Source organism: Agrobacterium sp. 22094, assembly GCF_052046015.1.
In the GTDB taxonomy this organism is placed as follows: domain Bacteria; phylum Pseudomonadota; class Alphaproteobacteria; order Rhizobiales; family Rhizobiaceae; genus Agrobacterium; species Agrobacterium cavarae.
Window position 1 is genome coordinate 1530855 of sequence record NZ_JBQEPX010000001.1, and the last position, 55680, is coordinate 1586534.

56 protein-coding genes, 1 tRNA gene and 1 pseudogene (2 of these 58 running past the window's edge) are annotated in these 55680 nt (G+C 56.8%); 27 read left to right on the plus strand and 31 right to left on the minus strand.

All coding sequences use genetic code 11. The annotated features are described in order from the left end of the window. The 3 genes in view from ACTJK5_RS07385 to ACTJK5_RS07395 are tightly spaced (at most 57 nt apart) and all read left to right on the plus strand, a layout consistent with a single transcriptional unit that may run on beyond the window. A protein-coding gene (locus ACTJK5_RS07385) for a DUF2339 domain-containing protein (protein ID WP_440612089.1) crosses the window boundary here: on the plus strand, positions 1-446 show its 3' end. Its footprint begins 2350 nt before the window's first position; 446 of the gene's 2796 nt are visible here — the last part of the coding sequence; the start codon falls outside the window, past its left edge; its stop codon occupies positions 444-446. Positions 447-503: 57 nt separating this feature from the next. Beyond that, positions 504-1145, plus strand: a complete 642-nt coding sequence (locus ACTJK5_RS07390) for an HD domain-containing protein (protein ID WP_440612090.1) — start codon at positions 504-506, stop codon at positions 1143-1145. A 10-nt stretch (positions 1146-1155) separates the two neighbouring features. Continuing rightward, complete coding sequence (locus tag ACTJK5_RS07395; RefSeq protein WP_440612091.1) at positions 1156-2001, plus strand: MOSC domain-containing protein; 846 nt, start codon at positions 1156-1158, stop codon at positions 1999-2001. On the opposite strand, the gene ACTJK5_RS07400 is transcribed toward ACTJK5_RS07395, so the two are convergent. Beyond that, positions 1998-2732, minus strand: a complete 735-nt coding sequence (locus tag ACTJK5_RS07400) for a class I SAM-dependent methyltransferase (protein ID WP_440612092.1) — start codon at positions 2730-2732, stop codon at positions 1998-2000. The two genes, ACTJK5_RS07395 and ACTJK5_RS07400, sit on opposite strands and share 4 nt — an antisense overlap. Positions 2733-2863: 131 nt before the next feature. Here ACTJK5_RS07400 and ACTJK5_RS07405 point away from each other — a divergent pair, with 131 nt between their 5' ends. Then, positions 2864-4096, plus strand: a complete 1233-nt coding sequence (locus ACTJK5_RS07405) for an MFS transporter (protein WP_440612093.1) — start codon at positions 2864-2866, stop codon at positions 4094-4096. Between the two features lie 19 nt (positions 4097-4115). Here ACTJK5_RS07405 and recO read toward each other — a convergent pair whose 3' ends face one another. The 8 genes from recO to ACTJK5_RS07445 form a co-directional block, all read right to left on the minus strand. After that, complete coding sequence (gene recO / locus ACTJK5_RS07410; protein WP_113262224.1) at positions 4116-4895, minus strand: DNA repair protein RecO; 780 nt, start codon at positions 4893-4895, stop codon at positions 4116-4118. Positions 4896-5193: 298 nt separating this feature from the next. Then, entirely contained in the window at positions 5194-5547 is a 354-nt protein-coding gene (locus ACTJK5_RS07415; protein ID WP_062426149.1) for a response regulator, read from the minus strand. Between the two features lie 319 nt (positions 5548-5866). Continuing rightward, the gene (locus ACTJK5_RS07420; protein ID WP_112518934.1) at positions 5867-6619 is read right to left on the minus strand and encodes a Crp/Fnr family transcriptional regulator; all 753 of its coding nucleotides are present in this window, start codon (positions 6617-6619) and stop codon (positions 5867-5869) included. 209 nt (positions 6620-6828) lie between these two features. Continuing rightward, positions 6829-7788, minus strand: coding sequence for a GTPase Era (era, locus tag ACTJK5_RS07425; RefSeq protein ID WP_440612094.1), 960 nt, complete (start codon positions 7786-7788; stop codon positions 6829-6831). Between the two features lie 10 nt (positions 7789-7798). After that, on the minus strand, positions 7799-8518 hold the full coding sequence (rnc, locus tag ACTJK5_RS07430) for a ribonuclease III (protein WP_062425670.1): 720 nt from the start codon (positions 8516-8518) through the stop codon (positions 7799-7801). Further along, positions 8515-9261 (minus strand): signal peptidase I, encoded by a 747-nt coding sequence (gene lepB, locus ACTJK5_RS07435; protein WP_062425671.1) that lies wholly within the window; start codon positions 9259-9261, stop codon positions 8515-8517. Before lepB ends, rnc begins: the two co-directional genes overlap by 4 nt. A 138-nt stretch (positions 9262-9399) precedes the next feature. Beyond that, positions 9400-9804 (minus strand): holo-ACP synthase, encoded by a 405-nt coding sequence (acpS, locus tag ACTJK5_RS07440; RefSeq protein ID WP_062438015.1) that lies wholly within the window; start codon positions 9802-9804, stop codon positions 9400-9402. Continuing rightward, positions 9801-10379 carry a DUF2062 domain-containing protein gene (locus ACTJK5_RS07445; protein WP_440612095.1) on the minus strand — a complete coding sequence of 193 codons (579 nt, stop codon included), beginning with the start codon at positions 10377-10379 and terminating at the stop codon, positions 9801-9803. Before ACTJK5_RS07445 ends, acpS begins: the two co-directional genes overlap by 4 nt. Between ACTJK5_RS07445 and ACTJK5_RS07450 the strand changes: the two genes are divergently transcribed. Further along, positions 10378-10515: a hypothetical protein gene (locus ACTJK5_RS07450; protein ID WP_440612096.1), complete on the plus strand. Its 138-nt coding sequence runs from the start codon at positions 10378-10380 to the stop codon at positions 10513-10515. The genes ACTJK5_RS07445 and ACTJK5_RS07450 overlap by 2 nt on opposite strands. An 80-nt stretch (positions 10516-10595) precedes the next feature. Here the strand turns inward: ACTJK5_RS07450 and ACTJK5_RS07455 are convergent, their stop codons facing one another. The 3 genes from ACTJK5_RS07455 to rpoZ form a co-directional block, all read right to left on the minus strand. Then, entirely contained in the window at positions 10596-10742 is a 147-nt protein-coding gene (locus tag ACTJK5_RS07455) for a DUF3563 domain-containing protein (protein ID WP_082447229.1), read from the minus strand. Positions 10743-10933: 191 nt separating this feature from the next. Then, positions 10934-13168, minus strand: a complete 2235-nt coding sequence (locus ACTJK5_RS07460; protein WP_062426150.1) for a RelA/SpoT family protein — start codon at positions 13166-13168, stop codon at positions 10934-10936. A 146-nt stretch (positions 13169-13314) separates the two neighbouring features. Further along, the gene (gene rpoZ, locus ACTJK5_RS07465; RefSeq protein ID WP_062425674.1) at positions 13315-13707 is read right to left on the minus strand and encodes a DNA-directed RNA polymerase subunit omega; all 393 of its coding nucleotides are present in this window, start codon (positions 13705-13707) and stop codon (positions 13315-13317) included. 280 nt (positions 13708-13987) lie between these two features. Between rpoZ and ACTJK5_RS07470 the strand changes: the two genes are divergently transcribed. Together ACTJK5_RS07470 and ACTJK5_RS07475 are read left to right on the plus strand one after the other, a co-directional pair. Further along, positions 13988-14563 carry a LabA-like NYN domain-containing protein gene (locus ACTJK5_RS07470; RefSeq protein ID WP_144620989.1) on the plus strand — a complete coding sequence of 192 codons (576 nt, stop codon included), beginning with the start codon at positions 13988-13990 and terminating at the stop codon, positions 14561-14563. A gap of 183 nt (positions 14564-14746) precedes the next feature. Then, positions 14747-16237 carry a methyl-accepting chemotaxis protein gene (locus ACTJK5_RS07475; RefSeq protein ID WP_440612097.1) on the plus strand — a complete coding sequence of 497 codons (1491 nt, stop codon included), beginning with the start codon at positions 14747-14749 and terminating at the stop codon, positions 16235-16237. A gap of 80 nt (positions 16238-16317) precedes the next feature. Here ACTJK5_RS07475 and ACTJK5_RS07480 read toward each other — a convergent pair whose 3' ends face one another. From ACTJK5_RS07480 to dapA, 5 genes are all read right to left on the minus strand, one after another. Continuing rightward, positions 16318-17013 (minus strand): FkbM family methyltransferase, encoded by a 696-nt coding sequence (locus ACTJK5_RS07480; protein ID WP_440612098.1) that lies wholly within the window; start codon positions 17011-17013, stop codon positions 16318-16320. 72 nt (positions 17014-17085) lie between these two features. After that, positions 17086-19020: a putative bifunctional diguanylate cyclase/phosphodiesterase gene (locus ACTJK5_RS07485; RefSeq protein WP_440612099.1), complete on the minus strand. Its 1935-nt coding sequence runs from the start codon at positions 19018-19020 to the stop codon at positions 17086-17088. 9 nt (positions 19021-19029) lie between these two features. Next, entirely contained in the window at positions 19030-19536 is a 507-nt protein-coding gene (locus ACTJK5_RS07490) for an oxidoreductase (protein ID WP_440612100.1), read from the minus strand. Positions 19537-19903: 367 nt separating this feature from the next. After that, positions 19904-20383 (minus strand): SsrA-binding protein SmpB, encoded by a 480-nt coding sequence (gene smpB / locus ACTJK5_RS07495; protein WP_440612101.1) that lies wholly within the window; start codon positions 20381-20383, stop codon positions 19904-19906. A gap of 137 nt (positions 20384-20520) precedes the next feature. Then, positions 20521-21405, minus strand: a complete 885-nt coding sequence (gene dapA / locus ACTJK5_RS07500) for a 4-hydroxy-tetrahydrodipicolinate synthase (protein WP_062438982.1) — start codon at positions 21403-21405, stop codon at positions 20521-20523. A gap of 505 nt (positions 21406-21910) precedes the next feature. Between dapA and ACTJK5_RS07505 the strand changes: the two genes are divergently transcribed. After that, entirely contained in the window at positions 21911-23986 is a 2076-nt protein-coding gene (locus ACTJK5_RS07505; protein ID WP_162741958.1) for a lytic transglycosylase domain-containing protein, read from the plus strand. A gap of 295 nt (positions 23987-24281) precedes the next feature. Here ACTJK5_RS07505 and ACTJK5_RS07510 read toward each other — a convergent pair whose 3' ends face one another. From ACTJK5_RS07510 to ACTJK5_RS07520, 3 genes are all read right to left on the minus strand, one after another. Continuing rightward, the gene (locus ACTJK5_RS07510) at positions 24282-25343 is read right to left on the minus strand and encodes a porin (protein ID WP_113262243.1); all 1062 of its coding nucleotides are present in this window, start codon (positions 25341-25343) and stop codon (positions 24282-24284) included. A gap of 274 nt (positions 25344-25617) precedes the next feature. Then, complete coding sequence (locus ACTJK5_RS07515; RefSeq protein ID WP_113262220.1) at positions 25618-26712, minus strand: porin; 1095 nt, start codon at positions 26710-26712, stop codon at positions 25618-25620. A gap of 644 nt (positions 26713-27356) precedes the next feature. Next, entirely contained in the window at positions 27357-28484 is a 1128-nt protein-coding gene (locus tag ACTJK5_RS07520) for a porin (RefSeq protein WP_112952313.1), read from the minus strand. A 601-nt stretch (positions 28485-29085) separates the two neighbouring features. Here ACTJK5_RS07520 and ACTJK5_RS07525 point away from each other — a divergent pair. After that, positions 29086-29176, plus strand: a tRNA-Ser gene (locus ACTJK5_RS07525). A gap of 45 nt (positions 29177-29221) precedes the next feature. Here the strand turns inward: ACTJK5_RS07525 and ACTJK5_RS07530 are convergent. Beyond that, positions 29222-30235 (minus strand): annotated as a pseudogene (locus tag ACTJK5_RS07530) (integrase core domain-containing protein); the annotation flags it as partial. A gap of 1172 nt (positions 30236-31407) precedes the next feature. Here ACTJK5_RS07530 and ACTJK5_RS07535 point away from each other — a divergent pair. Further along, positions 31408-31758, plus strand: a complete 351-nt coding sequence (locus ACTJK5_RS07535; RefSeq protein ID WP_062425683.1) for a hypothetical protein — start codon at positions 31408-31410, stop codon at positions 31756-31758. A 69-nt stretch (positions 31759-31827) separates the two neighbouring features. Then, on the plus strand, positions 31828-32004 hold the full coding sequence (locus ACTJK5_RS07540; RefSeq protein ID WP_165457047.1) for a hypothetical protein: 177 nt from the start codon (positions 31828-31830) through the stop codon (positions 32002-32004). A gap of 3 nt (positions 32005-32007) precedes the next feature. Here ACTJK5_RS07540 and ACTJK5_RS07545 read toward each other — a convergent pair whose 3' ends face one another. Both ACTJK5_RS07545 and ACTJK5_RS07550 read right to left on the minus strand, forming a co-directional pair. Then, positions 32008-32805, minus strand: coding sequence for an aldolase/citrate lyase family protein (locus ACTJK5_RS07545; protein ID WP_440612102.1), 798 nt, complete (start codon positions 32803-32805; stop codon positions 32008-32010). Between the two features lie 8 nt (positions 32806-32813). Beyond that, positions 32814-34031, minus strand: coding sequence for an NAD(P)/FAD-dependent oxidoreductase (locus ACTJK5_RS07550; RefSeq protein ID WP_440612103.1), 1218 nt, complete (start codon positions 34029-34031; stop codon positions 32814-32816). A 283-nt stretch (positions 34032-34314) separates the two neighbouring features. On the opposite strand from ACTJK5_RS07550, the gene ACTJK5_RS07555 reads away from it, so the two are divergent. After that, positions 34315-34668, plus strand: coding sequence for a hypothetical protein (locus ACTJK5_RS07555; RefSeq protein ID WP_440612104.1), 354 nt, complete (start codon positions 34315-34317; stop codon positions 34666-34668). A gap of 129 nt (positions 34669-34797) precedes the next feature. Further along, positions 34798-35910, plus strand: coding sequence for a pyridoxal phosphate-dependent aminotransferase (locus ACTJK5_RS07560; protein ID WP_440612105.1), 1113 nt, complete (start codon positions 34798-34800; stop codon positions 35908-35910). Positions 35911-36095: 185 nt separating this feature from the next. Here the strand turns inward: ACTJK5_RS07560 and ACTJK5_RS07565 are convergent, their stop codons facing one another. Further along, positions 36096-36362 (minus strand): sel1 repeat family protein, encoded by a 267-nt coding sequence (locus tag ACTJK5_RS07565; RefSeq protein WP_062425688.1) that lies wholly within the window; start codon positions 36360-36362, stop codon positions 36096-36098. Positions 36363-36865: 503 nt separating this feature from the next. Here ACTJK5_RS07565 and ACTJK5_RS07570 point away from each other — a divergent pair. Further along, positions 36866-37204: a DUF2147 domain-containing protein gene (locus ACTJK5_RS07570; RefSeq protein WP_062425689.1), complete on the plus strand. Its 339-nt coding sequence runs from the start codon at positions 36866-36868 to the stop codon at positions 37202-37204. A 74-nt stretch (positions 37205-37278) separates the two neighbouring features. Here ACTJK5_RS07570 and ACTJK5_RS07575 read toward each other — a convergent pair whose 3' ends face one another. After that, the gene (locus ACTJK5_RS07575) at positions 37279-37911 is read right to left on the minus strand and encodes a LysE family translocator (RefSeq protein WP_440612106.1); all 633 of its coding nucleotides are present in this window, start codon (positions 37909-37911) and stop codon (positions 37279-37281) included. Positions 37912-38040: 129 nt separating this feature from the next. Here ACTJK5_RS07575 and ACTJK5_RS07580 point away from each other — a divergent pair, with 129 nt between their 5' ends. From ACTJK5_RS07580 to ACTJK5_RS07610, 7 genes are all read left to right on the plus strand, one after another. Then, positions 38041-38532 (plus strand): Lrp/AsnC family transcriptional regulator, encoded by a 492-nt coding sequence (locus ACTJK5_RS07580; protein ID WP_440612107.1) that lies wholly within the window; start codon positions 38041-38043, stop codon positions 38530-38532. A 120-nt stretch (positions 38533-38652) separates the two neighbouring features. Continuing rightward, positions 38653-40563, plus strand: a complete 1911-nt coding sequence (locus ACTJK5_RS07585) for a PhoX family protein (protein ID WP_113227005.1) — start codon at positions 38653-38655, stop codon at positions 40561-40563. Between the two features lie 261 nt (positions 40564-40824). Continuing rightward, positions 40825-41982: an esterase gene (locus ACTJK5_RS07590; RefSeq protein WP_440612108.1), complete on the plus strand. Its 1158-nt coding sequence runs from the start codon at positions 40825-40827 to the stop codon at positions 41980-41982. Positions 41983-42369: 387 nt separating this feature from the next. Further along, on the plus strand, positions 42370-42579 hold the full coding sequence (locus tag ACTJK5_RS07595; RefSeq protein WP_062425694.1) for a cold-shock protein: 210 nt from the start codon (positions 42370-42372) through the stop codon (positions 42577-42579). A 112-nt stretch (positions 42580-42691) separates the two neighbouring features. Then, positions 42692-42976: a hypothetical protein gene (locus tag ACTJK5_RS07600; RefSeq protein ID WP_062425695.1), complete on the plus strand. Its 285-nt coding sequence runs from the start codon at positions 42692-42694 to the stop codon at positions 42974-42976. Between the two features lie 28 nt (positions 42977-43004). Continuing rightward, positions 43005-43241: a 30S ribosomal protein S21 gene (gene rpsU / locus ACTJK5_RS07605; RefSeq protein WP_062425696.1), complete on the plus strand. Its 237-nt coding sequence runs from the start codon at positions 43005-43007 to the stop codon at positions 43239-43241. Positions 43242-43368: 127 nt separating this feature from the next. Beyond that, the gene (locus ACTJK5_RS07610; RefSeq protein ID WP_062425697.1) at positions 43369-43590 is read left to right on the plus strand and encodes a hypothetical protein; all 222 of its coding nucleotides are present in this window, start codon (positions 43369-43371) and stop codon (positions 43588-43590) included. 266 nt (positions 43591-43856) lie between these two features. Here the strand turns inward: ACTJK5_RS07610 and ACTJK5_RS07615 are convergent, their stop codons facing one another. Continuing rightward, positions 43857-44351 carry a GNAT family N-acetyltransferase gene (locus ACTJK5_RS07615; RefSeq protein WP_440612109.1) on the minus strand — a complete coding sequence of 165 codons (495 nt, stop codon included), beginning with the start codon at positions 44349-44351 and terminating at the stop codon, positions 43857-43859. 145 nt (positions 44352-44496) lie between these two features. Here ACTJK5_RS07615 and ACTJK5_RS07620 point away from each other — a divergent pair, with 145 nt between their 5' ends. From ACTJK5_RS07620 to amn, 3 genes are all read left to right on the plus strand, one after another. Beyond that, a complete protein-coding gene (locus ACTJK5_RS07620) occupies positions 44497-44667 on the plus strand; it encodes a hypothetical protein (protein WP_162741941.1) in 171 nt (56 codons plus the stop codon). 8 nt (positions 44668-44675) lie between these two features. After that, the gene (locus ACTJK5_RS07625; RefSeq protein ID WP_165457048.1) at positions 44676-44849 is read left to right on the plus strand and encodes a hypothetical protein; all 174 of its coding nucleotides are present in this window, start codon (positions 44676-44678) and stop codon (positions 44847-44849) included. A 77-nt stretch (positions 44850-44926) separates the two neighbouring features. Further along, complete coding sequence (gene amn, locus ACTJK5_RS07630; RefSeq protein ID WP_062425698.1) at positions 44927-46432, plus strand: AMP nucleosidase; 1506 nt, start codon at positions 44927-44929, stop codon at positions 46430-46432. A gap of 15 nt (positions 46433-46447) precedes the next feature. Here amn and ACTJK5_RS07635 read toward each other — a convergent pair whose 3' ends face one another. After that, on the minus strand, positions 46448-47350 hold the full coding sequence (locus ACTJK5_RS07635) for a lysylphosphatidylglycerol synthase domain-containing protein (RefSeq protein ID WP_440612575.1): 903 nt from the start codon (positions 47348-47350) through the stop codon (positions 46448-46450). 136 nt (positions 47351-47486) lie between these two features. Here ACTJK5_RS07635 and ACTJK5_RS07640 point away from each other — a divergent pair, with 136 nt between their 5' ends. Continuing rightward, complete coding sequence (locus tag ACTJK5_RS07640; RefSeq protein ID WP_111847760.1) at positions 47487-48497, plus strand: glycosyltransferase family 2 protein; 1011 nt, start codon at positions 47487-47489, stop codon at positions 48495-48497. A gap of 4 nt (positions 48498-48501) precedes the next feature. Further along, the gene (locus tag ACTJK5_RS07645) at positions 48502-49995 is read left to right on the plus strand and encodes a glycosyltransferase family 39 protein (RefSeq protein WP_153311191.1); all 1494 of its coding nucleotides are present in this window, start codon (positions 48502-48504) and stop codon (positions 49993-49995) included. On the opposite strand, the gene ACTJK5_RS07650 is transcribed toward ACTJK5_RS07645, so the two are convergent. The 3 genes from ACTJK5_RS07650 to ACTJK5_RS07660 all read right to left on the minus strand — a co-directional run bounded on the left by ACTJK5_RS07650 (position 49992) and on the right by ACTJK5_RS07660 (position 52922). Continuing rightward, positions 49992-50462: an OsmC family protein gene (locus tag ACTJK5_RS07650; RefSeq protein WP_440612110.1), complete on the minus strand. Its 471-nt coding sequence runs from the start codon at positions 50460-50462 to the stop codon at positions 49992-49994. The genes ACTJK5_RS07645 and ACTJK5_RS07650 overlap by 4 nt on opposite strands. Before the next feature lie 2 nt (positions 50463-50464). Further along, a complete protein-coding gene (locus tag ACTJK5_RS07655) occupies positions 50465-51835 on the minus strand; it encodes an aspartate aminotransferase family protein (RefSeq protein ID WP_440612111.1) in 1371 nt (456 codons plus the stop codon). 175 nt (positions 51836-52010) lie between these two features. Next, complete coding sequence (locus ACTJK5_RS07660; protein WP_144621006.1) at positions 52011-52922, minus strand: diacylglycerol/lipid kinase family protein; 912 nt, start codon at positions 52920-52922, stop codon at positions 52011-52013. Positions 52923-53176: 254 nt separating this feature from the next. Here ACTJK5_RS07660 and ACTJK5_RS07665 point away from each other — a divergent pair, with 254 nt between their 5' ends. Further along, complete coding sequence (locus ACTJK5_RS07665; protein WP_062598289.1) at positions 53177-54424, plus strand: MFS transporter; 1248 nt, start codon at positions 53177-53179, stop codon at positions 54422-54424. A gap of 116 nt (positions 54425-54540) precedes the next feature. Here ACTJK5_RS07665 and ACTJK5_RS07670 read toward each other — a convergent pair whose 3' ends face one another. Next, on the minus strand, positions 54541-55680 hold the end of the coding sequence (locus ACTJK5_RS07670; protein WP_440612112.1) for an autotransporter outer membrane beta-barrel domain-containing protein. It continues 1863 nt past the right edge of the window; 1140 of the gene's 3003 nt are visible here — the last part of the coding sequence; its start codon lies off the right edge, out of view — the gene reads right to left on this strand; the stop codon is at positions 54541-54543.

Genomic DNA, 55680 nt, shown 5'->3' on the forward strand with positions numbered 1-55680 from the left:
TGCCGGGCGCGGCCTATGCGGGGCTTGCTTTTTATGCCCGAGGCAAACGCCCTCAGCCTTATGTTGCCCTCCTCGCGCTTGCAGGCGCAGTCCTTGGCTTTGCCTGGGCAACGCTATCGGTCCGCCGCTTCTGGCAGGGAGAAAACATTGCGGACTGGAAAGGCTTCCTGCAGGGTGAGACCTACAGCTATTCCGTCGTCTGGCTCGCCATTGGCGTGCTGCTCCTGGCGCTCGGCTCGCGCTTCAATGCCAAGAGCCTGCGGCTTGCATCCGCCGCGCTTGTTCTGCTTGCCGTAGCCAAGGCGTTCCTCATCGACATGAGCAATCTGGAAGGCGTGTTGCGCGCCCTCTCCTTCATCGGACTTGGCGTCGTGCTGATCGGCATCGGCCTCTTCTACCAGAAGATCCTGACGGCCAAGCCGAAGGATGCCGCGGCGCAGCAGTGATTGCGCCGCTGCCTCACCCGCTCTAAAACGCGATCTCACGAAAGTGGGGAATCGCGAATGCATGCTGGGTCTTTTGCGCCATATGAAGCGCTTGCCGAAACGCTGATCCCGCATGCGGCGGAAGGCGATGATGGGTCGCATGATCTCGCGCATATTCACCGCGTCTTCCGCAACGCCATGCGTATTCATGCCCAAGAAGGCGGGAATGGGACGGTGCTGGCCGCAAGCGTTCTGCTGCATGATTGCGTGGCGGTGGAGAAGAATTCGCCACTGCGTTCACAGGCCTCGCGTCTGGCTGCCGAGAAGGCGATTGTCGTTCTTGACGGTCTCGGCTGGAGAGACCCAGATATCGAAGCGGTGGCCCACGCCATTCTGACGCACAGTTTTTCCGCCAATCTGACGCCCGAATCGCTTGAGGCGAAAATCCTGCAGGATGCGGACAGGCTGGATGCCATTGGCATGGTGGGTGCGGCCCGCTGCTTCTACATTGCCGGGCGCCTGGGCTCCGCCCTATATGATCCAGCCGATCCACTGGCGAAAGACCGCCCGCTCGATGATCGCCGCTTTGCCATCGACCATTTTGAAAACAAGCTTTTCAAGTTGGCCAACGGCTTTCAAACCGAAACCGGGCGACAGCTTGCAAAAGAACGACATGAGCGTCTTCAACGGGTGCTCGATATGTTTCTCGACGAAATCTGAGGAAACGGCGATGCAGATCACCCAATTGAATATCTACCCTGTGAAGAGTGCCAGAGGCATTGCACTTTCGCAGAGCGCCATTTCCGCTGAAGGCCTGCCAGGCGACCGCCGCGCCATGCTGGTTGACCCCTCCGGTCATTTCATCACCCAACGCGAACTTCCCGCAATCGCCAGCTTGAATGTGGTGCATGAAGCCGGCGGCTATCGCCTGTCCATCGATGGCAAGGGCGAAGTCCTCGCCGTACCGTCGGCTGCGCGGCTCGAAGTTACCGTCTGGAAATCAAACGTCGATGCCGCTCTGGCGACGGATGACGTCAACGGCGCGCTGTCGCAGTGGCTTGGGAAAGAGATGAAGCTCGCCTTCTTCGATGACCAGTCAACGCGCCTTGCCAATGTGGAGTGGACCGGCAATAAGACACCCGTTACCTTTGCAGATGGCTACCAGATTCTCGTTGCGACCACTGCCTCGCTTGAAGCTCTCAACGCGGACATGATGGCCAATGGCGAAGACAGCATCGGCATGGAGCGTTTCCGCCCCAACATCGTGCTTGAGACGGATGAAGCATGGGCGGAAGATCGCTGGGCGGCGATCGATATCAATGGTATTCGCTTCGATCTCGTCAAACCATGCACCCGCTGCATCATGACCACGCAGGACCAGAAAACGGGCTCACGTGATGTTCCTTCTCCGATGAAGGCCATGGGCCGTATCCGCATGTCCGCAGATCGTCGCGTTCCCGGCGTGCTCTTTGGCTGGAACCTGACCCCTCGCGGTGCAGGGACGATCAGCCTCGGCGATGTCGCCACGGTCGTGGAGTGGCGCGACGAGGCTTGGCCGATTAAGCGACGCGGCTAGATCTTACGCGCAGCCACGATGAGGAAGATCGGGCGGCGGTTCTCATGCACGAGTTCCGGGCGCTCGGTGAGAAGAGCAGGATCCGGCTTCGGTTCCGATAGCTGCTCTATGGCAAAGCCCGCATCGATGAGCGAATTGATGATGCTCGACAAGGTGCGGTGATACTTGATGACGTCATCCGCCATCCAGTTCGAATGGCGCTCGCCCTCCTGTTGATAATTGTCGAGCGGCCAATGAAGAATGTCGCCAGCTTCTCCGTAAAACCAGTCCTGCTGCTCAAGTGCCGTAAACACGGGATGTTCGATCGAGAAGACGAAAGCACCGTCCTTCTTCAACAGCTTAAAAACGCGCGCAAAGACCGGCTCGAGCGACGCGACATAATGGAGAGCCAGCGAACTCAACACGACATCGAAGCTATCCGCCTCGAAGGCCGCATCTTCGATCGCCTCACGCCGGTAGCTGATCCTGGGATGCGCATTGATCCGTTTCGCCCTCTCCAGCATCTTCTCTGACAGATCGAGGCCGACGACGTTTGCCGCGCCTTGCTCAACCGCGTAGCGGCAATGCCAGCCAAAGCCGCAGCCGAGATCCAGGACCGATTTCCCCTCCAGCGGCGGCAAGAGCGCACGGAACTCGTGCCATTCGCCTGCTTGTGCCAATCCGCCTTCCGAACGGGGCATGGCGCTGTAGCGTTCGAAGAAACCCTCATCGTCATAAATGTTTTGTTTCATCGCAGGCTCCAGTTTATCGATGATCGCTCGTCGCAATGGTCCATCAACCTCGCTGATGCACCTGTCAAGAAAAGTCGCTGGTGTCATCGCGTGCGGATGAATACTGTTCTTCTCCTATCCGGAGGAACATCATGGCCACATTATCCAGCGCGTCTACCAGCCGGCCCATGCCGTGGCTGATCATTCTGGCTGGATCGCTGATCGCCGTGATGACCTTTGGGCCGCGCTCGGCCATGGGTTTCTTCCAGCTGCCGATGCTGGCAGATACGGGCTGGGATCGCTCGACATTCGGGCTCGCCATGGCGCTGCAGAACCTCTTCTGGGGTCTGGGACAACCTTTCTTCGGCGCACTGGCTGACAAGTACGGCACCGGACGGGTGCTGGTTCTGTCTGGATTCCTCTATGCGCTGGGGCTCCTGTGCATGTCCTTCGGCACCTCGCCCTTCTGGCTGCATTTCGGCGGTGGCGTTCTCGTCGGGCTTGGCATTGCAGCAGGCTCCTTCAGCGTTATCCTGTCGGCCTTTGCCCGGCATGTGACGCCTGAGCAGCGCTCCATGGCCTTCGGGATCGGCACGGCTGCAGGATCGGCGGGAATGTTCATCTTCGCGCCCATCAGCCAGGGATTGATTTCCAATTATGGCTGGTCGGACAGTCTCGTCTTTCTCAGCGTCATGATGCTTTTGGTGCCGCTTCTGGCATGGCCGCTGCGCGGTGACTCGTCGTCGGGCTCGCAGTCGCAGGCCCAATTTCAGCAGACCGTCGGTGCCGCTTTGAAAGAGGCGCTTGGTCACAAGAGCTACCTGTTGCTGACAACAGGCTTTTTCGTTTGCGGCTTTCAAGTGGCTTTCATCACCGCGCATTTTCCCGCCTATCTCGGCGATATCGGTATCGAACCGCGCTATGCGGTGATCGCCATGGCGCTGATCGGTTTCTTCAATATCGGCGGATCGCTTGCGGCCGGCTTCATCGGGCAGCGCTACTCGAAGCCGCATTTTCTGGCCTATATCTATATCGGCCGTTCGATTGCGGTGACCGCCTTTCTTCTTCTGCCGCAGACGCCCGTCTCCGTCGTCATCTTTGCTGCAGTAATGGGGGTCTTATGGCTCTCCACGGTGCCACCGACAAATGGCCTAGTCGCGATCATGTTCGGCACCCGCCACCTCGGCATGCTGGGTGGCGTGGTGTTTCTGTCGCACCAAGTCGGTTCGTTCCTTGGCGTATGGCTCGGCGGCTTCCTCTACGACAAGCTTGGCTCTTACGATCTCGTCTGGTGGCTGGGTGTTGCGATGGGCATTTTTGCCGCCATCGTGCATTGGCCGATTGAAGAACGACCCGTCATGCGGCCTGCGGCTGCGGCGGCTTAAAGCTAAGAGACGAGTTGATTCAACCGGGTTGACCGACTGGTCCTGCACCGCCTGCCGTCTCATTCAACTTCCGCTCCAAGGCCTTTAGAGCCGCCTGGACGAAACCGTCGCGCGCGGCATTTTCTTGAATCCCTCTCGGCTCATAGACGTGTCTGTTAAGAAAATGATTCGTTAGCCGAAAGGCCGCAGACAGGCTTTGGCAATCCGCTGACGGTGCATGTGCCTCACCAAGAAAGGGAGGCAGCGCCAGCATCCGCTGCGCATAAGGCGCGCCGGCGGCACGAGAGACAGCTCTGCCTGTCTTTGGAGAAACATAGACAAGGTCGCTGCGAATTCCGGTCGCTGCACACTCGGTGAGATCGAGACCGAAGCCGAGATCGTTCAGCACGGCCAGTTCGAAGCGCACGAACAACTCGCCCGCATCAGCCGGGTCGGAGAGATTGTCGAGAATGATATCGAGCGCGCGATAGAGATGCGGGTGCGGATCGCGCTCCGGCAAGAGCCGCAGCAACGCCCCCATGGCCTGTACTCCATACACGGCTGTCGCCGTTTCCATCAGTTGCGCGGCGCGCAATTGAAGCGGCTCGATCCGGTATTCACCCAAGTGATCATCCAGGCGGGCGCGCCAGGTGACATCGACGCGATTGCCGGCCTGTAGGACGGGCTGCATGGATCTGGACCGGCCACCCCGTACCATTCCGAGATGGCGCCCACGGGCGCTCGTCATCACCTCGGCAATGACGCTCGTCTCGCCATGGCGCTTGACGCCAAGAATAATTGCCTCGTCCTGCCACTGCATGAAGATATCGCCCAGAGCTCAAACGCCACGACAGATAATCGTCGCATGACTAAAGCGTGTCGCGATCTTTCAGATTCGCTCCTTACGCTTTACAGCATCGGCCCGAAAATCGGAATCGATTTTCGGACAGCACGATGCGTAGATCAAAGAAGATCGAGCGTCATTTGGGCGTTCAACGGACGCACTGCGCTCTAGGTCTTTGTTTTATCGCATGTCGTTATCGCAAAACCGATGCACACTTTTGCTTCGACCATGCATCAAAGCACCATAGTCTGCGCAAGTGGTTCAGGTCCAATGTTTACGCCATCAGGCGTGCGACGAATGACTTGAGTTCAGGCTCGGCGAAAGGCTTGTCGAGAAGCGGCGTATCGACGAAATCCTCGGGGAACCCGCTGGTATCCCCATATCCACTGACAAAACCGAACGGAATGGCGTGATCTTTCAATCGTCTCGCCAATTCATAGCTCATCCCATCCGAGAGATTCACATCCAACAGGACGCAGTCCGGACGCGCACGCTCCAGCGCTTCCTGGGCTTGGGCAAGAGTGGTCACGATGTCGACAGTTTCGACCCCCATAGACTGGAGGCAGGCTTCGGCGTCCATCGCAACCAGATACTCGTCCTCGATGATGAGAACCCGTTGAGGCACCATGTTTATTATATTCTCCGGGCCGGGCCTCAAATCGAAGGCCGATTTCATTAAATTAGCTTTACGTGTTCCTGACATCGCAGATCAGCTTCGCTGCGTCATTTAAAAAAGACATATCAGGATACCGGGTGAAGCCCCAGAAATCATGATTCAAAACTCGGTGAGAGCACGCTCGTAGCGTCGTGCACACCCTTGTGTGATGTGTGTCACTTCACCCAAAAGCGCGTCGCGATCTTTCAGATTCGCTCCCCACGCTTTGAGTCTTTGTTTGATCGCATGTTGCTATCGCAGAACCGCGGCACAGTTTTGCTCGGACCATGCTTTAGATGAAGGGGCGCTTGCTGCGCGAATCGAGATCCCATCTCGCAAGGTTCGCAAGTCCCTCCTGATCCAGCACGAGACAGCCCTTGTCGATCCAGCGGATGAAGTTTCGTTCCGCAAGTTTCTTCAGCGTCTTGTTCGTGTGCACGATGGAAAGTCCGAGCGTATCTGCCACATGTTGTTGTGTGACGGGAATGGGCACGCCCTTTTGCAGCAGTCCGACGCGGGTTGCCCTTTGATGCAGGAATGCCAGAAGATAGGCCGCGCGTTCGATGGCCGTTCGCCGGCCGACACTCAAAAGATGACTATCGAGCATGCGCTCTTCGCTTGCAGCGATCCAGGTGAGGTCGAAGGCAAGCGAGGGGTGATCGGTGAAGAGGCTGTGGAGCCGCCCCCGCTCGAAGACGCAAAGCGTTACAGGCGACAGGGCCTCGACTGAGTGCTGCATCTCTCCCATCACAGTGCCCTGCAGACCGACGAGGTCTCCCGGCATCAGATAGTTCAAGATTTGCCGCCGCCCGTCCTCCATTGTCTTGTAGCGAAAGCCCCAGCCTTCCAACACCGTGAAGAGATGGGCGCTGTGCGACCCCTCCATCAGGATCAGTGCGCCGCTTTCGACGCTCAGTTCACCCGTCTTGAAGTGCGAAACGAAATCAAGCTCCGGCGGAGTGAAATCACGGAAATGCGGCATGTCGCGAAGCGGGCACTCTTCACATGGCGTAGTGGAAACGCCGCTCGGCTTTTTTGGAGACATGACAATCCGTTAGAGGCAAGAAATGGGGTCGAGGTATCAGACGTATCAGTCCTATCACAAGACCTCTTTCCGCATTCTTGCGACCAGTCTCATAAAGGCATGACACGATGGTGAGCATTTGCGACTTGATCCATCGCCTGCCCACCTTACTGCTTGTTTTTATGCATGTCTCATTCGCGAAGCGGTTATCCGCTTCGCTTTCGTTACGCTCAATTGCGCGGAAATTCCAAGCCCATCTCGCGGAAGCGCTCCGGATCGTCGCCCCAGTTCTCTCTTACCTTGACGAAGAGGAAAAGGTGAACCGGCTGTTCGAGAATTTCCGAAAGCTCCTTGCGCGATGCGGATGAGATGGCCTTGATCGCCTCCCCTCCCTTGCCAAGCGCAATCTTCTTCTGGCTGTCGCGCTCGACATAGATGACCTGCTCGATACGCACAGAGCCATCCTTGCGCTCTTCCCATTTTTCCGTCTCCACATGGGAGGCGTAGGGCAGTTCCTGGTGCAGACGCAGGAAGAGCTTTTCACGCGTGATTTCCGCCGCGAGCTGGCGCATCGGCAGATCGGAAATCTGATCTTCGGGGTAGTACCATGGGCCCTGCGGCAGTTCGCTCGACAGATAGTTCATCAGGTCATCGCAGCCGGAGCCGTTGGTAGCGGAAATCATGAAGGTGCGATCGAAGGCAACGATGTCGTTTGCTGCAGCTGCAAGCTTCAGCAGGTCTTCGCGCTTCACCTGGTCGATCTTGTTGAGGCACAGGATCTTCTTCTGACGAACATCCTTCAGGCCTTGCAGAATGGTTTCTGCGTCACCCTTTAGACCGCGCTCGCTATCGATCAGCAGCAAAATGATGTCTGCGTCCTTGGCGCCACCCCAGGCAGAGGTGACCATAGCGCGGTCCAGCCTGCGGCGTGGCTTGAAGATGCCTGGCGTATCCATGAAGACGATCTGGGCATTGTCATGAATGGCGATCCCACGCATCACCGCACGCGTCGTCTGCACCTTGTGGCTGACGATCGAGACCTTGGCGCCCACCAGCCGGTTGACCAGCGTCGACTTACCCGCATTGGTCGGCCCGATCAGCGCAACGAAACCCGAGCGCGTCGGGGCAACTGCCTTGGCATCATCATCATTGCCCTCACCGGGCACTGCGGCGAAATCATTCTCAGTCATGGGTGTCCAATCAGTTTGCGGCAGATGGTTTCTGCCAGACGCCTTCGCGTTCCAATAGTTTTGTCGCGGCGACCTGTTCTGCCGCACGTTTAGAGCGATCGACGCCTGTTTCCGGCGCAACGCCTGGAATTTCCACCGTCACTGTAAAGCGCGGATCGTGATCCGGTCCGGAGCGATCGTCAACCCGGTAGTTGGGGGTCGCAGCGAACTTCGCGTGCGCCCATTCCTGCAATTCGGTCTTTGCATCGCGACGACCGGCATCCGCACCGTTGGCGCGGCCTTGCCAGTACTTCAGAATGAAGCTGCGCGCAGCCTCCAAGCCGCCATCCAGATAGATGGTGGCGATCAGACTTTCCACCACATCGGCACGCACGTTCAGCATGGCCTTGCCCGTCAACTTCTTGACGTCGGAGCCCGTGCGGATGAACAGGTGCAGCCCCATTTCATCGGCAATTGCCGCACAGGAATCGGCGCTGACAAGCTGGTTCAAGCGAACGGAAAGCTCGCCTTCCGTCGCGTTGCGGAAGGTGGAGAACAGCAACTCAGCGACACAGAGCCCGAGAACCCGGTCGCCCAGAAACTCCAGACGCTCATAGTTACCGGCTTTTGCGGAGCGGGCACTTGCATGTGTCAAGGCCCGGTCAAGCCGGGCCTTTTCCTTGAATTCATATCCGATCAACGCTTCCAGACGGGCGATCTCGTCCGTCTGGAGCGGCTTGGCCTTACTCATTTAACAACCTTGAAGATGCGATCCCAGCGCATATTTGCGGGCCATTCCCAGATATGGCTGAACGGCGTGTCGTTGCCGAGCGAGAAGAAGATGAGGCTGGCACGACCGATGAGGTTTTCAGCGGGCACGTAACCGACGTCGAAACGGCTGTCGAGCGAGTTGTCACGGTTATCGCCCATCATGAAGTAGTGACCTTCAGGGACAATGAACTCGCGGGTATTATCGCCACGGCTATCTGGCGACTGATCAAGCGTGTCATAGCTGACGCCATCGGGGAGTGTTTCGCGGAAGACCGGCACGTCGGTGCCCGGATCAGCGCGGTAATCGGAGGTGAAGAAGCCGTCCGGCTCCTTCGGAACGGGATTGCCATTGATGTAGAGCACGCCGTTCGTCACCTGAATGCGGTCACCTGGCAGACCAACGAGCCGCTTGATATAATCCACTTCCGGGTTCGGCGGCAGGCGGAAGACCACCACGTCGCCGCGCTTCGGCTGGCTGAACTCCAGAATACGACCGGAAAACAGGTCGGGCGAGAAAGGCAGCGAGTATTTGGAATAGCCATAGGAGAACTTGTTGACGAACAAATAGTCCCCGACCAAGAGCGTCGGCATCATTGAGCCAGACGGAATGGTGAAAGGCTGAAACAACACGGTGCGAATAACCATCGCCAGCAGAAGAGCCTGAACGATGACCTTGACGTTTTCCCAGAGGGCGTTCTGCTTCTTTTCTGCTTTTTCGGACACTTAGAGACCTGTCTGCTCGTTCTTCGTCGTTGTCATAAAACCGCTCAACGGTCTTCTGAGATGCTTTAGTGCCTTTCAGGACCAAAGGGAAGCTTTTCTATCGACATGCGTACCGGTCAGCCCGTTGCTGCTCTGACGTCATCTGGAAAGGGGAAGCGCCTCGATAATGACGAAGGCCTGCGCATAGGGAAAGTCATCGGTAATCGTCAGGTGGATCACCGCCTCATGCCCTGCCGGCAACATGGACTGGAGCCGCTCACCTGCGCCGTTGGTCAGACGCATCGTCGGCTTGCCACTTGGCAGGTTGATGACGCCCATGTCCTTCCAGAACACGCCCTGTGCCAAACCGGTTCCCAGAGCCTTTGAGCAGGCTTCCTTGGCGGCGAACCGCTTGGCATAGGACGCGGCGCGGTTCTTGCGCCGGTCGGATTTTTCTCGCTCGATATCGGTGAAACAGCGGTGGGTGAATCTGTCGCCAAAGCGTTCGATGGAGGCCTCCACCCTGCGGATATCGATGAGATCGCTGCCGAGCCCGATAATCATTCAACCACGTCCATGATGGCGTTACGGTTTGCGGCACGCGCGGCAATCTTTTGATGCTTGCGCTGACGAAAACCACTGATGACTGCATAGACCACAGCGTAGGTAACGACGGCGGAAATAGCAGCGGGAATCAGCGAACCGATCGTCATCGGCTCCAAAACCGGCCTCCACAGTTGCAGGAAGTTCATATGCGCGAATATTTCCACGAAATCCACGCGCGCCGCCACCTCGCCGCGATTGCGGCCAAGAATGAAATGACCGAGCTCCCAGGTGGACGCCCATATCAACGGAAATGTCAGTGGGTTCGCGAATGTCGTTCCGAGTGCCGCAGCAACGAGATTTGCACGCAGAACAAAACCGATCATCATGGCAATCAGAATATGGATACCGAGAAAGGGTGTCCAGGCAACAGCCACGCCTGTCGCCGCCCCCGCAGCCACCGCATAGGGCGACGCCGAAAGGCGGACCAGCTTCAACTTCATATAGCGGAGAGAACGGCGCAGCCCCATACGCGGCCAAAGCGCAGCGAGGAGTCTTTCAGAGAGTTTTGCAGGACGGCGGCGGCGAAATGGCATGTGCGGACTTTATGTCATCGCCTGCATTCCGCCAAGTGGCGAAAAAGGCGCCGTACCGGAAGCGCATCACGATCCGTGGACCCGTTTCCTGCGCTTCGACTATCAATCTCTCGCACGCCTTATCCAGAAACTTTGAACGATGTCCCGCGGCGTGCGTAACGGAGCCCCATTTGGCTCCGCATGAGCATGGCGGCATGGCCGCCATGCATTTTCGTCTTATCTACGGAACATGCCGCGATCGACTTCACGCTGGCGCAGTTCGAGATCCACAGTGGAGACCGAGCCGCTGAGGTAATCGAATTCGCGTTCCTGAACCGACTTGCCACGAACAGCGCGGGCGATCTTACGAAGCGGTGCAAACATTTGCATTTCCTTTCCAGACTTGAGGCTTTGTCTTCAACGACAGGATTGTCGGAGGAAACCTCTGTTGCTCTTTATTTCTGGAGTGAAGATAGCTGCATGGCCGCGCAATGACTACGGATAAGACAAGGCCGCTGCCATGCATTGAGTGCATAGCAACGGCCTCAGAGGCATTTATTTAAGCAATCGATGCATCAATCGAAGGCACGTTTCACCGTTGAAACGCAGTCTAGGTCCTTTAACTGAGACAGAAGCTGGTTCAGCTGGCGCAGATCCCAGACTTCCACGTCGAGCGACAGTTCGGAAAAGTCCGTGCCGATCCGCACCATGTTGAGTGCCCGTATGTTCACATCCAGCGTCGCGATGGATTGAGCCACGGAGGCCAGCGTGCCCGGCTCATTCAGCGCGTTGATCAACAGCCTCGCCATGAAGCGGGACTTGTTCGCCTCATCGAGATCCCAGCGCACATCGATCCAGCGTTCCGGCTCATCGTCAAACCGTTGAAGCGCAGGAGACTGGATCGGATAGATGGTAATCCCCTTACCCTTTTCCATGATGCCGACAATCCGGTCACCCGGCACTGCCCCCGTTGCGCCGAAATGGACTTCGACATTATCGGACAGACCGCGGATCGGCATCGGATCAGGGCCATCCAGCACTTCGGTGGCGCCATCATCTTCGAGTGCTGAGCGTGATTTTCCGGGGATCTTGAAGATCATGCCCGAGGCGCTGCGCATATTGAACCAGCCATCGTCGCCTGTCATCTTAACGGTCACGCGCTCGTCCTGATAATCCGGAAAGACCGCGCGCAGCACATCGAGAGACGACACCTCGCCGCGACCGACCGCCGCAATCGCATCCTCCGCATCCTTCTGAGCCAGACGGTGCAAAACGGGCTTCAGCGCCTCTCGCGAGAAGGTCTTGCCGGCACGTTCGAAGGTCCGCTCCAGAATCCGATAGCCCAGACCCGCATATTGCTTGCGGATCGCCATGCGGGTTGCACGGCGGATGGCAGAGCGCGCCTTGCCGGTGACAACGACCTCTTCCCAGGCGGCAGGCGGGACCTGAACGCCGGAGCGAATGATTTCCACTTCATCACCGTTGTTGAGGCGTGTGACGAGCGGCATGATGCGGCCATTGATCTTCGCACCGACGGTGGTATCGCCGATATTGGTGTGTACGGCGTAGGCGAAGTCGATGGGGGTCGCACCACGCGGCAGGGCAATGAGCTTGCCCTTGGGCGTGAAACAGAAGACCTGATCCTGGAACAGCTCGAGCTTGGTGTGCTCGAGAAATTCTTCGGGGTTGTCGCCTTCGGCAAGCGATTCGATCGTATGGCGCAGCCAGGAATAGGCGTTGGTCTCGGTCGAAAGCTGTTCCGTGTCGCCCGTTTCGCCATCCTTGTAGAGCGAATGCGCCGCAATACCGTATTCGGCAATCTCGTGCATGCGGCGGGTGCGGATCTGCAGCTCGATACGCTGGCGTGACGGACCAACGATGGTCGTGTGGATCGAACGATAATCGTTCTGCTTCGGCGTCGAGATATAGTCCTTGAAGCGACCGGGTACCACACGCCAACGCGTATGCACGATACCGAGCGCGCGGTAGCAAGAGGGAATATCCTGTACAAGAAGGCGGAAGCCATAGACATCCGACAATTGCTCGAAGGATAGCGACTTGGACTGCATCTTACGGAAAACCGAATAGGGCTTCTTCTGCCGCCCCTTGACCATGGCACCTTCGACGCCATTGGCCAGCAGCAATTCGCGCAGCTCGTCCTCGATCTTCTTGATCAGGCCCTCATTGCGCTCTTCCAGCTCCTGCAATCGCTTGGTGACGGTCTCGAAGGCATCGGGGTTGAGATAGCGAAACGAGAGATTCTCAAGCTCGTCGCGCATATCCTGCATACCCATGCGACCAGCAAGTGGCGCATAGATTTCCATCGTCTCTTCGGAGATACGGCTGCGCTTATCCGCCGGCATATGCTCCATGGTGCGCATATTGTGCAGGCGGTCGGCAAGCTTGACCAAGAGCACACGAACGTCGTCTGAGATGGCAAGCAGCAGCTTGCGCAGATTCTCCGCCTGCTTGGCCTTCTTGCTGACGAGATCAAGCTTCTTGAGCTTCGTCAGACCCTCGACCAGCCGGCCGATATCTTCACCGAACATCTCGTCGATTTCGGCACGCGTCGCGCTGGTATCTTCGATCGTGTCATGCAGGAGAGCGACGGCAATGGTCGACTCATCCAGATGCATTTCGGTGAGGATGGCCGCGACTTCCAGCGGATGGGAAATATAGGGGTCGCCATTGGCCCGCTTTTGCTGGCCATGCTTCTGCATCGCGTAAACATAGGCCTTGTTCAACAAGGCCTCATTCACATCAGGCTTGTATGTCTGAACCCGCTCCACGAGTTCGTATTGTCGCATCATGAATGGGATGCCCCGAAAAAGAAAGCGCGCCAACTGACGGGGACGACCCCGTCGGACTGGCGCACGATGATACATAATCCAGGATCAGATTATGACGACAATCAACTCCTAAGCGCAACCGGAAAAACGCCGGTCTGACGCTAAGCTTAGTAGTCGTCGTTCTTTTCCGGCGGAACGAGGCCTTCGATGCCGGCCAGAAGCTCTTCTTCCGACATCTGGTCGAAAGTGATGGTTTCCGGTGCGTCGTCGTCTTCGTTCTCGGTTGTCGCGTTGGCTGCGATCGTGACCGGATCGGGTTCGGGCTCATCCACTTCCACATGCTTCTGCAGCGAGTGAATCAGATCTTCCTTTAGGTCGTCGGGCGAAAGCGTTTCATCGGCAATCTCGCGCAGAGCAACGACCGGGTTCTTGTCGTTGTCGCGATCAACCGTGATCTGAGAGCCTTGCGAAATCTGGCGCGCGCGGTGGCTTGCCAGGAGAACGAGCTCAAAACGGTTGTCTACTTTGTCAATGCAATCTTCTACTGTGACACGGGCCATTGCCTGTCCTTTGCGGGTCGTGATGTCGCTGATTAATGGTCCCGATACAGACATTGTCCGAGAATTTCAAGTTTTTCCTCATTTCACGTGGTTTGTCTCCCAGGAGACGCAACCACCCGCCCTTTTATTAGTTAGTGCAAATTGTAGCGGCAGGTCTGGACTGCGGGCCGAACGAGCTTATATGAATGCTTAATAATGTATCGCAGACCGAGATATTAGCTGATATCCGATACTCTTATTATACTCGCGGCTGGGAGCCGCTTTGGAGGAAGCCCACTTTATGTTCGACCCACGTGAGAAAATTGCGCTCTTTATTGATGGGGCGAACCTCTACGCTGCATCGAAAAGCCTTGGTTTCGACATTGATTACCGCAAACTGCTTAAGGCCTTTCAGAAGCGCGGCTACCTGTTGCGCGCCTATTATTACACTGCCCTCATCGAAGATCAGGAATATTCCTCCATTCGGCCGTTGATCGACTGGCTTGACTATAATGGCTACAAGGTCGTCACCAAGCCTGCCAAGGAATTTACCGACGCGATGGGCCGCCGCAAGATCAAGGGCAACATGGATATCGAGCTTGCCGTCGATGCCATGGAACAGTCCGAGACAGTGGACCATCTCGTTCTCTTCTCAGGCGATGGCGACTTCACGACACTGGTGGATGCTCTACAGCGCAAGGGCCGCAAGGTCTCCGTCATTTCAACCATGTCGACGCAGCCGCCTATGATTGCCGACGATCTGCGCCGCCAGGCCGACCATTTTATCGATCTTCTGTCTCTCAAGGCGGAGATTGGGCGTGATCCCAGCGAACGTGCGCCTCGCCCGCCGGTCGAGACCGCAGAAACTGTCGACTGAAGACTTACGCGTTGTTTTGCTTGTGACAGGCGCTCGGGATCGATCCCCAGCGCCTGAACGCTACCCCTACCAAAGGTTGATTTATTACTTTAGCAAATAATTAACCATGGTTGTGTTTTTCTGTCCTTATTGATTTTTTACGTGCAGTTGGGGAACGCGCACGAACAGTAGGGGCTGTTTTACATGACGGGGCTGCACAACAATTCTCAATTGAACGAGAGACTCGATTTTCTCGGTCTCGATGCGGAGCAACGGCAAGATCTTGCCGCTCTGAAAACGACCATCACCGGCACGCTCAGCAGCTCGCTCGATGCCTTCTACAAGAAGGCGCGAGCCGTTCCCGATACAGCGAAGTTCTTCTCCAGCGAAGCCCATATCCAGCACGCCAAGAGCATGCAGGTCAGCCACTGGACGCGTATCTCATCCGGCGTGTTCGACGCTGATTATACCAAGGCGGTGAGTGCCATCGGGCGCACCCATGCGCGATTGGGGCTTGAGCCGCGCTGGTATATCGGCGGCTACGCCCTTGTTCTGGAAGGTATCATCAAGGCCATCGTCGAATCCGAACTGAAGGGCTTTCTGGTCGAGAAAAAAGGCAAGAAGCTAGTCAGGAGCATCAGTGCAACGGTCAAAGCCGCGATGCTGGACATGGATTACTCGATTTCCGTCTATCTCGACGTGCTTGCAGACGAACGTGCGAAGATAGAAGCAGAGCAGAAGCGCATGAAGGCAGAGCAGGACCACGTTCTGGCGCTGCTCAACAGCGCGCTCGACCGGATGGCGCAGGGTAATCTTACCTCGCGCATCGATGGTGCCTTGCCCGCAGAATTCGCCGGTCTCAAGGAAAATTTCAACGCGGCAATCAGCCGTCTTTCTGAGGCCTTCGCCGAGATCGTCGACGAATCCCACAAGATCGCCAACAATACGCGGGAATTGACATCGGCAACCGACGATATGGCGCGCCGTACCGAGCAGCAAGCTGCCTCGCTGGAAGAGACTGCCGCTGCCATCGACCAGATCACCACCATCTCCAAGCAGTCGGCATCAAGGACGGAAGAAGCGCAAGCGATCGTCAAGAGTTCGGCGGACGAAGCCGCTCGCTCCCGTCATATCGTCAGCGAAGCCGTCGAGGCCATGAGCGCGATCGAGGGCTCATCGCAGAAGATTACGCAGATCATCAGCGTTATCGATGAAATCTCATTCCAGACGAACCTTCTGGCGTTGAATGCCGGCGTCGAGGCAGCACGCGCCGGCGAGGCGGGCAAGGGCTTTGCAGTCGTCGCACAGGAAGTTCGCGAATTGGCTCAGCGCTCGGCTTCCGCCGCCAGGGAGATTCGCACATTGATCGACAAGTCTTCTCAGGACGTGGCTCAAGGCGTTTCCCTCGTTAACCGCACCGGTGAGGCGCTAAACTCCATTGGCGGCAAGGTCGACGACATTCACGAACATATCGGCGCGATTACACAAGCGGTGCGCGAACAGGCCGTCGGAATCCAGGAAATCAACATGGCCATCAACAGCATGGACCAGTTGACCCAGCAGAACGCGGCGATGGTGGAAGAGACCAATGCTTCTACGCACGGCTTGAGCGACATCAGCAGCAATCTGGCAGCGCTGATTTCGCGCTTCCAGGTCGAAAAATCGATGACCTATCACCAGCATCGCGCGGCGTAACGCAACAGGCCTTTAGACCGCAGTGCGTCCTACTGGACGCACTGCGGTCTATCTTCTTTGAACTACGATCGGTCCGCCGCTCAATCAACGTCCGGATCATATTCGCGCGGTCCATCGTCCTTGGCGAAGAGGACGCAGGGGCCGCGAGATCCCCGAGGATCATAGGCAAATCCTTTATCCGCCAGCGCCTGGGTGATATCGCGAACACCCGAAAGACCATAGAGATGGTCGTGGAGCTCGACGAAAATCCGCTCCACGCCCTGAAGCTTGGCATCCCGCAACAGATCACGCTCCGCACCTTCGATATCCATCACCAGCACGTTGATGTCATGCTGCTGGATGAAGGCGTCGATATTCTCCGAGCCGATTTCGATGCGGCTTTCATAGGGGCCTTGCTTTTCGTCCATGGATGACATCCACAGATCGCGTCGAACGTAGAAGATATGCGTGTCTGGATCCCCTGCGGTCAAAAGTCCCTGAGAGAACCGCACATTTCTTGCACCATTGGCTTCCAGAATTCGTTCGGCAAGACGTGCCGTCGATGGGTTTGCCTCGAAAGCGAAGACCGACACGTCCGGAATGCGGGCAATGACAGAGGTAATGACACCGATGCCTGAGCCAAGCTCCAGCACCCGGTCTCCGGGTCTTACAGCCCGCGCCACGCTTCTGGCTTCCTTCGCTTCATAACTGCCATCCTTGAGAGCCTGCCAGATTACCGGCGAGACTTCGTCTGACGACAAACGTAACAGGACGCCGTGTATCTCAAACGCTTCCATATTGCGTCCTTTCATAGTCCTTTAGGGAGAGCTCAGCTTGTTGGAGTGGATTGGCAGGCCGCTTGAGAACTTTCAAGCATAGATGCCATAGGCCGTGAGTTCGCTTGCAGGAACAGGCTTGCCGATCAGATAGCCTTGGATTTGGTCGCAGCCGAGTTGGCGCATGTGGGCGAACTGTTCTTCTGTCTCAACACCTTCGGCAATCATCGTCATGCGCAACTTACGGCCGAGCCCCACAACAAATTCGACGATGGCCAGCGCGTCCTGACTGCTGGTGATATCAGACAGGAAGGACTGGTCGATCTTAAGCTTGTCAAATGGAACGCGGCGCAGATTTCCGAGCGATGAGTAACCCGTGCCAAAATCGTCCATCGCCATGCTAATGCCGACCGCCTTGAGGTTGTCGAGAATGGCAAGCGTCTGGTCGCTGTTGCCGAGAAGCACGGATTCGGTGATTTCCAGCTCGAGACGCGCGGGATCGAGATTGCTCTTTTCCAGGGCTTCGACGACGTTTTGAATGAGATTGCTGCTGTGAAGCTGGACAGGCGAAAGGTTGATGGCAATCTTGATATTCGGCTTCCAGAGTGCCGCCTCTTTGCAGGCCGTCTCCATGACCCATTTTCCAAGCGCGTTGATAAAGCCGGTTCTTTCCGCAACAGGAATGAATTCCGCCGGTGGCACGCGTCCGCGCACAGGGTGCGTCCAGCGCAGGAGCGCTTCAAATCCGCAGACAGCGCGCGTCTCTGTCGATACTTGCGGCTGGTAGAACACATCCATTTCGTTGTTCTGGAGAGCCGCCTGAAGGTCAGCTTCGAAAGATCGCTTTTCTGCCAGCTGGCTCTGCATGTAGGGTCTGTAAACGCTGAGGCTGCCAGCCCCCGCGCGTTTGGCCTCGTAGAGCGCGAGATCCGCGTGCTTCAGCAACTCATCGGCATGGGATTGCCTATGGGAGATCGCAATGCCGACACAGGTGCCGATCTTAATCTCCATATCCCCGATATGATATGGGCTGGCGATCCTTTCGACCAGGCAGCGAGCAAGATCGAGCGCTTGATCTTCGTCGAGATTGTCCGCCACAAGGGCAAACTCGTCGCCCCCCAGCCGACAGATCAGCTCGTGGTTTTTTCTGATCGGCAGTATGCGCGCAGCCACGGCCTGTAGGAGGCTATCGCCGACGTCATGGCCGAGCGTGTCATTGATCTCCTTAAACCCATCGAGATCGAGGAGGAGCAATGCAACCTTATCGATGCCGGACGGAGGGTCGAGCCGGCGCATGAGTTCACGCCGGAAAAGTGCTCGGTTGGGAAGGTTTGTCAGTGCGTCGTGATAGGCATCGTACTCAAGGCGAAGGTTGTTAGACTGCAACTCTAACGTTGCAGTCTGTAATTCTTCCGTCAAAAGTGTGAGCTTTGTCTGGGCGCGATCGAGCAGCTGGTTGTGCCGCAAGAGAAGAAAGATCAGCGCCATGCCGCAAAGGATCAAACCTCCGGCAAGTCCGGTATAGATAATGTGGAGCTTGCGGACCTCTGCGTGGGCGGCGTCGATGATCTCGACGTCATTTGCGACGGATTCCGCGGCAACCGACGTAAGCTGTGGAACGTGGCCGCTGATCACCGGAAGCAGCGCCCTTGCTTCCGCAGGGCTCAAGTCTTCCAGCCTTTTGTCGACGTCCCCAAGGAGCTGGTCAACTTCTCCGATGACCTTGCGCATGTCCGGCTTTGCATCGATGAAGGCGGCTAGGCTCCCTTCCCTGAGAGAGTTCATTCTGCCAAGCACGATATCGAGGCGAAGTCGCAGCTCGTCCTTGTCAATTCCTTCTATGCCAAGAGCATATTCAGCAAGCAGGCTTTCAAAACGGACATATTCCCCCACGGTCTGGCTGACAGCCCATGAGTCGTTATAGCGAGCAAATTTCTGGAGCGCGTTCTGCCGCTCAGCTATCACATAAGCGATGTAGCCGGTGGCGAGTATGAAGCAGCAAACAACGACTGCCAGCGCCTTTCGCAAATGTCACCTTTATTCAACTATGAGTTTGGCCACTTGCCAAGCGGAGCGCGTGTAGTAGGTCTGCGACTGAAGTTCTTGCATGCTATCATAGGGATATATGATGAAGAGCGGTCCTTTATCCCTAACCTGCATATATTCCCCGTCTCGCTTCATGGCAAGAATGACATTGTACAGGGTGAAATCCTTAACAGGAATCGTGCTGACATAGTCGTTCAGCGCCACGGCCTTGACGGTTTCTCCCTTGGCGCCCACGAACTCCATGAGCTTCGCCATGGAAACACCTTCAAAACGAACACGCGTCTCGTACCATGGTGTCTGGGTTTCCACGGTAACCAACCCCATATTTTCCAGCGCGTCCCGATCGAACTGGGCGGTGCCGTTGACGTTGGTGTTGGCGATATTGCCTGAGATGGTGAGGATCGGCTTTCCCTTGGGCGCCGGAAAGTCTTTGGCATGTACGCCCGCAGAGGAGACACCGAACAGCAGGAGGCAGAGAATGAAGCGAATGACAGTCATTGGAGCACGCCCTTCTAGCCGGATTGAGACGGAGGCGAGACCGCTCCACAGCCTCCGTTTTTTAGGTTATTATAAATTAGAATGTATTTAACTATCTTCGCGCAGTTTCGATCCATAGAGACAAGGCGAAAGGTCGTATGGCTCATAATACGCGTCTTTACATTACTTAGACACCGGGAAAAGAATCATCCTATGCGAGAAGCCTTGAGGCACTCTCTCCTAGCGTTTCCTTTTCCAATGGTAACAATGAATTTGGCCAGCCGACTTTAAACTTTCGGCCATAGATAATGATCTATTAACAAACAGACCCCGAGCTGCGAGGCTGCGGCTCGATAGGCGCGGCCTTAACGCTAGCCGCACGTTCCCCTCAACCGCCTGTTTTCAGCAGCCTGGATTTTTGCCGGTTCCAGTCGCGCTCCCTCTCCGTCTCGCGCTTGTCATGGAGCTTTTTGCCCTTCGCCAAGGCCAGTTCGAGCTTCGCGCGCCCCTTGTCGTTGAAGTAGATCTTCAACGGCACCAACGTCATGCCATCACGGTTGATCCCGGCACGCAGACGATTGATCTCCCGCTTGTTGAGGAGCAACTTACGACGGCGGCGCGGCTCATGATTGAAGCGGTTCGCCTGGAGGTACTCAGGCAGGTGCGAGTTGATCAGCCAGATCTCATCGCCTTCGTCGGACGCATAGGATTCGGCAATGTTGGCCTTGCCCTCGCGCAGCGATTTCACCTCGGTGCCGGTCAGCACCAGCCCCGCCTCGTAGGTGTCGAGTATCTCGTAATTGAAGCGCGCCTTGCGGTTTTCCGCGACGACCTTGTTTACGATGCGCTGGCTGCCTTTGGAGGCCATATCCTGATCCACTTCTCTGCCCGCACATCGAGTAATGTGCGGCTTTCGGCGCTTATGTAATCAAACCAGGGCCGAAAGTGAAGATGCGCGACTGGCGCGCATCCGTCTTATCACATCCACACAGGCGCTTGCCGTGCTCAGTTCAACAAGCCTGCATGCTTGAGGGCTGCATCGATTGCCGCTTCTGTCGATGGCTCCAACGTGTCCATCAGTGGCGAGCGGACCTTGCGGCTTCCATTGCGAGTCCGGGAGATCGCATATTTGGTGCCACAGACACCGGGCTCCATGAAGATGGCCCTATGGAGCGGCATGAGACGATCCTGATAGTCGAGCGCCAGTGCGTAATCGCCGGCAGCCATGGCCGCCTGGAACTCGGCACAGAGGCGCGGCGCAACGTTGGCAGTGACCGAGATGCAACCGACGCCGCCATGGGCGTTGAAACCGAGCGCCGTGCCATCTTCTCCCGACAATTGCACAAAGTCCTTGCCGCAATGAATGCGCTGCTCGGAAACGCGATCAAGCTTGCCGGTGGCATCCTTGACGCCAACGATATTCTTGTGCGCCTTGACGAGTGCGCCCATCGTCTCCGGCGTCATATCGATCACCGAGCGTGGCGGAATATTATAAATGATGATGGGGAGATCGACCGCTTCCGCGACAGCGGAGAAATGCGCGAAGAGCCCCTTCTGCGTCGGCTTGTTGTAATAGGGCGTGACAACCAGAAGCGCGTCTGCACCGACTTCCTGCGCGTGCAGTGCAAGCTCGATCGCCTCACTGGTATTGTTGGAGCCAGCACCGGCAATGACAGGGACCCTCTTCGCCGCGACCTCGACGCACAGCTCGACCACACGTTTATGCTCGTCATGCGACAGGGTGGGTGACTCTCCCGTGGTGCCGACGGGCACAAGGCCGCTGCTGCCTTCGGCAATCTGCCACTCCACATGGGCGGCGAAAGCCGTTTCGTCCACTGCGCCATCGGCGGTGAACGGCGTAATCAGGGCGGGAATAGATCCCTTGAACATGCAAAACTCCTTGCGGTAAGCCAGTCCATGCTTCAGCCGCATTCCGTGGTTAAAACGGTTGTCACATTAGTTGGGAGCCAGTCGCCCCACAAGCGTTTAACCGAGGCTTTCGTCCAGGAAACGTAAATAGTTTCTTGGCTTGGACCGGCATCCAGCGTCATCACGCAGACGATTGGTTTGAAGCGTTTGATGAGCGCAATGTTACCGAAATTTGATCGAATGCGAGGCGTTCGATTAAGGTTTCGTTAAGGCTGCAAGCAGCTAATGGATGCTGGGGCGATATTCTGCGGACCTTCACGCGCATGGGCGATGGCAAACGCGGATGGCGCTACAGCATCGGCGCGAAAATCGGAATCGCTTTTCGGAAGAAACACGATGCGTCGTTTCGAAGAGTTGGAGCGTCCTTAGTGCATACAAAAGAAAGCACGGCGCTCTGAGGCACAGCTTCGTGTCTTTTGAGATAGAGCTGCAATCGTGTTCGGTATGGTCCGCTGGTGAGTAAGGGATGAAGAAAACAGCAGTTTTTGGTTTGATGGCAGCGGGCGTGGTCGCAACCGTTTGGGGCGCGTGGGCGGGACCGGCGTCAGAAGGTGTCGTCCCCCTGCCCTTCGCGCGTCCCAACGCCCCTGCCGTTCCGGCGTTCCTGCCCGCTTCGCCTGAGGTCACGGGCTCGATCATCCGGCCGGCAAACCCGATTGACGTCTCCCAACTGAAAGAGGGCCTCGACGCGCTTTCCAACAGAAACGCCAGTGGGGCAATTGCTGTTCGCAACAGCCTGCCAGCCACCAGCCTTGATCGCCACATCCTGACGTGGGCTATCGCCATTTCCGGCCAGAGGGACGTTTCCTCGGCCGAAATTACGGCCGCTCAACGGGAGCTTGAAGGCTGGCCGGGCCTTTCTACGCTAAGAGCCAATTCTGAACGCACGATGCTGCGGGAAAATCCCTCCGCTGCACAGGTGCTGACCGCATTCGGTTCGTCCAGACCCGAGACGCCGGAGGGTACAATTGCGCTGGCTCAGGCGCTCACTTCATCCGGCAATGTCCAGCGTGCCCAGCAACTCATCCGCCAGCTGTGGGTGAGCGAAGGCATGGATACCGATCTGGAAGATAGAGTGATCGCCGAATTCGGTGGCGTCCTGTCGCCCGCCGATCATAAGGCCCGGATGGACTACCTCATGTATCGCAGCCGTGTCAGCCAGGCCAAGCGGTTTGGCGATCTCGGCAAGGCGCAGTCGCTGTACAAAGCCTGGGCTGCCGTTCTTCAACGCGCCAACAATGCGCCGGCCTTGTTGAATGCCGTCGAAGCTTCCTGGCGCAACGATCCCGTTTATCTCTTCGCCCAGATCGAAAACCTCCGTCATCAGCAAAAATACGACGATGCTGCAAAACTTCTGGCGCGCGCGCCAAAGGAGAGCGGCAAGCTTGTCAATCCTGGAGAGTGGTGGAACGAACGCCGGATCATCGCCCGAGGACTTGCGGATCTCGGTGATTTCCAGGGCGCTTATCGCGTGGTGGCCAACCATTCCGCAGCCTCGCCCGTCGATGTTGCAGATGCGGAGTTCCATGCTGGGTGGTACGCTCTACGCGCGATGCACGACTCGGCACTTGCCGCACGGCACTTCAACGCCCTTCTTGCCGCGTCCAATCGACCTCTTTCCGCCTCTCGCGCCTACTACTGGCTTGGACGTGCTGCTGAGGCCGGAGGGCCGGGCCAGGCGCGGGACTATTTCTACAAGGCCGCATCTCATCCCGGTACATTTTACGGCCAGCTTGCTGCCGCACGCATCGGCGTGACGACCCTCAACGTCACCTACCCCTCGCCAAGTGCTGCCGACCGCGATCGCTTTGCTGGCCGCGAAGCGGTGCGTGCCATCGAGCGGCTAGAGGCGGCGGGCTATAGCTGGCGCGCGGACGGGATTTACCGCGCGCTCGCGGAGCAGATCGACAGCCCTGGTGAATTGGCAATCCTCGCGTCACGCGCCGAGCGTAACAACAATCACCAGGTCTCTTTACAGATCGGCAAGACGGCCTTCAGCCGCGGCATTGATGCCGCCGCCCTCGCCTACCCCATCGGCGTCATCCCGGTGAGCGCCAATATCTCCGGATCGGGCAAGGCACTTGCCTATGCCATTGCCAGACAGGAAAGCGCCTTCAACCCGGCGGCCGTTTCGCCTGCCAATGCGCGTGGTCTTCTTCAACTTCTGCCGGGAACGGCCAAGGGTGTCGCGAGCCGCCACGGCATGGCCTACACACAAGCGAAACTGACCACGGACGCGGGATATAACGCCACCCTTGGCGCTCACTATCTCGGTGAGCAGATCGACAGCTTCGGCGGCTCCTACATCCTCACCTTCATCGCCTATAATGCCGGGCCAAAGCGTGTGCCGGAATGGATCGCCCGTTACGGGGATCCGCGCGGAAAACCGATCGATGAGGTTGTGGATTGGATCGAACGTATCCCGTTCCCCGAGACGCGCAACTACGTTCAGCGTGTGATGGAAAACTATCAGGTCTACAAAACGAGGCTTGGCCAACAAGCCGATATCGTCAACGATCTTCGCAACGGCCGAGCAGGCTGAGGGCGGAGGATTCCTCATCCGCTCATCACCCGACGATGACTCCGCCGCTTGCGTAGGGAATGAAGCGTTGCAATTGTATTAGTTACACGCGCACGAGCTTCGTATTCTGGCGCCTGTCAGATCGATGAACCTGTGACGCATTCAGCGCAGTATGACGAAGAGGAGCGTGACGGCTTTCATATCCGCAAACACGCTGATCCGCCGCGCGGCCATTGATGGCCAACCAACCATTCAAGCCGCCCAAAACAAAAAGCCCGGCGCGAGGCCGGGCTTTGTCATAGCGTCATACGTAAAATTAGAAGTCGCGCTGAAGACGAACGAAGCCTGTCCAGAATTCCGGACGGTTTTCTTCGTCGTAATAGTTTGCCGTCACCTTCGTAGTGAAACCTTCCACGACCTTGTAATCAACCGTCAGACCTGCGGTCCAGGCATCATTGTTGGACCAGCCGGTGTTGACTATGTCGAACGCCGCATCCTTCGTCGCTACGTTGCCAAGCCATTGAACGCCTGGTGTGATGGTCAGCTTGTCGGTGACCTTGTACGCGTATTCTGCAACAACCGCCCACTCCGAGAGCGCGTAATAGGCGTTGACGCCGGAAGCATAAACGCCAGCAAAGCTGAATGCTCCGGGGCCGACATCGAAAGCACCGATCAGGCGGACAGCGCCGTCTTCGCGATCGGTATCGTAGCCGCCGATGAGCGACAGGCTGCCACCGCCGAATTTGCCAGCAAGGCTTCCAGCGATACCGACGTTATTGTCGCTGTTGGTGTCACCAACAAAAGTAATACCTTCCAGCTCATCAACCGAGATACCAGCAGTGAAAGTGCCGGCATCGTAGGAATAGCGGATGGAGTTGAACAGCGTGTTGGAAGAGAGAAGATCCGTCTCGCCAGAGAGATCGTCATCCCACCAGCTGTAGAACTTACCGACCTTCAGGCCACCGAGTTCGATGAAGGCCTGATCGACAAAGGCAGCAGAGCCTGTGTCGCTAGGGTTGGTGGTGGAAGCTGCGGCAGAGCCACTATCCGCATTGCCACGAAAGCCGATGAAGCCACGCAGAGCGCCAAGCTCGGTGTCAGAGCGAACATCCATTTCAAACTGGGCGCGTGTGAAGCTATTCCAATCCGACGTTCCCGATTCGTTAGGACCAAAATCTGTTTCGAAGCGGATATAACCGCCGAACTTCAGGCAAGTCTCGGTACCCGGAATATAGAAGAAGCCAGCGCCGAAGGCGTCGCAAACGCGAACATATTCCAGAGGCTCAGGATCAGCAGCAACGATGGCGTCGGCGGCATGCGCGTTAGACATGGTTGCAAGTGCAGCAGCGGCACCAAACAAAAAGCTCTTGATGTGCATATCGATCTCCAAGCGAATCAGGAGAAGCAGCGGGCAAATTGCAAACATGCGTTTCTCCTTAAATTGGAGTAGACGCAAAGAAGCATCGCAGCGCAACACGCATTAAGTTAATTCGGGAACCTTACCATCTTCTTCTTTTCCGACTGTTGCGCAAGCACAACGAAATGTGATCGGAGCCCAAACCTCGGCGACGGAGGAACTACGAAAAGTCCTCTAAACACGCAGAAACCCGGCTCGGAGGCCGGGTTCCCGTGACTGACAAAGTCAGATCAGATTAGAACGAACGCTGAAGGCGAACGAAACCGTTCCACTGGTCAGTGTTTGCGCCGTCTTCATCGTAGTAATTGACGGCAACCTTAGTGGCGAGACCCTCTGTGATTTTGTAATCAAGCGTGATACCAGCCTGCCAAGCATCACGGTTCGAGAAGTCGTTGGCGATAATAACGGAACCGCCGTTAGCCACGATAACACCGCGATTGGCAACATTGCCGAACCACTGAGCGCCGGGGGTGATCGTCAGACGATCGGTAGCCTTGATGGCGTATTCAGCAGCAACAGCCCATTCAGACTCTGCATAGTAAGCGTTTGCGCCGGAAGCCCAAACACCAGCCAGGCCGAGCGTACCTGGACCGATTTCAGCGGTTGCGATAAGGCGAACTGCGCCTTCTTCCTGGTCAACGTCGTAGGAACCGATCAGCTGCATCGATGCGCCGTCAAGTTTGCCGCCTATACCGCCGGTTATACCTACGTTGTTGTCGGCTTCTTGGACCGCTGGGAAGATGCCGCCGACAGAAGGACCTGTAACAGTTGCAAAGCCAGCGTTGGTGCCCTGAAGTTCATCAGCCGAGATACCAGCCCAGAAGGAACCAGCGTCGTAGGTGTAACGAATGGAGTTGAAGAGGCTGTTCGTGGACAGAACGTCAGCTTCGCCAGAGAGGTCGTCATCCCACCAGCTGTAGAACTTACCGACCTTCAGGCCGCCGAGTTCGATGAAAGCCTGGTCAACAAAGACAGACGAAGAAGCGGAAGTTCCGTTTTCAGCATTGCCGCGGAAGCCGATGAAGCCGCGCAGAGTACCTAGTTCAGTGTCTGTCTTGGTATCAACTTCGAACTGAGCGCGCGTGAAGGAGTTCCAATCAGACGTGCCCGAACGATCACGACCGAAGTCGGTCTGGAATCGAACGTAACCGCCAAACTTCAAGCAGGTTTCAGTGCCAGGAATGTAGAAGAAGCCCGCGCCGAATGCATCGCAGACACGTACATATTCCAGGGGCTCTGGCTCAGCAGCGACGATAGCGTCAGCGGCCTTTGCGCCAGATACTGCTGCAAGAGCTGCAGCGGAGCCGATGAGAAGGCTCTTGATGTTCATGTTGACCTCCAGTCAAGGTTATCAAAGCAGCTCAGTCGATCCAAACTTAAGACGCTGCCGTGGGATGAGTAGAGCCTGAACCGGGAGAGTCGCGCAATCGAGCAATCAGTAAATCCGTCACATTGTGACACGCTTCTAAATACACTGTTGCAGTTGAGCGACAGGATCGCTGCCTGGAGAGCAAAAAAGTAAACAAGGCGCTAATAGCCATTCGGTTAAGTAAAAAAATATATCTAATTTAGATACTCATAATATTTTACGTAAACGTCTGAAGGCCACTTCACTTTTGTCTGAAATAAGCTGCTTTGAGACGTGAAATGATGGGTGGGCAGCTGCCTAACACAGTGAGTTGGCTGGATACAGGTAGAAGGCGCATTGTCGCGTCTCGATGTGCATTTATTAACGCACATCAGGGCAATCTGACATCGGCGAGGGGTTATCGCTTAAGAACTCGTCCCGACACCTGGTGAAACTCATCCAAGCACCATTTCGAGTAGCCGCCAAACGCATTATTCCAGGCTGGTACCCCGAGCATTACGAGACGCAACTTAGATCGCCTCCACGATATCAAAGGAACTGGAAACCAGCGCATAAAAAAACCCGGCTCGAAAGCCGGGTTTTCTAAAACTACGTTGTTCTAAATATTAGAACGCACGCTGAAGGCGAACGAAACCGTTCCAAGAAGAAGAGCGGTTGTCTTCGTCGTAGTAGTTAACTGCAACCTTGGTGGAGAGACCCTGAGTGATCTTGTAATCAACGGTCAGGCCAGCCTGCCATGCGTCACGGTTCGAGAAGTCGTTCGTGAGGATTGCACGGCCAGTCTGCGCGCCAGTTGCGTCGAACAGAGTGACGCGGTCAGCAACGTTACCGAACCACTGAGCACCGGGGGTGATAGTCAGCTTGTCTGTAGCCTTGATGGCGTACTCAGCAGCAACTGCCCACTCAGACTCTGCGTAGTAAGCGTTTGCGCCGGAAGCCCAAACACCAGCAAGTCCAAGCGTGCCAGGACCGAGGTCAGCTGTAGCGATAAGACGAACAGCGCCTTCTTCCTGGTCAACGTCATAGCCGCCGATCAGCTGAAGGGTCGCACCACCAAGTTTCGCGCCGACACCGGCAGAAACGCCAACATTGTTGTCAACTTCGCCCTGAACAACAGGAAAGACGCCGCCGACAGCAGGACCCGTCTGGGTGCGGAACTGACCGTTTGTGCCCTGAAGCTCGTCAACCGAAAGACCAGCCCAGAAGGAACCAGCGTCGTAGGTGTAACGGATCGAGTTGAAGAGGGTGTTCGTTGCGAGAACGTCGCTTTCGCCAGAGAGACCATCGTCCCACCAGTTGTAGAACTTACCAACCTTGAGGCCGCCGAGTTCGATGAAAGCCTGGTCAACGAAGACAGACGAAGAAGCAGCAGAGCCGCCGTCAGCGTTGCCACGGAAACCGATGAAGCCGCGCAGAGCGCCAAGCTCGGTATCGGTGCGGGTGTCAACTTCGAACTGAGCGCGCGTGAACGAGTTCCAGTCAGACGTACGGTTGTTGGTGTTGACGCCGAAGCCAGTGCCACGGTTGATGTCGGTCTGGAAACGAACGTAACCACCAAACTTCAGGCAGGTTTCGGTGCCTGGGATGTAGAAGAAACCAGCGCCGAATGCATCGCAGACACGTACATATTCCAGGGGCTCTGGCTCAGCAGCGACGATAGCGTCAGCGGCCTTTGCGCCAGATACTGCTGCAAGAGCTGCAGCGGAGCCAATGAGAAGGCTCTTGATGTTCATGTTGACCTCCAGTCAAGTTTCATAAGGGTCTGGGTTCTTAAGCTGAAGGACAGCATTCCCTGCCCCATTCCCGTTTTTTCGAAAACGAGCGATCCACCGCCGCGCTTCCGTTGCTGAAAATACAAAAGCTTTCGCCGGGCGCAATCGGCAAAGAGATTTATGACCGCTATAACTAGATGCTTCAGATAACCATGTTGCTTAAACAACACATTTAGTGGCGCGGCACTGTCCAATGATTTAACAAATAGTTAATAAAAACAACGATAAACCTTGAGTATTAGAGACTTAACATGGACCGCGACCAACATTGCCACTTCGGCCGACGACAGCGATGGCCAACACCTGAAGGGGAACTTGACGGCCTTTCTGATGGCCAGTGCGGTAAGTCCCGATCCCTATGTGCGAGTGAAAATCGCATGAATCGCGATCTCCATCAGCACGGAATCATATCGAGCATCGACTCGATTCGTTGCGGACGTAGGGATTCGGACTTACCGTTGGAGTTCTTAAGAGCGAAAACTGGCTTGTCAGCGGGTCTTTTTCCACACTCTCATTAAAAGCGCTTGCATTCGTTTTTCTTACGCAATAATCAGGCGGCACCGGAGAGGTGGCCGAGTGGTCGAAGGCGCTCCCCTGCTAAGGGAGTATACGTCAAAAGCGTATCGAGGGTTCGAATCCCTTCCTCTCCGCCATCCCCCAATTTGTCCATACCGAAGATATAGGTAACAATTGTACCTAGACATAGGTGACAATCTCGTGCCGAACGGATTGTCGATGGTTTGCGGCGCTCTTTTTTTCGGATCGATATATCCTAGATCATAATGCATGAAGCTGACGAGCCAAATGCCGTCTTCGACCTCCTTTAATCCCAGTTTCTGTCCGGCTAGCACGGTCGATATGTTGATCTTCTTGCGACAGAGGCAGGCGCGCCCGCAATTGGTGATGATGATGCCTCGATCGTGAAAAGGATACTCGATCTCCGGCAGGCCAAGGTAGGGCCGCAGAGAGGCGGTATAGAGATCGGCAGGCACTTTCATGCCGATCGCCTCATACGGTCTCTCGCCATTGAATTCGCTGACGAATGCATCGAAGCGTACCTGTTGCTGAAGAAGGTTACGTTCCGGCGGTCTCGTTGCCTCCTTCTTCAATGTCAGATGCATACGCTCATGCCGCCCGTTCTGCTGAGGGTGGCCCGGTTTGATGCGCTCGATTGCAATCCCAAGCCTCAACCAGAAGACCGACAGCTTCGACAGATTGTAAAGCCCGTTTGGTGAAGCGAACGGCAGCCCATTGTCCGAGCGTATCGCCTGAAACAGCCCATGTTCGGCAAACAGGCGGCGGAAGGCTTCGATCACAGCCTGCTCGCGTGTCGATTCGAAGGCTTCGCAAGCCAATAGATAGCGTGATGCCTGATCGGTTACGGTCAAAGGGTAACAATAACGACCATTCCCGAGCTTGAACTCACCCTTGAAGTCGGCGCACCACAGATCGTTTGCATTGACGGCTTGCGATAGCGTAGTGCCCATGGCCTTGTTTGCCCGGTTCCTCTTGCGGGCCTGGCGCACAAGGCCATGGCGGTCGAGCACCGCATGCACGGTGCTGCTCGCCGGAACGCGGACGTCGCCGGCGAGCTTCTTCACCAGCAGTGCGCGGATCTTGCGTGCACCCCAATGCGCCTTCTCCTTTTTGAGGCGCACGATCACGGCCTCGACGGGATCGGGAAGTTGGTTGGCGTAACGAACAGGAAGGCGTCGGACACTGTTTCCAACAGCGCATTTGGCACCCAAAACACTGGGGCGAACGTTAAGGACTTGAATTTTTTTTACGTGCGTGGTCCCAAGGTTATGGACGCATCAGTTTACAACTTTTTGACGGCTCATCGGCACTTTTCAGCCACAGCGCGTAGGGAGCTTGTCAAGCTTACATTTTTGCCAGTCCTATCTTATTCCGCAGCTATCAGTCAGCGGCGCAAGGTCTCGAAGGGAGCGATCGTGAAGTCTCGAATTCTAGATATTTTCGGTCGGATTGGCATGATTTTAGTCGCGCTTGCGTTCGTTACCTTGATTATTTCATTTATTAGCTGGAGCTTTTTGGGACCCAAAGGAAACAGACTGAGCTATTATCAATACTCATGGGAATATGTCGAAACGGACGGACCGCCGGACGGCTTTAAGTTCACACTGGATAGATCTTGCGCGCTTCCGTATGCCCAGAAGCGGCTTGATGCGTCGTCTCAAGCTTTGTCTCATCACCTCGCGACCCGCCCCAATCCCGAAGTTGCATCGCTGGAAATCCTTAAAAAAATGAGACAAGATGCCTGGATCAGAGAGCGCGAGATGCTCAGAAAAGATGTCGCTGGCTCTGAATGGCTGGTAAGAACGATTGGAAGTCAGACCACGTTCGAAGAGGCCAACGAACCGGAACCAGATTTCACAGGCCGACTGCGCTCAGTCGAGAGATACTTTCTTGAAAAGTATAACGATGGTTTCTATCGCGAGCCCGTGTCGGCGGAAGATCTTTTGGGCGCGCGCCTCGGCCTGTTGCGCTTTGAGCCGCTTATTTCGGAAGAAATTATGTCCAAGTGCGTCGTTAAGTCGGCCATGCGAAAAGTGGACCTACCCTCTCTAGCCAGTACAGACATTGCTCTATACGGAGATGAGAATGAAGTCTTGCTTGGCTTAGTGACGCTTCTTGCCGGAATTGGCTTGTTTCTGGCATTTCTGCTCGCCCCGACATTGCGCGTCTTATCCTATGGATGGTCGTGGCTCTTGCGGGGTCGTTAAGTCCGAATTCCGGATCACCTGCGTTCCCCGTTGGCGTTGATGGTTGTGCGGTATGCTGCATGAGGAACTGTCTCTCGCCTATGGAACATTATCGAGTTTGGTCGCGTTATCGCCTCGGAAACAACATGAGGTGATTTCAGATGGCACAGACCAAATTGAACGTTGTTGATGATTCTCTCGAAAGCCAGATCTCGGAACTTCGCTCCCAGATCGCGTCTCTTTCCAAGTCGGTGTCGTCCCGCGCAGGCGCGATCTCCGAAGAGGCGTCCGACTTTGTCGATGAAGCAAAGGGTCGCGTACAGCGTGCAGCACACAGTGCGGCAGAAACTGTGAAGGCGCAAAGCCAAAATGTGGTGGAAGCGGTCAGGGAAAACCCCGCGACAGCAACATCCGTTCTGACAGTTGTTGGCGCGCTCGGCTTTGCTCTCGGCTATTTCGTTGCAAATGCCTCGACCCAGCACAAGAGCAGCAGCCTGTATCGCTGGCGCTAACGGCGTCCAGTTCAAGGGCAGGAAGGCAACGCCTTCCTGCCCTACTTTTATTTGGAATGGAGGAGTGACGTGCAATTCTCTCAGGAGATCGAAAACGCCCTGGCCGCCTTTGCGCGAAACAGCGGTGTGACTAAGGATGAAGCAATTGCTCGCATTCTCCGCGAAAGGCTCATTGCGGAAGGACATCTGGCATCCGGCCAGGAAGGCATTCCGCCGGAAAAGCTGAACGCCACCAACGACGACTGATGTTTAATAGCCAGAAGGCTTCGGCACCGCATTGCCACCCTTGTAGCGAGATGCAAGCTGGCGGAGCACATTCGAGAATTCGAAGACGTCGGCACCCACCGCAACAAATGACGCACCCAACTCAAGATAGCGCTTATTGTAGGTCTCGTTGAAGGTCAAAATTCCTGCAGCCTTGCCTGCCGCAACAATTTTGCGAATCGCTCCCTCAATGACGTTCTGGACCTCCGGCTCATCGATCTTGCCGAGATACCCCATATCCGCCGCCAAATCGGCCGGGCCGATGAAGACACCATCCACACCCTCGACCTGAAGAATGTTATCGAGATCGGCAATTGCGGCACGCGTTTCGGCCTGGATCAAAAGGCAGACATTGTCCGAAGCCTTTTGATTGTAATCACTGACACTGCCAAACGCCGATGCCCGGGCAACAACCGCACCCATGCCGCGAATGCCACGCGGCGGATAATGCATGGCGGATACAAGACCGCGGGCCTGCTCCGCCGAATCGACCATCGGAACCAAGAGCGTGCGCGCACCGGCATCGAGCATCTGCTTGATAATCCAGCTTTCACCCGTTGGCACGCGCACGACGGGTTCGGCCGGCGATGTCGAGAGGGCGCGCAACTGCTCTATAATGCTGCGCAGATCGTTTGGACCATGCTCGCCGTCGATGACGAGCCAGTCAAAACCAGCGGTGCCGGCGATCTCAGCGGTAATCGCCTCGCCCATATCGAGCCAAAGCCCGATCTGTGGTTCACCCCGGAGGATAGCGTTCTTGAAGCGGTTCTCAAGGGTCGGCATGGCAGTCCTCATGTCAAAAGCAATTTCAGATCGGCGGTATGGTCATCAAGCACAGCGCGGTTAGGCTGCGCGCCAGCGTCGAGCAGCTTCTTGCCAGTGACGTAGGCCTTGGCATCATTGATGGCATCCACGGCGATGAGGCGGCCTTGCCTGAAATACCAGACAGAGTGGCTGCCTTCTCGTTGACCCGGGCGCAGCACTGTTTCGTCATAACCCGCGTTGAAGCCGGCGATCTGCAATTTTACGTCATACTGATCGGACCAGAACCATGGCTTCGGTCGGTAGGGTTTCTCTTCCCCTGCGAGCACCAGCGCTGCGGCTTCCGCCTGATCCACCGCGTTCTGTACCGATTCGAGGCGAACGGACGCACCCTCCATCGGTAGAAGCGTGCAGTCCCCCATGGCGTGGATGTCTGGGTCGGATGTGCGGGTGAATTCATCCACAACGATCCCATTGCCGACCTGCAAACCCGACTCACGAGCCAGGCGGTCGTTTGGCGTCACGCCAATGCCGGCGATAACGAAATCGACGTTGAGCGTTGAGCCATCGGAAAGCTCCGCCTTCGTCACGCGTCCATCTTTCCCATCCAGCCGAACGAGGCCCGTTTTCTCGCGAATGGAAACGCCTTTTGCGATGTGAATGTCGCGCATGATGGTCGCAGTTTCGGCTGAGGCGACGCGCTGAAGAATGCGATCCGCCATCTCGATCAGCGTCACCTCAAGCCCAAGCTGGCGCGCAACGGCAGCCGCCTCCAGCCCGATGTAACCGCCACCAATTACCAGCAATCGGCGCCCGGGCTGCATTTCTTCCATCAGACGATCGGCATCGCGCTTATCGCGCACCGTCAGAACGCCCTCCAGATCACCGCCCACACCCGCCGGAAGTTCGCGCGGCGCAGCGCCTGTCGTCAGTGCAAGCTTGTCATATTCCAGCAGAGAGCCGTCCTGCATCCGCACGGTCTTTGCCTTGCGGTCGATCTCTTCCACCCAGGTCGACAGGCGGATATCGACATTGTTCTCAACAAACCATTCTGCCGGGCGAAACTCCAGTCGATCAAAGGTCATCTCGCCCATGAGATATTTTTTGGAGAGCGGCGGACGCTGATAGGGAAGCACGTCTTCCGAGCCGATGATTGTGATAGGGCGATCGTCCTTCAAAGAACGAAGCTTGGCAGCTAGGGCGAAGGCTGCCTGTCCAGCGCCGACAATGACCAATCTGCCTGCCATATGAGATGCTCCACCCAAAACGTCGTCTCGATTACCAGCGCAGGCGTAACGGCAAGTACGCTTCACGTCAACCATGCGCTTACGCTCTTGCCTACGTGGATCAACAAGCCCGGCGCAACCTTCTGCATGCTATAGTGTTTTAGCGATGAGACAGGTGAGACTGATGGCGGGGTTGAAGGTCCGAAACGAAACAGAAGGATCGATTCCTAGTGATTTCATTCAGGATCCGGCAAGGTCGCAGGTGTATCATTCAGGAACGAGAAGAGACAATCGGGAGGTTGTCATGACACTCAATATCGATATCAAGGCAAAGGATAAGGTTCCGCAAGACGAGATGTATGAGAAGTATGTGATCGACCGTCCTGGCAAGATCACATTCATCGGCCATCATCTCAGCACCAGCAACACGATGCGCTGCCTCATCCGCAAAATCTCTCTTTATGGCGCGGATATCGAAGTCAGTCCGCATCTCGATCTGCCCAGTAATTTCTACCTTGAGATTATCGGCATTCGCGATGAGATCGGTTGCACATTGATCCGCCGGGAAGACGAGAATGCATCCGTCGGGTTCAACATGCTGATTGACCCCGAGTTTCTGCACCATATCCGCCGCTTGAGTTTCGAGACATCGCTCTGATAAGCCCGGACTTCGACTGGCGCGAAAAACTCGCCTAAAACCGTCGCATTCATCCCGGCCTGCCTTGCGCAGGCCGATTTTGTTTCTATTGTGTGCCCGTCCGCCCCAAGAACCACGGAACGTACTGAAATGTCCGCCTTTTCGCGCTTTACGCCTCTCGCCTCCTCGCTACCCTCCACTGTCCCATTCGTCGGCCCGGAGGCCATCGAACGGACCCGTAAATTGGCGGTAAAAGCGCGTATCGGCGCCAATGAAAGCGGCTTTGGTCCTGCCCCATCCGTCCTGGAAGCCATGCGCAATGCTGCGCATGAAACCTGGATGTATGCCGATCCAGAGAATTACGAGTTGCGCGAAGCGCTCGCCATCCATCATGGCATTTCGCGCGGCAATATCGCCATCGGCAGCGGCGTGGATGGACTTCTCGGCGAAATCGTCCGGTTGGTGGTTGAGCCGGGTACACCGGTCGTGACCTCCTTCGGCGGATATCCGACATTCAATTATCATGTGAATGGCTATGGCGGCCGGCTGGTGACGACGCCCTATCTCGACGACCACGAAAATCTCGACGGTCTGCTCGATCTCGTTATCAAGGAAAATGCGCCGCTGGTTTACTTCGCAAACCCGGACAACCCGATGGGAAGCTGGTGGGATGCAAACGAGGTTCTGACATTTGCCAAGGCCCTGCCGGAAACCTGTCTGTTGATTCTGGACGAGGCCTATTGCGAAACGGCGCCCGAGAGCGCCGTTCCCAGCGTTCGCGCCATGATTGGCATGCCGAATGTGCTGCGCATGCGCACCTTCTCCAAGGCCTATGGCCTTGCAGGCGCACGCGTGGGCTACGCGATCGGTACGCTGGGTAATGCTGAAGCCTTCGACAAGATTAGAAATCACTTTGGCATGTCGCGGGTCTCCGTCGCCGCAGCGCTCGCAGCCTTGAATGACCAGGCCTATCTACGCGACGTCGTCAAGCGTATCGCCAATGCACGTGAGCGCATCTCCACGATTGCTCGCCAAAACGGCCTGTCGCCCCTGCCCTCCGCCACGAACTTCGTTGCGATCGATTGCCACAAGGACGGCGCTTATGCGAAGTCGATCGTGGATGGTCTGATGGACCATGGCGTCTTCATCCGCATGCCGGGCGTTGAGCCGCTCAACCGCTGCATCCGTGTCAGCGCTGGCCCCGATGAGAAGCTCGATCTTTTCGCAGAGGCTCTGCCCAAGATTCTCCAGTCTCTCGGCTGATATCAGGACAAGAAAAAACCGTGCCAGCCTTGTTTCTGCCGGTCACGGTTTTGATCTCGTTGCAAGCATGCGGCTTTACCGTCTTCGTTTGCGGGTATGGCTGGTGTTCCGACCGGGACTGGAGGGACCAGTCGAAACGATTGGCGATCTTTTGATCGCTCCGTCTTTTTGAATTGTCCTGGAATTTAGTGTGTGGTCATCCAATCTCGAGCGGCGCGAAGGGCTGCTGCGAGGTCTGCCTTGGTCATGTTCCGGGCAAGATCGGCGCGCAACGAGGCTGCTCTTTCCGAACCCTTGATGGCTGCGATGTTCAGCCACTTATGGGCAGCAACGAGGTCCACCGGGCATCCCCGGCCTGTCGCATAGATCAGGCCGAGATTGCAGAAGACATCCGCGCGGCTTTGTCCACCGGCAACTGCCAACTCGATATCGCGCATTTCAAATCTTGCCATCTTTCTAGTCCCTGTTTGCCCGTATTCTTCCTGTTTTGGTGCTTCTCTGCGGAAGCTTTCAGCTTGGGAGCGCTGCCGTCTTCTGCGGCTTTTTCGTCTCCTGCTGTCGTCAGGTTGTCCCTGCTCTTTGTTGACCTCACTATGCCAAACGGCTTTCAACGGGCGCTTAAAATCCATGATTAACGGGGGCCAAACAAAGTCCAAACGATTGGTAAAGTTGGATTTTTGTTAAATATGGGAAGGCCTGCAAATTAAGGATTTTCCACGCAATTTTACGAAAAGTTTACGGATGGATTTAAACGCTTTGCTAACCACGGCAGAAGCTCGCGATTTTTCGGTGCAGCAATCTTCTGCGTGGAGACCGTCAAAAAAATCGTCACGAGGCCCCGCCCCATGTTTCCTTTTACGTGAACGTCAACTATAGAGATTGGCATTCGCATGGGAGTTGCGAAGGCCAACGGCAATGACGCGCTGTCGTGCCTGGTTTGGATTGGGAGGTCCATATGAAGAAATTGACGATTCTCGCAGGTCTGGCGTTTCTGATCAGCAGCAGTGCCTTTGCTGCCGAAGCCATCGAAGGCAACTGGAAGACGGCAAGCGGCGAGACCGCAGCGATTGCCAAATGCGGCTCTGCCTTCTGCGTGACGCTGAAGACCGGAAAACATGCGGGCAAGCAGATCGGCAAAATGACGGGAAGCGGCGACAACTATGCCGGCGAGATCACCGATCCTGCCAACGACAAGACCTACAGCGGTTCCGGCACCGTATCGGGCAACTCTCTCAGCATGAAGGGTTGCGTGTTGAAGGTGCTGTGCAAGTCGCAGACCTGGACAAGACTTTAAAGACCTGGGGCAGCCAAGCGCTGCCCCTTCTTCATTTAGGACGGTGAGTCAGTTTCCGGATATTCCCTCTCCCATCAGGGATGAGGCATGAGAGCCAGCCGGAGTGAGAACCCGATCAATAGGGCGGCGAAAGTCCAGTTCTGTGCGCGCTGGGCAAGTGGACGCCTCGACATCCAGCCGCTCAGCAACGAGCCGACGGTCGCATAGGTCAGGTCGAAGGCAAGGCCGACGACCACCAACGTCATTCCCAGCATCAGAAACTGAACGCCCAGCCCCTGCTCGCTCGGTACAATGAACTGTGGCAGCAAGACAGAGCAGAACAGCAGCGCCTTCGGATTTAGAATATTGGTGAGAAAGCCCCGCCACAGTGCCGTGCCGTGCGAGGACGGTTGTTTCGGCCCGTTGATCTGAAGCGCGTTATCTTCACTGTATTCCGATCTCAGAATCTCCAGACCAAGCCAGAGAAGATAGGCGGAACCGACAAAGCGCACCACTTCGAATGCCATGGGGCTCGTCGTCAACAAGGCTGCCAGCCCCAAGCCGGCGAACGCCACATGGACGGCTCTTGCAAGCGCCAAACCCGCGCCTGTTGCGATAGCTGGACCGCGCCCTGCACTCGCACCTGTTTGCAGGACAAGCACCATGTCTGGCCCCGGCAACAGATAGACGACGACCAGCGCGCCGACGAACAGAATGAACTCGCTCATGGTCAGGCCTCAAGATAATGGTCGGCGCAAACTAGATCAGGGACTTGAGGCGTGTCCTTGCGAACTATATCAATAGGAACGAGGTTGAAGCACCGTTTATGCCAATAATAGATCGATTCGTGGTGGTTTATGCCAAATCTTAAACTTGATGCAATTGACCGCCGAATTCTCACGGCGCTGCAGCGGGATGCGCGTCTGACCAATGTCGAGCTTGCCGGAGAGGTTGGATTGTCGCCATCCCCCTGTCTGCGGCGGATTCGTGCGCTGGAGAAGGCGGGCGTCATTCGGGGTTATCATGCGAGCCTGGACCGCGCCGGTCTCAGTCTTGGGTTGACGGTTTTCGTCAGCGTCAAAATCGAGCGCCATCAGGACGCTTCTGCCGCAGCCTTCAGAGAGGCGGTCTCCGTGCTGCCAGATGTCATTTCATGCCATCTTGTCTCCGGCGAGGCTGATTTTCTTTTGCAGGTCGTCGTGCCCGATCTCGCGGCTTATGAACGGTTGCTGGTGGACCGCCTGCTGAAACTTCCAAGCGTCAGTGACATTCGCAGCAATTTTGCCATCCAGACGGTCAAATCTGAAGGCCCTTTGCCGCTCAGTCACCTGCCCAGCGCGGAGACTTAAACGGGAGGGCCAATACAACCCTGAGACGTTTCGTCTCTGCGGGTCTGTCATATCGCTGTGATAAACCCGCTTTAGTTGCCCTCTCTAGACTTGTTCGAAACGACGACAATGGAGAGCGCCATGACCAATATCGACACAAGCAAGCTAAGCTGGGACGAGTGGGACGAGCTGCAAAATCCGCCCCCAGCCGTCACCGATTTCGACCGCGTCGTCGAATCCGCCATTTCGCGCCGCGGTTTCCTTGGCGGTGTGCTCGCCTTTGGGTCTGCCGCTGCGGCTCTCGGTACGCTCGGCAATCTCGCGACGTCCACGTCCGCTCAGGCACAGGAAGCAGCCTCCCGCTTCCCGTTCAAGCCGGTGCAAGCGGCGACTGATCACACCGTTCATGTGCCGGAGGGTTACGGCTGGAAACCGCTTGCCAAGTGGGGGCAGCCACTCTTTCCGAACGTGCCGGATATCGACCCCGCGAAGGGCGTCAGCCTGGAGAACTCCGACAAGGTCTTCGGCGAGAATACCGACGGCATGGAACTCTTCGTGGTCGGTGGTCATCAGTTGATTGCCGTGAACCACGAATATGTGAACAACGAAACCAACCTGCCCCACCGCGAAAAAGGCATGCCCGCCAATCTGGATGAGGTGAAGATCCTTCAGCACATGCAGGGCGTAACTGTCATGGAAGTGGCGGAAGGCAAGGATGGCTGGGAGATTGTCGTCGATAGCCCGTTCAACCGCCGTATTCACCACAACACACCGATGAAGCTTTCGGGACCCGCTGCCGGCTCCGATCTCGTCAAGACCGCAGCCGATCCGAAGGGTGTCGACTGTCTTGGCACCTTCAACAATTGCGGCGCCGGTCGCACGCCTTGGGGCACCTATCTGACCTGCGAAGAAAACTTCAACGGCTATTTCGGCTCCACCGATGCCAACTTCAAAATGCCGGATGACTACAAGCGCTACGGCATCGCTGCCGAGACACGCTACGGTTACGAGAAATTCGACGAACGTTTCGATGTGTCGAAGCACCCGAATGAGCCGCGTCGTGCTGGCTATGTCGTGGAGATCGATCCGTCCAACGCTTCTTCCACTCCGATCAAGCGCACCGCACTTGGCCGCATCAAGCATGAAAATGCTGCCGTGGTCGTAGCGCGCGATGGCCGCGTCGTCGTTTACATGGGCGACGATGAGCGTGGCGAGTTCCTCTACAAGTTCGTCTCCAATGGCATCTACGTGCCAGGCGGTGACACCACGAAACTTTTGGACGAAGGCACGCTTTACGTGGCGAAGTTTACCGATGAGGGCAATGGCGAGTGGGTGGCTCTGACGCCGGAATCGACCGGAATGAAACCGGACGAAATCTCCGTCTTTACGCGCCAGGCAGCGTCGAAGGTCGGCGCCACGACCATGGATCGCCCGGAATGGGTCGCAATCAACCCCGTCGCCATCGAAGCCTATTGCGCGCTGACCAACAACAGCCGCCGCGGCGAAGTAAAGGACGGCAAGATGCGCACCAATGCCGGTGGCGATGTCATGGCTATCAACGCCGCCAACCCGCGCGAGAAGAACGAATATGGCCAGATCGTTCGCTGGTATCCCGCCAATGACGATCACGCCGACGGCAAGTTCAAGTGGGATCTCTTCTGCATGGCCGGCAATCCGGATGTGCATAAGGACGCCTATGCGGGCTCCTCCAACATCAACTCCGGCAACATGTTCAACTCGCCGGACGGCATGATGTTCGACTCCACTGGCCTTCTCTGGATCCAGACCGATGGCGAAGACAGCAATGAAGGCCAGTTCGCCGGTCAGGGCAACAACCAGATGCTGGCGGGCGACCCGGTTACCGGCCGCATCGAGCGTTTCCTGACTGCGCCAAAGGGTTCGGAAGTAACAGGCCAGACATGGTCGGCCGACAAGCGCACCCACTTCGTCGGTATCCAGCATCCGGATGCCCCCTTCCCGGATGGCGAAGGCAAGCTGCCGCGTTCGACCGTTATCGCGATCAAGCGAAACGACAATGCAATGATTGGCTAAGGCTCAAGAAGACGACACGACGTGGAGGCGCCGTTCATTGCGGCGCCTCTTCGCATTTTGCTCAGCAGACCCAACGACTATCACAAGTCTTGACGTCTCCCAGAACGCTGGAGGTTCGTGAGGCTTGGTATTCTTTATCGGCGGCTGGACAACGCCGAGCCGGTCAGGTCTGCACGTAAATCAGAATCTTCTAACGCATTGAACTCTCGAGGTTGATCTGCCAGTCTCCGTCCGGGGGTATTTGAACTGGAGGAGAATGAGTTGCGTTTACTTCTGCCCTATATTCTTGTCGCCACCTGCATCGTGAGCGGACCTGCCATGGCAATCGATCCACCTGCTGCACCACCTGCCGACCGGCCCTTGAATGAATTCGTGACCGCGGTCGAACAGGACGGCGCCATCACCTTCCGTCTCTTCGCGCCTTCTGCGAAAACGGTCTCTGTCGTGCTCGGCTCTCGTGCGCCGATGGAAATGAAGAAGGCCGACAACGGTCTGTGGAGCGTAAAGACCGAGGCGCTAAAGCCTAACCTCTATGAGTACTACTTCAACATCGATGGCTTCCGCAGCATCGATACCGGCACGAATATGCCGAAGCCCCAGCGTCAGGTGAACACCAGCCTGGTTCTCGTGCCGGGGAGCGTTCTCGATATCCGCGATGTGCCCCATGGCGAGTTGCGCCGAGTGACGATCTCATCAAAAGCACTGAAATCGCAGCGCCAGACCTATGTCTATACGCCGCCGGGCTATAGCGATGCGTCAGAACCTCTGCCGGTCCTCTATCTCTATCACGGTTTTGGCGACACGGTGGACTCGTGGGTGGCGCAGGGTCGCGCGCCGCAGATCCTCGACAATCTGCTGGCGGAGAAAAAGATCGAGCCAATGATCGTCGTCATCCCGGATACCGAAGCGGATATCCCGGAGGCAATTGCGGAAAACTTCCCCGCCGCCGATCGGCGCAAGACCTTTTACCCTATCAATGCCGACGCCATTGATCGCGAACTGGTAGAAGACCTTATCCCCTATATGAAGGCGCATTACCGCGTGCGAGACGATGCGGATGGGCGGGCGATCGTCGGCCTGTCGCAAGGCGGCTATCAAGCGCTCGTCTCGGGTCTGACCCATCTCGGCACATTTGGCTGGATTGCGAACTTCAGTGGCGTTTCCACCACCACGGTGCCCAACAAGGCCATTGAAGCCGCGCTCAGTACGCCGGAGAAAATCAACGAGAGCCTGCGCAATTTCACCGTCACCGTCGGCACGGAAGATCAGGTCACCGGCAAGGACATCGCCGGGCTGAAAACCATCCTCGACGACAGGAAGATCAAACACGACTATGTGGAATATAAGGGCCTCGGCCATGAGATGGATGTCTGGCGTCCATCGTTCGAGGCCTTCCTGCAGAAAGTCTTCAAGCAGTAGGGCACCCTGCGTTCTTCTGGGCGCGGAAGGGATGCTCTCGCTGTTTTGAAGTGCGTCGTTCTCTTCCGAAAATCGATTTCGGTTTTCGGGCCGACACCATAGCGGGCCCGTGATTGCACCGGCCGTCTCGACATCTTTTTGCGCGCGACGGCTGGTCCAAACGATGCGATATGCGAGCGGCTATGGGAAAAGTTTAAGAGACTGTTTCTGGCGCTGATTTCCATTCCGTCCTTGCAAAACCGAAAATTGAGCCTATATTGAATTTATCGACCATTGCTTGTGACGTCGGTCCAGAGCCTAGCTCCCGTCGGATTTCCTCTCAAAACATCGATCTAATCCCGCAAGGTATTTCGGGACAAACAACGATTGCTACGAAAGGAAATCGTTATGAACACTGGTACTGTAAAGTGGTTCAACGCCACCAAGGGCTTCGGCTTCATTCAGCCTGACAACGGCAGCACGGACGTTTTCGTTCACATCTCCGCTGTTGAACGTGCGGGCATGCGCTCGCTCGTCGACGGTCAGAAGATCAGCTTTGACATTGTCCAGGACCGCAAGTCCGGCAAGAACTCTGCTGACAATCTTCAGGCGGCATAAATTGTCTCTCGCTGACGCTGACCACGGATGTACTGGCAGCAGACGCTGAGTGACTGAAGAAAGGTCGGGCCTATCGCTCGGCCTTTTGTCTTTATGGCTTAGGAGAACCCTGATGCCAAAAACGCCTTACAAAACCGGCAATATCATCGTCTTGAAGCCCAGAAGTAACGGCGGTCATGCCTCCCAGCAGAGCGCCCGGGTTATCGCGGCAATGCCGGAAACACAGGGAAGCAGACGGTACCGTATTCGGCTCGACGGCGAAAATTTTGATCGCACGGTTAGTCAGGACGATATCGATCTTGCGGCAACGGCCAAGCAGACGCCTGTTGCCGTTGCTACCAAAGTCTCCGAACCGGGCGGTTGGATCAACCACGACCTCGTCCGAACACGAAAATAGCGGTGTAGAACCGAGTTAGGAAAAGCCTTTGCAAGTCCTCGTTAGAGATAACAATGTCGATCAAGCGCTTCGCGTACTGAAGAAGAAGATGCAGCGCGAAGGCCTGCTACGCGAAATGCGTGCGCGCCAGTCTTACGAGAAGCCTTCGGAAAAGCGCGTTCGCGAACAGGCCGAAGCCGTTCGTCGCCATCGCAAGCTTGCGAAGAAGAAGATGCAGCGTGAAGGCCTTCTGCCTGCACCGAAGAAAGCTGTCCGCACGCGTTGACAGCAACAGCATCGGTCCGAAAATCGAGCTCGATCTTCGGAAAACACGATGGGTAGATTGAAGTAGGAGCGTCCTTTGTGCGTCTAGAGAGACGCACAGCGCTCTATCGCAATGAAAGGGTTTCAAAATGACCGCTACGAAAGATGAATTCTTCAAGCCCGGCAAACTGACCCCTCAGCAAAAAGCCTCCGCAACCAATGATGCCGTTTCTCAGATTCTGGCTGCGGAAACCGCACAGCGCCTGAAGAAGACCGAACGGCTGCGTGAAGCCCGCCTTGCGCGCGAAGCCGAGACAGTCATCGTCACGCCAGCCGCGCCGGCGAAGAAGAAAGCCAAAGCTCGGGCTTGATATCACGACGTACAAAATCGAGAGGCGGCTAAGGCCGACGCTCGTTCACTCTTCAGTAGGCGCCATGTTCTGGCGCCTTTTTGTTGTGGTGAAGAGCCAAGAGCCAGAGAGGTAAAGGTCCCAAGGCTAAGTCCTCATTCTTGCTCCCTCCCCTCCACTAAGTTGGAGCTCGTCGCGCAAAACTGGTCACCGGTTTTGCGATAACCATATTCGATAAAAGAAGGACCTAAAGCTTAAGGAGCAAATCTGAAAGATTGCGACACGCTTTAAACAAGCAAGAGCCTCATATCATAACAATCGAGCCCCGGCCCGAAGCCATCCGGTGTGATTTTCGTGACCACAAAGCCGTGTCGCGCATAAAATCCATGCGTCCGCTGACTTGTTGAAAGCACGACCTCGGCAAAGTTGGGCGTTTCCTTCGCAATCTTGATCCGCTCACGGGTTATGCAGGTTCCGACACCTCTTCCGTGAAATGCTCGATCCACCATTCCCCAGACAAACGACGCCCGTTTGTTTTTTGCGTCCAGTTCGAGGCCGTGACAGGCGACGACTGCGCCATCCAACGTCGATACGAAGTAGAGATAGCGGGGCGGATCCTTCGTCTCAAGGAATTGAACAAACTGCTCGCGTTCGGCCGGCGCGAAGTACGTCGGAACATTGCTCTCGAAGATTGAGAGGCAGGACGAGAAATCTCCCGCGACGTAGGGACGTGATTTTATTGTCATGACGACAGCGATATATGCGAGGTTCGAGCGTTGCAACTGCTTGACCCTCCCCGCCCGTCGCCACTAGCAACCCCGTTAACTTCCCTGAACCCCACATGAACCTGCCTCTCAGGGTCGGTTCAGTCCAACTGTGGCAATGTCATGTCCAGAGTAAGGGATGGCAACAACAAGGGGAATGGACATGGCAATCTTGATACGTCGCTTCAGCATTATCGTTCTTCTGATGGCGATTTTCGCCATCTCGTTCGCCGCCCTCGTGGTCAATCCCAATCGCAGTTTCCAGCGCATCAGTGTCGGCACTGCCTATACCTGCCAGCATGGCTTTTCGCCCAGCTGCCGCGTGACCCTGTGAGGCCGGCAATGAACAGAAACTTCTCCAACGCCCTCTTCTCGGGACTTCGGGTGTTCATCATGGCGTCGGTTTTTCTAGGTCCATTTGCAGGACTTGCCGTCTACAAGGCCGATCCAAGGCCGGTCTCCAAAGGTGTCGGCTTTGTGTTGCTGATGAGCTTGCAGCGCGGGGCTATCGGCTGAGCTGGTTTTTGCCGGCTTTTTCAAAATGCACATATTTCTGTCGCTTGCCTGTCGAAATAGGCTCCCTATAATGGGCCATGACAATAGCAAAGCACACGATTCCGCCCCTCGCCTTCATAACGCCAGAGCCTTTCGCGCCACGGACTTTCGATGATCCGAAAGAGGCTGTAGACGCGCTGACGGCACTCTATGATCGCAACACCGATTTCCTCATCAAATCCTTTACCGATCTTGCCAAGGGCGCACCCATCGAGGGTCGCTACCGCGCCTGTTATCCGCAGGTCAGCATGGAGACCTCGACATTCGGACATGTCGATTCGCGCCTCTCCTATGGTCATGTAACCTCGCCCGGCGTCTACACGACCACGATTACCCGGCCGCAGCTTTTCCGCCATTACCTGAAGGAACAGCTCGGGCTTCTGATCAAGAACCACGGCGTTCACGTCACCGTTTCCGAATCGGCAACGCCAATTCCGCTGCATTTCGCCTTCGGTGAGGGCGCCTATGTGGAAGCGTCCGCGGCCTCTTCGCTGTCAGACGTGCCGCTGCGCGACCTCTTCGATACGCCGGATCTCAACAACACCGACGATCTGATCGCCAATGGCGAATACGATCAGGTGCCGGGAGAGCCCGCACCGCTGGCGCCCTTTACCGCCCAGCGTATTGACTACTCGCTGGCGCGGCTCAGCCACTATACAGCGACCAGTCCGAACCACTTCCAGAACTTCGTGCTCTTCACCAACTATCAGTTCTACATCGACGAGTTTGCCACATGGGCACGCAAGTTGATGGCAGACGGTGGCGATGGCTATACTGCCTTCGTGGAGCCCGGCAATATCATCACCCATGCCGGATCGGACCGGCCAGAGACGGACATGACGCTTGGGCGTCTGCCGCAGATGCCTGCCTACCATCTGAAGAAGAAGGGACATGCGGGTATCACGCTCGTCAATATCGGCGTCGGCCCGTCTAACGCCAAGACGATCACCGACCACATTGCCGTTCTTCGTCCGCATGCCTGGCTGATGGTCGGCCATTGCGCGGGCTTGCGCAACAGCCAGCGTCTGGGCGACTACGTGCTGGCTCATGCCTATGTGCGCGAAGACCACGTGCTGGACGACGACCTGCCCGTCTGGGTGCCGATCCCGGCTCTTGCCGAAGTGCAGCTTGCGCTGGAAGGCGCGGTGGCGGAGGTCACCGGCTATGAGGGCTTTGAGCTGAAGCGCATCATGCGCACCGGCACGGTTGCGACCATCGACAACCGAAACTGGGAGCTACGCGACCAGGCGGGCCCGGTGAAGCGTCTGTCGCAATCGCGCGCCATCGCGCTCGACATGGAATCAGCGACCATCGCCGCCAACGGCTTCCGCTTCCGCGTGCCCTATGGCACCTTGCTCTGCGTCTCCGACAAGCCTCTGCATGGCGAGTTGAAGCTTCCTGGCATGGCAACGGAGTTCTACCGCACCCAGGTGGCGCAGCATCTGCAGATCGGCATTCGCGCCGTCCAGAAACTTGCGGCCATGCCCACGGAAACACTGCATTCGCGCAAGCTCAGAAGCTTCTACGAAACGGCGTTCCAGTAGGTCTCTGCTCTGGCGCTATTTTCGCGTCGGCACGAAAAGCGCCAGAGCCGTTCCAATCAGCGACGACAGGATAACCAGCAGGTGGAGGTTGACGGCCGCCTGGCCGAGTACCGATAGCGCGTGCTCTTCTGCCGACGCTCCGAAGCCGATCGCGCCTGCCGTGATGCCTGCCGGGTAGGTGCCGACGCCCCCTGGCGCATGAACCGGCAGAACGGAAGAAAGTTCACCACCGAGGGCCCCACCAAAGCCCGCCGGCAGACTGATCTCCCCCATCAGCATCAGCACCCAAGCTAGCACGGCGATCTTGACGAACCAGTTGATCAGTGTGGCACCCCACGCTCTGAGAAAGGCGTTGCCGTCCACCGGCAGGCCCGCCCTTAGCTCTGCAATGACCTTGGCAAGCTTGGTCGACGATCTTCGACCGACGAGACCGAAAGCGAGGTCACGCGCGACAAATCCCAGCGCGGGTAGAAGCAGAAATGCCAGCCAACCGGTCCATATCCACACGCTTCCTTCTTCCAGCGCCCACCCCATTCCGGCTGCAGCCAGAAGCGCATGCAGATCGAAGAGCCGCATGACCAGAAGGGCAGAGGTGCCGCGCAGAAGATTGACACCGAACTCTCGCCTCATCAGCAACGGAAAGCTGGTCTCGCCGCTTCGAAACGGCAGCATGATGTTGAGAATGTTATGGAGCTGAACAACGCGAAAAAGCCTCGCAAAGCGGCTTTTCGTTTCCCGCGGGAAGTAGTCGTAAATGCGCCAGGTGCGCAGAAGATAGGTGGCGACGAGAAGCAACAGGGCAAGGGCAATCGTCCCCCAGCCGGCATGAGACCAAAGGCTCATAATCGTGCCCCAACCCCACACCCATTGAATGAAAGCAGCGTAGGCGACGATAACGACCACCATGCCGAGCGTCATTGCGTTGCTTGCAAGCAACGCTGCCGGTTTGATCCTGTGTGAATTGTCTTTCAAATGACGGCCTAACTGGACAACTGGCGTGGTGACGCATATCCCGAAATTGAGCGTCTTAATAAAGTCTTACCGGGGAAGCCTCGTGCCCACACCGACAGCCCTTCGAAGCGAAATCCCGACGAGCACTGCGCCGGAATTATCGCTTGTCGTGCCGATTTTCAATGAGCAAGAAAGCGTCTGCCCTCTGATAGAGCGCGTTCTTGACGCGATGACAAGCTACCCTGGCGCTTGGGAACTGATCCTCGTGGATGACGGCAGCACGGATGCGACGATCGTCAATGCCAAATCCTATCTCGGTCGCGATGGGCTTGATCTCAAGATCGTTGCCCTTCAGCGCAATTTCGGCCAGACGGCCGCGATGCAAGCGGGTATCGACACGGCCAGAGGGCGCCTGATCGCCACCCTTGATGGCGATCTGCAAAACGATCCAAAAGACATTCCGATGCTGGTCGCCGAACTCGAACGGCGCGAGCTCGATCTCCTCGTTGGCTGGCGCAAGAACCGCCAGGATGGGCTGATGCTGCGCAAAATCCCGTCGTGGATTGCCAACCGGCTCATCGGCCGCATCACCGGTGTGCGTCTACATGATTATGGCTGCAGCCTGAAAATCTATCGCACCTCGGTCATCAAGCAGGTCAAGCTGATGGGCGAGATGCATCGCTTCATCCCAGCCTGGGTGGCAGGCGTTGTGCCGAGCAGCCGGATCGGCGAAATGGCGGTCACGCACCATGCGCGCCAGTTCGGCACATCGAAATACGGGATCTCCCGCACCTTCCGCGTCATCCTCGATCTGTTGTCGGTCATGTTCTTCATGCGCTACAGAGCGCGCCCAGGACATTTCTTCGGTTCTCTCGGCCTTGGCCTCGGCGCACTTGCTGTCGTCATCATGGCCTATCTCTTCATCGAAAAGTTCATCCTTGGCAATGACATCGGCACACGCCCGCTTCTGATGGTGTGCGTGGTCCTGTCGCTCTCGTCCCTGCAATTCATCACCACGGGGATCCTGGCGGAAATGATTGCCCGCCTTTACTACCGCGACGACCGCACCCCGAACTACATTGTCAGCAAGACCTTCACCTCAGACGAGACCTGACAGGATGCGCAAGGTTTTCTCCCGCAATCTCGATTTAACGTTGATCCTGATTGCAGGATATTTCCTCCTTGCTTTTATCGTCCGCATTTTCCGTTCCTCGGCGCTGGAAATTGACGAAACCCAACAGGCTCTGCTGTCCCAGCACCTGCTGCTCGGATACGGGTCTCAACCGTTCCTCTACACCTGGCTGCAACATGGCGTAAACGTGCTCGTCGGCCCGTCGATCGCGTCGCTCAGCCTGTTGAAGAATGGGCTGCTTTTCCTCTGTTGCTTGTTCTTCTGGCTGACAGCCAGGCTTTTGCTGCGCGACAGGACACTGGCCAATATAGCAACGCTCGGCGTGCTGACGATGCCCACCGTTTTCGTCATGGCGCAGAGGGATTTGACCCACACGGTTCTGGCGCTGTCTTCCGTCGCTCTGTTTTCTTACGCGCTTTTCATGACGCTAAAGGCTCCGAGTGTTAGCGGGTATCTCCTGACAGGGCTTGCCATCGGCATCGGCGCGATTGCCAAATATAACTTCGTCTTCGTTCCACTGGCTGCCGTCGTTGCCATCGCAATGGACAAGGATCTGCGTCAGCGTCTGTTCGATTGGCGCATGCTGTTGACGATCGGCACAGCCGTTGCGCTTGTGCTGCCGCACTGTCTGTGGGTGGTGAATCATTTCGATATCGCCACCACACAGACAACACGCGAAATGCGCGACGTCAGCGATAGCACCGCGCTTTATGCTGTCGATGGATCGCTTGATCTCCTTGTTGCCTTCCTGAAGGGTGTCGCTCTGCCCTCAGCAATCTGTGCCGCTCTCTATTTCCGCGACATCAAAGCAATTTTCCGAGCGAGCGATCAGTCCACACGCCTTGTCGGTCGCATCATTCTTTTTTCGATGATCTTTGTGCTGTTGATGGTCCTGGCCATGGAGATCACGCATATGCGGCAAAAATGGCTTGCCGTTTATGTGCTGCTGTGGCCGCTATACCTCTGTCTTAAAGTACAGGCCGCAGGCTTGTCCGGTGAGCGGAAGCTCAAGCCAATGCTGACGTCCACCTTCACGCTGGCCATTGGTTTCCTCGGCGTTCTCCTCGCACGCGGGCTTGTGTCTCCCCATTTCGAGCGATACTCGCTCGTCCACATTCCCTATGACGGGTTTGCCGAAACGCTTCGCCATGAGGGTCCGTTCAAGCCTGACTATGTCATTGCTTTCGGTGGGCTTGCGGGTGGAAACCTGAAAATCCAGTTTCCCGATGCGATGGTTGTAACGACGGATACCGATATCGAGACGATCCCGGCGCTCTGGCCGGCTGGCGCGGTTATCCTACTGGTCGATACGAAGGACGACGGAGAATCGCCTGAGGATTTCAAGGACGCACTCGCTTCGCTTGCTGAGCGCGTTTCACTTCCGGCACCGACAGATATCCGTCATGTCAACGTGCCCTATGGCGCCTCTGGACGTAGTCACACGTTCTACTATTCGCTCGAGACTGCCCAATCCAATTAACGCGATTTGATCGTTGGCTCCACGCGGATGGGGAAATTGACGGAGTTGGCGATGAAGCACTTCTCATGCGCATCGTCGTGGAGTTCTCGTGCGGTCTGTGGATCTCCTTTGGCAAGGGTGATCACAGGCTTCAGGACCACCTCGGTGAAATGACCCGCGCCGTCTCGCTTCAGAACCATGGTGCCCTCGGGCTCATCCACATAGTCGCTGACCACCACGCCTGAGACAGCGCAGAAATGCAGATACCAGAGCTTGTGACATGCGGAGATGGAGGCAAGCAGCAGTTCCTCCGGATTCCAGCGTGCCGGATCGCCGCGAAAGGCCGGATCGGAAGAGCCGGCAATATCCGGCTTTCCATCTGCCGAGATGACATGATCGCGATCATATTCCCTGTAGCCGGATGTGCCCGTCCCGCGGTTTCCCGACCATGTGACCTTGAGGGTGTAGCGATGCTCGTGATCGGCCATCGTCAAACTTCCGTGGTGTCGCGCAGGTGGTCCAACCCCTTGCGCAGTGTTTCAATAATCTGATCGACCTCGCCGCGGCTGATGGTCAAGGCGGGAGACGCCAGCATGCGATCGCCGGTGGCGCGCATCACCAGCCCATTGTCCAGGCAGTGATTGCGGACCATGGCGCCAATATCGTCCGGCTTGTCGAAACGCCTGCGCGTCGCCTTGTCTGCCGTCAGTTGCAACCCGCCCATCAGGCCGACATTGGCAGCCTCGCCCACGACCTCGTGGTCCAGAAGGCTCTGCCAGCCTTGCGTGAAATACGGGCCGATATCATCGCGCACCCGCTCGACCAGTCCTTCCGCCTCGATGATGCGAAGATTTTCGAGAGCCGCGGCAGCGCAGACCGGATGGCCGGAATAGGTGAAGCCGTGGTTGAAATCGCCGACCTCGGTCAGCATCACCTCGGCCACGCGGTCCGATACCAACACACCGCCGATCGGCAGATAACCGGATGACAGGCCCTTGGCGATCGGTGCCAGATCGGGCTCGTAACCGAAATGCTGGTAGCCGAACCAGGAGCCCAATCGCCCGAAGCCACAGATCACCTCATCGGAGACCAGCAGAATATTGCGCGCCTTGCAGATGCGGGCAATCTCCGGCCAATAGGTCTCAGGTGGGACGATGACGCCACCTGCTCCCTGTATGGGTTCGGCGACGAAGGCAGCGACATTCTCCTCGCCCAGTTCATCGATCTTGGCGTCCAGTTCACGTGCCACCTTGAGACCGAACTCTGCCGGCGAAAGATCGCCGCCTTCCGCATACCAGTAGGGCTGCCCGATATGGCTAACGCCTTCGATCGGAAGATTGCCCTGTTCGTGCATCCAGGTCATGCCGCCAAGCGAAGCACCGGCAACCGTGGAACCGTGATAGCCGTTGCGCCGTGCAATCACCTTCGTCTTCGTCGGGTGACCGAGTGCCTTCCAATAGACCCGCGCCATGCGAAACCACGTGTCTGTGGCTTCAGAACCGGAATTGGTGAAAAACACGTGGTTCATCGTCGGCCCGGCATGGGAGGCGATCTTCTGCGCCAGGAGAGCCGCGGGCGGTGTGGTGGTACCGAAAAAGGCGTTGTAGTAGGGCAGCTCGTTCATCTGCCGTGCCACGGCATCGGCAATCTCGCGGCGACCATAGCCGATATTGACGCACCAGAGGCCGGCAAAGGCATCAAGATATTTCTTGCCGGTGCTGTCATAGATGAAGACGCCTTCGGCACGCTCGATGATGCGCGTGCCGGTCGCATTCAGCTTCCCCATGTCTGAAAAGGGATGAAGATGATGTGCAGCGTCGATGGCAGCGAGGTTGGAGACTGGTCTCGATAAATCGTTCACGCCTGGTGTGCTCCCTGATCTGGTGATAGGAAGCATGGCCGCTGGTTGTTGATTTTGCAAGCGAGGGCTACGGCATCGGGCCGAAAATGGGTATCCCCTTTCGGGCAAGCGCGGTGCGTATATTCAAACAGTTACGGCGCGCTTTTGCGTGCTAAAGGACGGTCTAGAGCCCGGATCAGACGTTGGCAAAGTCCTTGGCGACGATGACCTTCAGTTCACCGGCGTGAATTTTGAGCTCGACATCGCGCTTCATCGGCAAGAGTTCGCCGTCGATGACGCAACGCACGTCATGCCGCCTCTTTGGAAAATGCAGCTCGGCACGTTCGACCGCCATAGCCGTGACCGCCGCGTTTTCCTTCAGCCTGCCGCGCATGATATCGATCGCAAGACGCGCGACGCCAGAGGGGCTCAAGGCGTCAGCGACATAGAACCCGAGGCGGCCACGGGTAATGTCGTCCGCTACCAGCAGAGGGTTAGGGCCAAATTCATTGTTGGAGGCCGAGATGGCGCAAACCTTCCGGTGTTGGGTTTCACCGGCAACAGTGAATTCCACGTCGAAGGCCGGCGGATTTAATACGACGCTCACGGCAGCGCGGATGTTGGCCCGGATTTTGCCAAGCCTTGAGGCATATTGCATGCGGTCTCGGTAGCGCACCATGCGCGCGTGCAGTCCCGCGGAGAACTGATGCACGAAGGGATGGCCATTGGCACTGGCGATATCGACGTTCTGCACATGGCCTTGGGCCAGCGTATCCACCGCTTGCCAGATATCGAGCGGTAGTTTCAGTGATCGCGCAAAAAGGTTCATGGTCCCCGCCGGCACCACACCAAGGGCAATGCCGTGTTTCCAGGCAATGCCTGCCGCAGCAGATATGGTGCCATCGCCGCCACCGGCAATCAGGCCGTCGAGCCCTGCATCATCAGCAGTCCGCTCCATCTCCTGAACGATGTCCTTACCGGAAACCAGACGGCATTCGATCTGGTGACCCGCCTCTAAAAATACCTTCCGCGCATGGTCGCAATAAGCGTCCAGATCGGTGGTCTTGAACGTTCCGCCATCGCGGTTGAAGATCGCAACCAGCCTCATCTATCCATCCAGTTCTTGTGCACGAAGCGCGACCTAAATCGCCGAGCGTCAAAAGGGTTCCATCGGCAGTCGGTCAATCCGGAATTCGTAGAATCAAACACTACCGCGACGCACAAAAACATGATAGAAGCAACATAAGGTCATTTTGGTGGCCAGCATCTCCAGTCAGGGCAGATCGGCAATGTCGATCTTGCCCTTTTTTCTTCGTGAACGTCTCTTTGTATGGGCAGCGTTCCGTCGCAGCCAGGAAACCCATGAGCCAAAGCAGTCCACGCGAAAACCGTTCCGAAGCGGCAGACGATGCTGTTGCGCCGTCGGCGCAGACCAGTCTATCACCCCTTTCCATCGCGCTCATCGAACTGGCACTTGCCGCCGGAGGCTTCGGCATCGGTACGGGTGAATTTGCGATCATGGGTCTCTTGCCGGAGGTGGCAACGACCTACGGGGTCAGCGTCCCCGTCGCCGGCCACGTCATTACGGCCTATGCGCTCGGCGTCGTCATCGGCGCGCCGATCATCGCGGTTCTTGCTGCGCGCCTGACACGCCGTGTGCTTCTGCTTTCGCTGATGGGCCTGTTTGCTGCCGGCAATATCCTAAGCGCACTTGCGCCGGACTTCTGGACATTCACTGCTCTGCGCTTCATTTCCGGATTGCCGCACGGCGCCTATTTTGGCGTTGCTGCCCTTGTGGCCGCATCGATGGCGCCGATTCACAAGCGTGCTCGTGCCGTCGGTCGGGTCATGCTGGGCCTCACCATCGCCACGCTTCTCGGCACGCCTCTTGCCACCTTTTTCGGTCAGCTGTTTTCCTGGCGGGCAGCCTTCTTGATGGTGGGCGGCATTGCGCTGTTGACGGTAGCGCTTCTCTTCCTGTTCCAGCCCCGCGATAAGGTGCAGGACGGTGCCAGTGTCTGGCGAGAACTCGGTGCCTTCCGCCGTGTGCAGGTGTGGTTGTCGCTTGCCATCGCCGCCGTCGGCTTCGGCGGCATGTTTGCCGTGTTCAGCTACATTGCCAAGACCACCACGGATGTCGCCATGATGCCGGTTTCCGCTGTGCCCATCGTGCTGGCACTGTTCGGGATCGGCATGAATGTCGGCAATGTCGTCGGCTCGCGTCTTGCAGATCTCTCCTTGAACGGCACGATCGGCGGCATGCTGGCCTTCAACGTCGTCCTGATGACAATCTTCGGGCTGACGGCGCATAATCCCTATATGCTGTGCCTCTGCGTCTTCCTGATCGGCTGCGGATTTGCCGCCTGCCCAGCCGTCCAGACCCGATTGATGGATGTGGCAGCCGATGCGCAGACGCTTGCCGCCGCCTCCAACCACTCAGCCTTCAACATCGCCAACGCCCTGGGTGCCTGGCTCGGCGGCTTGGTCATCGCGCTTGGATATGGCTACGCGTCCACCGGCTATGTCGGCGCTATTCTGTCCTTTGCCGGACTGCTGGTTTTCATCGTTGCCGTTGTTCTGGAGCGGCAGGAAAAACTCCGCAGCGTCTGAAGCGTGTCGCGATTCTTCAGATTCGCTTCTTACGCTTTCGCTCTGTGTTTTGTCGCATGTCGCCATCGCAAAACCGGGGACCACTTTTGCGCGATATGCTGTGGGAATCGAATTTGCTAGAAATTGACCGTGAGGTTGGCAAGGGCAGCGTTCGAGCTGTATCCTTTGGCAAAGTCGCCGCTGTAGCTCAACATCAAACGCGCCGATTTTGACAGATGGACGGTAACACCGGCCTTTACCACCATCGTATCCTCCGGCACACCGATCCCTTCCAGCATGAAGGGACTGCCACCATCGAAGCGCGCCACCGCGAAGGATGCCCCCTGGCCGAAATTGTGGCGCCAGCCGACCATGCCTGACAGGAGAACCGGCACCTCGCCCATCTCCAGATCGGTTGAGAAGCGCAGACCCAAGGTGGAGGTGGTCGTATCGAAAGACCTGTCCTCGATGGCGAGTGCTGCCGCTCCTCCGTCCTCGCGGATCTCTCCTCCGTCGATTGCCGTGTAGGCAAGACCCGCGAAGGGCTGCAAAGCAAGTTTATCTGCCTCGAAGGTCCAGCCCACGTCAGCAAATAGCTGCGACGTAGTGCGGGAGTAATCGGCCCTCAGCACATCGGAAAACGTACCGAAGGCGACGTTCCTGCGTGTCGCGATCTCGTTTCGCGTATAGATGGCGCCGCCGGTAAAACTGAACGGCTCCATCTCGACATGGGTGTAGAGTCCAAGGTGGTAGGACTGGGCCTCCGCTCCGGCGGCGTCAAGCGTGCTGTAGCCTACGACACCGCCGAGGCGCCAATCGTCTGAAATCGAAACGTCGCCACCGATCACCATTCCGGTTCTGTTGATATTGAGGGCGCCCGCTGTATCATTGCCCGCGAAAGCCTCTCTTGAGGCAAGGCCGGTCGCCCATATGCTGGCGTCCGCAACGTCGCCTTCGCTCGTAAGGCGGTTGGTCTTGTCGAGGATCGCTTCGCGCAGCAACAGATTGTCCGAGACGAGAGCGGATTTGAGCGAAGCGTGGATCTCGCCGTTGAGTTGGGCAAAAGCACTCTGTGCAGTCTGGATATCCAGAGGCAGGATCGCCTGAAACAGTGTGTTCGAAATCCCCGCCTCTTCAATGGCGCCTGCTGCCGCGCGGTCGTTGGAGGTGCGCGCAACATCCGCAAAGCGAACCGCGTTGCGGTCAAGGTGGAGATCAACAGATGTTAACCCGTAGGTGAGCGTCGGCGACAGAAAGGCAAAGTCGCTGGTCACTTG

Excerpts from the sequence above, each read along its gene's own strand:
- ACTJK5_RS07520 (WP_112952313.1), bottom strand. The coding sequence starts at position 28,484 with ATGAACATCAAGAGCCTTCTCATTGGCTCCGCTGCAGCTCTTGCAGCA.
- ACTJK5_RS07620 (WP_162741941.1), top strand. The coding sequence starts at position 44,497 with ATGGCAATCTTGATACGTCGCTTCAGCATTATCGTTCTTCTGATGGCG.
- ACTJK5_RS07660 (WP_144621006.1), bottom strand. The coding sequence starts at position 52,922 with ATGAGGCTGGTTGCGATCTTCAACCGCGATGGCGGAACGTTCAAGACC.
- ACTJK5_RS07600 (WP_062425695.1), top strand. The coding sequence starts at position 42,692 with ATGCCAAAAACGCCTTACAAAACCGGCAATATCATCGTCTTGAAGCCC.
- ACTJK5_RS07515 (WP_113262220.1), bottom strand. The coding sequence starts at position 26,712 with ATGAACATCAAGAGCCTTCTCATCGGCTCCGCTGCAGCTCTTGCAGCA.
- ACTJK5_RS07575 (WP_440612106.1), bottom strand. The coding sequence starts at position 37,911 with ATGAGCGAGTTCATTCTGTTCGTCGGCGCGCTGGTCGTCGTCTATCTG.
- ACTJK5_RS07650 (WP_440612110.1), bottom strand. The coding sequence starts at position 50,462 with ATGGCCGATCACGAGCATCGCTACACCCTCAAGGTCACATGGTCGGGA.
- ACTJK5_RS07565 (WP_062425688.1), bottom strand. The coding sequence starts at position 36,362 with ATGGCAAGATTTGAAATGCGCGATATCGAGTTGGCAGTTGCCGGTGGA.
- ACTJK5_RS07550 (WP_440612103.1), bottom strand. The coding sequence starts at position 34,031 with ATGGCAGGCAGATTGGTCATTGTCGGCGCTGGACAGGCAGCCTTCGCC.
- ACTJK5_RS07595 (WP_062425694.1), top strand. The coding sequence starts at position 42,370 with ATGAACACTGGTACTGTAAAGTGGTTCAACGCCACCAAGGGCTTCGGC.
- ACTJK5_RS07665 (WP_062598289.1), top strand. The coding sequence starts at position 53,177 with ATGAGCCAAAGCAGTCCACGCGAAAACCGTTCCGAAGCGGCAGACGAT.
- dapA (WP_062438982.1), bottom strand. The coding sequence starts at position 21,405 with ATGTTCAAGGGATCTATTCCCGCCCTGATTACGCCGTTCACCGCCGAT.
- ACTJK5_RS07535 (WP_062425683.1), top strand. The coding sequence starts at position 31,408 with ATGGCACAGACCAAATTGAACGTTGTTGATGATTCTCTCGAAAGCCAG.
- ACTJK5_RS07585 (WP_113227005.1), top strand. The coding sequence starts at position 38,653 with ATGACCAATATCGACACAAGCAAGCTAAGCTGGGACGAGTGGGACGAG.
- ACTJK5_RS07510 (WP_113262243.1), bottom strand. The coding sequence starts at position 25,343 with ATGCACATCAAGAGCTTTTTGTTTGGTGCCGCTGCTGCACTTGCAACC.
- ACTJK5_RS07570 (WP_062425689.1), top strand. The coding sequence starts at position 36,866 with ATGAAGAAATTGACGATTCTCGCAGGTCTGGCGTTTCTGATCAGCAGC.
- ACTJK5_RS07450 (WP_440612096.1), top strand. The coding sequence starts at position 10,378 with ATGTGCGGACTTTATGTCATCGCCTGCATTCCGCCAAGTGGCGAAAAA.
- ACTJK5_RS07415 (WP_062426149.1), bottom strand. The coding sequence starts at position 5,547 with ATGGTGCCTCAACGGGTTCTCATCATCGAGGACGAGTATCTGGTTGCG.
- ACTJK5_RS07420 (WP_112518934.1), bottom strand. The coding sequence starts at position 6,619 with ATGTCTCCAAAAAAGCCGAGCGGCGTTTCCACTACGCCATGTGAAGAG.
- ACTJK5_RS07580 (WP_440612107.1), top strand. The coding sequence starts at position 38,041 with ATGCCAAATCTTAAACTTGATGCAATTGACCGCCGAATTCTCACGGCG.
- ACTJK5_RS07555 (WP_440612104.1), top strand. The coding sequence starts at position 34,315 with ATGACACTCAATATCGATATCAAGGCAAAGGATAAGGTTCCGCAAGAC.
- ACTJK5_RS07395 (WP_440612091.1), top strand. The coding sequence starts at position 1,156 with ATGCAGATCACCCAATTGAATATCTACCCTGTGAAGAGTGCCAGAGGC.
- ACTJK5_RS07635 (WP_440612575.1), bottom strand. The coding sequence starts at position 47,350 with ATGACGCTCGGCATGGTGGTCGTTATCGTCGCCTACGCTGCTTTCATT.
- smpB (WP_440612101.1), bottom strand. The coding sequence starts at position 20,383 with ATGGCCTCCAAAGGCAGCCAGCGCATCGTAAACAAGGTCGTCGCGGAA.
- amn (WP_062425698.1), top strand. The coding sequence starts at position 44,927 with ATGACAATAGCAAAGCACACGATTCCGCCCCTCGCCTTCATAACGCCA.
- ACTJK5_RS07390 (WP_440612090.1), top strand. The coding sequence starts at position 504 with ATGCATGCTGGGTCTTTTGCGCCATATGAAGCGCTTGCCGAAACGCTG.
- ACTJK5_RS07610 (WP_062425697.1), top strand. The coding sequence starts at position 43,369 with ATGACCGCTACGAAAGATGAATTCTTCAAGCCCGGCAAACTGACCCCT.
- recO (WP_113262224.1), bottom strand. The coding sequence starts at position 4,895 with ATGCAGTGGCAGGACGAGGCAATTATTCTTGGCGTCAAGCGCCATGGC.
- ACTJK5_RS07460 (WP_062426150.1), bottom strand. The coding sequence starts at position 13,168 with ATGATGCGACAATACGAACTCGTGGAGCGGGTTCAGACATACAAGCCT.
- ACTJK5_RS07505 (WP_162741958.1), top strand. The coding sequence starts at position 21,911 with ATGAAGAAAACAGCAGTTTTTGGTTTGATGGCAGCGGGCGTGGTCGCA.
- ACTJK5_RS07475 (WP_440612097.1), top strand. The coding sequence starts at position 14,747 with ATGACGGGGCTGCACAACAATTCTCAATTGAACGAGAGACTCGATTTT.
- rnc (WP_062425670.1), bottom strand. The coding sequence starts at position 8,518 with ATGAGTAAGGCCAAGCCGCTCCAGACGGACGAGATCGCCCGTCTGGAA.
- ACTJK5_RS07480 (WP_440612098.1), bottom strand. The coding sequence starts at position 17,013 with ATGGAAGCGTTTGAGATACACGGCGTCCTGTTACGTTTGTCGTCAGAC.
- ACTJK5_RS07645 (WP_153311191.1), top strand. The coding sequence starts at position 48,502 with ATGCGCAAGGTTTTCTCCCGCAATCTCGATTTAACGTTGATCCTGATT.
- ACTJK5_RS07400 (WP_440612092.1), bottom strand. The coding sequence starts at position 2,732 with ATGAAACAAAACATTTATGACGATGAGGGTTTCTTCGAACGCTACAGC.
- era (WP_440612094.1), bottom strand. The coding sequence starts at position 7,788 with ATGACTGAGAATGATTTCGCCGCAGTGCCCGGTGAGGGCAATGATGAT.
- acpS (WP_062438015.1), bottom strand. The coding sequence starts at position 9,804 with ATGATTATCGGGCTCGGCAGCGATCTCATCGATATCCGCAGGGTGGAG.
- ACTJK5_RS07455 (WP_082447229.1), bottom strand. The coding sequence starts at position 10,742 with ATGTTTGCACCGCTTCGTAAGATCGCCCGCGCTGTTCGTGGCAAGTCG.
- ACTJK5_RS07405 (WP_440612093.1), top strand. The coding sequence starts at position 2,864 with ATGGCCACATTATCCAGCGCGTCTACCAGCCGGCCCATGCCGTGGCTG.
- ACTJK5_RS07545 (WP_440612102.1), bottom strand. The coding sequence starts at position 32,805 with ATGCCGACCCTTGAGAACCGCTTCAAGAACGCTATCCTCCGGGGTGAA.
- ACTJK5_RS07445 (WP_440612095.1), bottom strand. The coding sequence starts at position 10,379 with ATGCCATTTCGCCGCCGCCGTCCTGCAAAACTCTCTGAAAGACTCCTC.
- ACTJK5_RS07490 (WP_440612100.1), bottom strand. The coding sequence starts at position 19,536 with ATGACTGTCATTCGCTTCATTCTCTGCCTCCTGCTGTTCGGTGTCTCC.
- rpoZ (WP_062425674.1), bottom strand. The coding sequence starts at position 13,707 with ATGGCCCGTGTCACAGTAGAAGATTGCATTGACAAAGTAGACAACCGT.
- ACTJK5_RS07560 (WP_440612105.1), top strand. The coding sequence starts at position 34,798 with ATGTCCGCCTTTTCGCGCTTTACGCCTCTCGCCTCCTCGCTACCCTCC.
- ACTJK5_RS07625 (WP_165457048.1), top strand. The coding sequence starts at position 44,676 with ATGAACAGAAACTTCTCCAACGCCCTCTTCTCGGGACTTCGGGTGTTC.
- ACTJK5_RS07470 (WP_144620989.1), top strand. The coding sequence starts at position 13,988 with ATGTTCGACCCACGTGAGAAAATTGCGCTCTTTATTGATGGGGCGAAC.